55 protein-coding genes (2 of these 55 running past the window's edge) are annotated in these 57,671 nt (G+C 66.9%); 37 read left to right on the top strand and 18 right to left on the bottom strand.

Translation table 11 applies throughout. From position 1 onward, the window contains the following. On the top strand, positions 1-964 hold the 3' portion of the coding sequence (ruvB, locus tag ACIA76_RS02545; protein WP_397147548.1) for a Holliday junction branch migration DNA helicase RuvB. 122 nt of this gene lie to the left of the window's left edge; the window shows 964 of its 1,086 coding nt (coding positions 123-1,086); the start codon falls outside the window, past its left edge; its stop codon occupies positions 962-964. Between the two features lies 1 nt (position 965). Here the strand turns inward: ruvB and ACIA76_RS02540 are convergent, their stop codons facing one another. After that, a complete protein-coding gene (locus ACIA76_RS02540; protein WP_397147546.1) occupies positions 966-1,532 on the bottom strand; it encodes a DivIVA domain-containing protein in 567 nt (188 codons plus the stop codon). Positions 1,533-1,594: 62 nt separating this feature from the next. Beyond that, positions 1,595-2,260, bottom strand: a complete 666-nt coding sequence (locus tag ACIA76_RS02535; RefSeq protein ID WP_397147544.1) for a TetR/AcrR family transcriptional regulator — start codon at positions 2,258-2,260, stop codon at positions 1,595-1,597. A 36-nt stretch (positions 2,261-2,296) separates the two neighbouring features. Between ACIA76_RS02535 and ACIA76_RS02530 the strand changes: the two genes are divergently transcribed. The 7 genes from ACIA76_RS02530 (at position 2,297) to ACIA76_RS02500 (ending at position 10,118) form a co-directional block, all read left to right on the top strand. Further along, positions 2,297-3,778: a flavin-containing monooxygenase gene (locus tag ACIA76_RS02530; protein ID WP_397147542.1), complete on the top strand. Its 1,482-nt coding sequence runs from the start codon at positions 2,297-2,299 to the stop codon at positions 3,776-3,778. Between the two features lie 147 nt (positions 3,779-3,925). Next, on the top strand, positions 3,926-4,312 hold the full coding sequence (yajC, locus tag ACIA76_RS02525) for a preprotein translocase subunit YajC (protein ID WP_397147540.1): 387 nt from the start codon (positions 3,926-3,928) through the stop codon (positions 4,310-4,312). Between the two features lie 96 nt (positions 4,313-4,408). After that, positions 4,409-6,169, top strand: a complete 1,761-nt coding sequence (gene secD / locus ACIA76_RS02520; protein WP_397147538.1) for a protein translocase subunit SecD — start codon at positions 4,409-4,411, stop codon at positions 6,167-6,169. After that, entirely contained in the window at positions 6,166-7,362 is a 1,197-nt protein-coding gene (gene secF, locus ACIA76_RS02515) for a protein translocase subunit SecF (RefSeq protein WP_397147536.1), read from the top strand. The genes secD and secF overlap by 4 nt, the downstream gene beginning before the upstream one ends. A 2-nt stretch (positions 7,363-7,364) precedes the next feature. Continuing rightward, the gene (locus ACIA76_RS02510; RefSeq protein WP_397147534.1) at positions 7,365-9,047 is read left to right on the top strand and encodes an ABC transporter substrate-binding protein; all 1,683 of its coding nucleotides are present in this window, start codon (positions 7,365-7,367) and stop codon (positions 9,045-9,047) included. A gap of 35 nt (positions 9,048-9,082) precedes the next feature. Then, entirely contained in the window at positions 9,083-9,655 is a 573-nt protein-coding gene (locus ACIA76_RS02505) for an adenine phosphoribosyltransferase (protein WP_397147532.1), read from the top strand. 52 nt (positions 9,656-9,707) lie between these two features. Further along, on the top strand, positions 9,708-10,118 hold the full coding sequence (locus ACIA76_RS02500) for a hypothetical protein (RefSeq protein WP_397147530.1): 411 nt from the start codon (positions 9,708-9,710) through the stop codon (positions 10,116-10,118). A gap of 6 nt (positions 10,119-10,124) precedes the next feature. On the opposite strand, the gene ACIA76_RS02495 is transcribed toward ACIA76_RS02500, so the two are convergent. Next, positions 10,125-10,427: a hypothetical protein gene (locus tag ACIA76_RS02495; RefSeq protein WP_397147528.1), complete on the bottom strand. Its 303-nt coding sequence runs from the start codon at positions 10,425-10,427 to the stop codon at positions 10,125-10,127. 181 nt (positions 10,428-10,608) lie between these two features. Here ACIA76_RS02495 and ACIA76_RS02490 point away from each other — a divergent pair, with 181 nt between their 5' ends. From ACIA76_RS02490 to ACIA76_RS02400, 19 genes are all read left to right on the top strand, one after another. Further along, positions 10,609-11,052, top strand: a complete 444-nt coding sequence (locus ACIA76_RS02490) for a nitroreductase/quinone reductase family protein (RefSeq protein ID WP_397147526.1) — start codon at positions 10,609-10,611, stop codon at positions 11,050-11,052. Between the two features lie 526 nt (positions 11,053-11,578). Further along, on the top strand, positions 11,579-12,034 hold the full coding sequence (locus ACIA76_RS02485) for a hypothetical protein (protein ID WP_397147524.1): 456 nt from the start codon (positions 11,579-11,581) through the stop codon (positions 12,032-12,034). A gap of 37 nt (positions 12,035-12,071) precedes the next feature. Beyond that, positions 12,072-12,740, top strand: a complete 669-nt coding sequence (locus ACIA76_RS02480) for a hypothetical protein (protein WP_397147522.1) — start codon at positions 12,072-12,074, stop codon at positions 12,738-12,740. A 97-nt stretch (positions 12,741-12,837) separates the two neighbouring features. Beyond that, positions 12,838-12,990, top strand: a complete 153-nt coding sequence (locus ACIA76_RS02475) for a hypothetical protein (RefSeq protein WP_397147520.1) — start codon at positions 12,838-12,840, stop codon at positions 12,988-12,990. A gap of 93 nt (positions 12,991-13,083) precedes the next feature. Next, positions 13,084-13,428, top strand: a complete 345-nt coding sequence (locus ACIA76_RS02470; RefSeq protein ID WP_397147518.1) for a hypothetical protein — start codon at positions 13,084-13,086, stop codon at positions 13,426-13,428. Between the two features lie 164 nt (positions 13,429-13,592). Then, the gene (locus tag ACIA76_RS02465) at positions 13,593-13,934 is read left to right on the top strand and encodes a hypothetical protein (RefSeq protein WP_397147516.1); all 342 of its coding nucleotides are present in this window, start codon (positions 13,593-13,595) and stop codon (positions 13,932-13,934) included. Positions 13,935-14,048: 114 nt separating this feature from the next. Continuing rightward, positions 14,049-14,369, top strand: coding sequence for a hypothetical protein (locus ACIA76_RS02460; RefSeq protein ID WP_397147514.1), 321 nt, complete (start codon positions 14,049-14,051; stop codon positions 14,367-14,369). A 267-nt stretch (positions 14,370-14,636) separates the two neighbouring features. Beyond that, positions 14,637-17,816: a zeta toxin family protein gene (locus tag ACIA76_RS02455; RefSeq protein WP_397147512.1), complete on the top strand. Its 3,180-nt coding sequence runs from the start codon at positions 14,637-14,639 to the stop codon at positions 17,814-17,816. Between the two features lie 59 nt (positions 17,817-17,875). Next, positions 17,876-18,373, top strand: coding sequence for a DUF6301 family protein (locus ACIA76_RS02450; protein ID WP_397147510.1), 498 nt, complete (start codon positions 17,876-17,878; stop codon positions 18,371-18,373). A 227-nt stretch (positions 18,374-18,600) separates the two neighbouring features. Beyond that, positions 18,601-21,270, top strand: coding sequence for a hypothetical protein (locus ACIA76_RS02445; protein ID WP_397147508.1), 2,670 nt, complete (start codon positions 18,601-18,603; stop codon positions 21,268-21,270). 29 nt (positions 21,271-21,299) lie between these two features. Further along, positions 21,300-22,178, top strand: coding sequence for a phage tail protein (locus ACIA76_RS02440; RefSeq protein ID WP_397147506.1), 879 nt, complete (start codon positions 21,300-21,302; stop codon positions 22,176-22,178). Then, the gene (locus ACIA76_RS02435; RefSeq protein ID WP_397147504.1) at positions 22,175-23,830 is read left to right on the top strand and encodes a phage tail protein; all 1,656 of its coding nucleotides are present in this window, start codon (positions 22,175-22,177) and stop codon (positions 23,828-23,830) included. The genes ACIA76_RS02440 and ACIA76_RS02435 overlap by 4 nt, the downstream gene beginning before the upstream one ends. A 36-nt stretch (positions 23,831-23,866) precedes the next feature. Then, on the top strand, positions 23,867-24,289 hold the full coding sequence (locus tag ACIA76_RS02430) for a DUF2744 domain-containing protein (protein WP_397147502.1): 423 nt from the start codon (positions 23,867-23,869) through the stop codon (positions 24,287-24,289). Continuing rightward, positions 24,286-25,896 (top strand): hypothetical protein, encoded by a 1,611-nt coding sequence (locus tag ACIA76_RS02425; protein WP_397147500.1) that lies wholly within the window; start codon positions 24,286-24,288, stop codon positions 25,894-25,896. Before ACIA76_RS02430 ends, ACIA76_RS02425 begins: the two co-directional genes overlap by 4 nt. After that, complete coding sequence (locus tag ACIA76_RS02420; protein WP_397147498.1) at positions 25,893-26,111, top strand: hypothetical protein; 219 nt, start codon at positions 25,893-25,895, stop codon at positions 26,109-26,111. The genes ACIA76_RS02425 and ACIA76_RS02420 overlap by 4 nt, the downstream gene beginning before the upstream one ends. Next, positions 26,108-26,437 carry a hypothetical protein gene (locus tag ACIA76_RS02415; protein ID WP_397147496.1) on the top strand — a complete coding sequence of 110 codons (330 nt, stop codon included), beginning with the start codon at positions 26,108-26,110 and terminating at the stop codon, positions 26,435-26,437. The genes ACIA76_RS02420 and ACIA76_RS02415 overlap by 4 nt, the downstream gene beginning before the upstream one ends. 47 nt (positions 26,438-26,484) lie before the next feature. Further along, the gene (locus tag ACIA76_RS02410; RefSeq protein ID WP_397147494.1) at positions 26,485-26,847 is read left to right on the top strand and encodes a hypothetical protein; all 363 of its coding nucleotides are present in this window, start codon (positions 26,485-26,487) and stop codon (positions 26,845-26,847) included. Between the two features lie 9 nt (positions 26,848-26,856). Further along, a complete protein-coding gene (locus ACIA76_RS02405; protein ID WP_397147492.1) occupies positions 26,857-28,059 on the top strand; it encodes a hypothetical protein in 1,203 nt (400 codons plus the stop codon). Between the two features lie 203 nt (positions 28,060-28,262). After that, positions 28,263-29,858 carry an ATP-binding cassette domain-containing protein gene (locus ACIA76_RS02400; RefSeq protein WP_397147490.1) on the top strand — a complete coding sequence of 532 codons (1,596 nt, stop codon included), beginning with the start codon at positions 28,263-28,265 and terminating at the stop codon, positions 29,856-29,858. Between the two features lie 18 nt (positions 29,859-29,876). Here the strand turns inward: ACIA76_RS02400 and ACIA76_RS02395 are convergent, their stop codons facing one another. From ACIA76_RS02395 to ACIA76_RS02330, 14 genes are all read right to left on the bottom strand, one after another. Continuing rightward, entirely contained in the window at positions 29,877-30,209 is a 333-nt protein-coding gene (locus ACIA76_RS02395) for a YnfA family protein (RefSeq protein ID WP_397147488.1), read from the bottom strand. 310 nt (positions 30,210-30,519) lie between these two features. Continuing rightward, positions 30,520-31,701: an acyl-CoA dehydrogenase family protein gene (locus ACIA76_RS02390; RefSeq protein ID WP_397147486.1), complete on the bottom strand. Its 1,182-nt coding sequence runs from the start codon at positions 31,699-31,701 to the stop codon at positions 30,520-30,522. Further along, the gene (locus tag ACIA76_RS02385) at positions 31,698-32,333 is read right to left on the bottom strand and encodes a flavin reductase family protein (RefSeq protein ID WP_397147484.1); all 636 of its coding nucleotides are present in this window, start codon (positions 32,331-32,333) and stop codon (positions 31,698-31,700) included. The genes ACIA76_RS02390 and ACIA76_RS02385 overlap by 4 nt, the downstream gene beginning before the upstream one ends. Continuing rightward, positions 32,330-33,682 carry an FAD-binding oxidoreductase gene (locus ACIA76_RS02380; RefSeq protein WP_397147482.1) on the bottom strand — a complete coding sequence of 451 codons (1,353 nt, stop codon included), beginning with the start codon at positions 33,680-33,682 and terminating at the stop codon, positions 32,330-32,332. The genes ACIA76_RS02385 and ACIA76_RS02380 overlap by 4 nt, the downstream gene beginning before the upstream one ends. Beyond that, complete coding sequence (locus ACIA76_RS02375) at positions 33,679-34,002, bottom strand: hypothetical protein (RefSeq protein ID WP_397147480.1); 324 nt, start codon at positions 34,000-34,002, stop codon at positions 33,679-33,681. The genes ACIA76_RS02380 and ACIA76_RS02375 overlap by 4 nt, the downstream gene beginning before the upstream one ends. Next, positions 33,999-35,294, bottom strand: a complete 1,296-nt coding sequence (locus ACIA76_RS02370; RefSeq protein WP_397147478.1) for an ATP-grasp domain-containing protein — start codon at positions 35,292-35,294, stop codon at positions 33,999-34,001. Before ACIA76_RS02370 ends, ACIA76_RS02375 begins: the two co-directional genes overlap by 4 nt. Before the next feature lie 29 nt (positions 35,295-35,323). Beyond that, entirely contained in the window at positions 35,324-36,361 is a 1,038-nt protein-coding gene (locus tag ACIA76_RS02365) for an NAD(P)/FAD-dependent oxidoreductase (protein ID WP_397147476.1), read from the bottom strand. Between the two features lies 1 nt (position 36,362). Further along, positions 36,363-37,886: a class I tRNA ligase family protein gene (locus ACIA76_RS02360; protein ID WP_397147474.1), complete on the bottom strand. Its 1,524-nt coding sequence runs from the start codon at positions 37,884-37,886 to the stop codon at positions 36,363-36,365. Further along, positions 37,883-38,287: a cupin domain-containing protein gene (locus ACIA76_RS02355; RefSeq protein WP_397147472.1), complete on the bottom strand. Its 405-nt coding sequence runs from the start codon at positions 38,285-38,287 to the stop codon at positions 37,883-37,885. The genes ACIA76_RS02360 and ACIA76_RS02355 overlap by 4 nt, the downstream gene beginning before the upstream one ends. Then, entirely contained in the window at positions 38,284-39,588 is a 1,305-nt protein-coding gene (locus ACIA76_RS02350; protein WP_397147470.1) for a SidA/IucD/PvdA family monooxygenase, read from the bottom strand. The genes ACIA76_RS02355 and ACIA76_RS02350 overlap by 4 nt, the downstream gene beginning before the upstream one ends. A 440-nt stretch (positions 39,589-40,028) precedes the next feature. Beyond that, positions 40,029-41,645: an ABC transporter substrate-binding protein gene (locus ACIA76_RS02345; RefSeq protein ID WP_397147468.1), complete on the bottom strand. Its 1,617-nt coding sequence runs from the start codon at positions 41,643-41,645 to the stop codon at positions 40,029-40,031. Further along, positions 41,645-42,874: an MFS transporter gene (locus ACIA76_RS02340; RefSeq protein ID WP_397147466.1), complete on the bottom strand. Its 1,230-nt coding sequence runs from the start codon at positions 42,872-42,874 to the stop codon at positions 41,645-41,647. Before ACIA76_RS02340 ends, ACIA76_RS02345 begins: the two co-directional genes overlap by 1 nt. After that, positions 42,871-43,719 (bottom strand): isocitrate lyase/phosphoenolpyruvate mutase family protein, encoded by an 849-nt coding sequence (locus ACIA76_RS02335; RefSeq protein WP_397147464.1) that lies wholly within the window; start codon positions 43,717-43,719, stop codon positions 42,871-42,873. The genes ACIA76_RS02340 and ACIA76_RS02335 overlap by 4 nt, the downstream gene beginning before the upstream one ends. 145 nt (positions 43,720-43,864) lie before the next feature. Beyond that, positions 43,865-45,112: an NB-ARC domain-containing protein gene (locus ACIA76_RS02330; RefSeq protein ID WP_397147462.1), complete on the bottom strand. Its 1,248-nt coding sequence runs from the start codon at positions 45,110-45,112 to the stop codon at positions 43,865-43,867. 1,169 nt (positions 45,113-46,281) lie between these two features. On the opposite strand from ACIA76_RS02330, the gene ACIA76_RS02325 reads away from it, so the two are divergent. Beyond that, on the top strand, positions 46,282-48,573 hold the full coding sequence (locus tag ACIA76_RS02325) for a RelA/SpoT family protein (RefSeq protein WP_397147972.1): 2,292 nt from the start codon (positions 46,282-46,284) through the stop codon (positions 48,571-48,573). A gap of 57 nt (positions 48,574-48,630) precedes the next feature. Here the strand turns inward: ACIA76_RS02325 and ACIA76_RS02320 are convergent, their stop codons facing one another. Beyond that, positions 48,631-49,479, bottom strand: a complete 849-nt coding sequence (locus ACIA76_RS02320) for a DMT family transporter (protein ID WP_397147460.1) — start codon at positions 49,477-49,479, stop codon at positions 48,631-48,633. Between the two features lie 411 nt (positions 49,480-49,890). On the opposite strand from ACIA76_RS02320, the gene ACIA76_RS02315 reads away from it, so the two are divergent. The 9 genes from ACIA76_RS02315 to ACIA76_RS02275 all read left to right on the top strand — a co-directional run. Then, positions 49,891-51,492 (top strand): cutinase family protein, encoded by a 1,602-nt coding sequence (locus ACIA76_RS02315; RefSeq protein WP_397147458.1) that lies wholly within the window; start codon positions 49,891-49,893, stop codon positions 51,490-51,492. A 54-nt stretch (positions 51,493-51,546) separates the two neighbouring features. Beyond that, positions 51,547-52,491 carry a hypothetical protein gene (locus ACIA76_RS02310; protein ID WP_397147456.1) on the top strand — a complete coding sequence of 315 codons (945 nt, stop codon included), beginning with the start codon at positions 51,547-51,549 and terminating at the stop codon, positions 52,489-52,491. A 13-nt stretch (positions 52,492-52,504) separates the two neighbouring features. Then, entirely contained in the window at positions 52,505-53,374 is an 870-nt protein-coding gene (locus ACIA76_RS02305) for a MinD/ParA family protein (RefSeq protein ID WP_397147454.1), read from the top strand. Continuing rightward, positions 53,371-54,033, top strand: a complete 663-nt coding sequence (locus ACIA76_RS02300) for a hypothetical protein (RefSeq protein WP_397147452.1) — start codon at positions 53,371-53,373, stop codon at positions 54,031-54,033. The genes ACIA76_RS02305 and ACIA76_RS02300 overlap by 4 nt, the downstream gene beginning before the upstream one ends. 211 nt (positions 54,034-54,244) lie before the next feature. After that, complete coding sequence (locus tag ACIA76_RS02295) at positions 54,245-54,541, top strand: hypothetical protein (RefSeq protein ID WP_397147450.1); 297 nt, start codon at positions 54,245-54,247, stop codon at positions 54,539-54,541. 12 nt (positions 54,542-54,553) lie between these two features. Then, positions 54,554-54,799 (top strand): hypothetical protein, encoded by a 246-nt coding sequence (locus ACIA76_RS02290; protein WP_397147448.1) that lies wholly within the window; start codon positions 54,554-54,556, stop codon positions 54,797-54,799. 13 nt (positions 54,800-54,812) lie between these two features. Continuing rightward, positions 54,813-55,454, top strand: coding sequence for a hypothetical protein (locus ACIA76_RS02285; RefSeq protein ID WP_397147446.1), 642 nt, complete (start codon positions 54,813-54,815; stop codon positions 55,452-55,454). Continuing rightward, the gene (locus ACIA76_RS02280; protein ID WP_397147444.1) at positions 55,451-56,278 is read left to right on the top strand and encodes a hypothetical protein; all 828 of its coding nucleotides are present in this window, start codon (positions 55,451-55,453) and stop codon (positions 56,276-56,278) included. Before ACIA76_RS02285 ends, ACIA76_RS02280 begins: the two co-directional genes overlap by 4 nt. A gap of 58 nt (positions 56,279-56,336) precedes the next feature. Beyond that, on the top strand, positions 56,337-57,671 hold the 5' portion of the coding sequence (locus ACIA76_RS02275; protein ID WP_397147442.1) for a hypothetical protein. The gene runs 150 nt beyond the window's last position; the window shows 1,335 of its 1,485 coding nt (coding positions 1-1,335); its start codon is at positions 56,337-56,339; the stop codon falls past the right edge of the window.

Below are 57,671 nucleotides of genomic sequence, written 5' to 3'. Positions count from 1 at the left end.
GGTGCGCGAACAGCTGTCGCTGGTGCTGCGCGGCGCCACTCAGCGCGGCGGCACCCCCGATCACGTCCTGCTGTCGGGTCCGCCGGGTCTGGGCAAGACCAGTATGGCGATGATCATCGCCGGCGAACTCGGCTCGGCCCTGCGGATCACCTCGGGTCCCGCGCTCGAGCGGGCGGGAGATCTCGCGGCGATGCTGAGCAATCTCGTCGAGGGCGATGTGCTGTTCATCGACGAGATCCATCGGATGGCCCGGCCCGCCGAGGAGATGCTGTACCTGGCGATGGAGGACTTCCGGGTCGACGTCGTGGTCGGCAAGGGCCCCGGCGCGACCTCGATTCCGTTGGATATCGCGCCGTTCACCCTCGTCGGCGCGACCACCCGATCGGGCGCGCTGACCGGCCCGCTGCGCGATCGCTTCGGCTTCACCGGCCATATGGATTTCTACGAACCCCATGAGCTGCAACGGATTCTGCGGCGTTCGGCCGGCATCCTCGGCGTGCGCATCGAGGACGACGCGGCCGCGGAGATCGCGGGTCGCTCCCGCGGCACGCCCCGCATCGCCAACCGACTGCTGCGCCGGGTCCGCGATTACGCCGAGGTGCGTGCCGACGGCATCGTCACCCGGGCCATCGCCGGGGCGGCCCTCGCGGTCTACGACGTCGACGGCCTCGGTCTGGACCGCCTCGACCGCGCGGTCCTGGCGGCCCTCGTCCGCAGCTTCGGCGGCGGCCCGGTCGGCGTGTCCACTCTCGCCGTCGCGGTCGGTGAGGAGGCCGCCACGGTCGAGGAGGTCTGCGAGCCGTTCCTGGTGCGCGCGGGCATGATCGCCCGCACTCCGCGCGGCCGCGTGGCCACCGCCGCGGCCTGGGAACATCTCGGCCTGGTCCCGCCGCCGGATCTGGTCTTCGGGTCCATCGAGGTCCGCGGTCGCGAATCCCACCCCAGCCTGGACGTTTTCGACTGATTCAGTGCGGCGCGGTCTCCCGCGTATTCTCCTCGGCCCGCAGCGTGCGAACCACCACGTCGAGGAATGAGTCGACCTCCTCGATGCTGTAGGCGGTCATACCCGCATGGGCCAGGCCGAAATTCGCCGCGCGGACGTCCTCGCTGGTGAGGCCGTTGGGGCCGATATGGGCGAGGGTGGTGGTGATGCGGTCGAGGAAGACGTCCACCTCGTCGGCGGCGTAGCCCGCATGATCGTGCGGCGGGCGCGAAAACCGCAGGCGCCGCACATCTTCGGGGGTGAGCAGGGCCTCGCCCGCCGGATGGCGTTCGGCGCCACGGCGGGCGAATTCCAGTTCCACACAGGCGCGGTCGAGGAATTCGTCGACCGCGTCGCGGTCGTAGCCGCGGTGTCCCAGAGCGGCCGTGGCGAATTCGTGCCCGCGGATCTGGGCGGCACTGGGTGCGTCGCCGCCGCGATACGTCTGGGCGATGCGCTCGCAGAAGGCGTCCACCTCCGCGGCGTCGTAGCCGCGGTGCCCGAACGGAGCCCTGTCGAACCGCATGCGCCGCATCTCGTCGGGAGTCACGTACTCATTCTCGCAACAGGACAAGCGGTCTGTAACCCGGGCCGGGATCTTCGGCTGAGAAATCAGTCCTTGCGCACGCCGTCGATGAGCAGCCGCCGGACCGCCTCGATCAGTTCGGGCCCCACTCCGGCCTCCGGACGGCGCAATCCGTGCAGCATGGCCGCGAGGATCATGCCGGTCACCGCCTTGGCGGTATTGGCGGTGTCCAGATCGGCACGCAGATAGCCCAATTCGACGCCGTGCTCGAGATAGGCCGCGGTCAACGCGTCGGCGGTGTCGAGCAATCCGTACAGCCGCTCGGTCAGCTCGGCATCGATGCCGGTCGCCTGGAACAGCAGCAGCTGGGCCACCCGCCCGTCCTCGAGGAAGATCTTGTTCAATGCCTCGCCGATGCGTTCGACCTGATTGCGGTACTCGGCCAGGCTCGTCGCCGCGTCCGGGGCGTTATCGGTACTCAGCGAGCCGATGATGCGGGCGATCAGATCGTCGATGACGTGGTCGATGATGTCGCGCTTATTGGCGAAGTAGCGGTAGAAGGTGCCGTGCCCGATGCCCAGCCGTGCGGCGATATCCGCGATTCCCGTCGCGTGATAGCCCTTCTCGGCGAAGCAGGCGAAGGCGGTATCGATGATCTCCTGGCGCAATTCGGCCTTGCGGCGCTCGAGATGTGTGGATGGCTTCGGCACAGGGGCGATGATACGGTGTTCCGGAACGGAATGATGTGTCATTCTGTATCAGGTACTTGAGTTAACAGGAGGTTCGGCGTGGCACCTCAATACGACGCCGTCGTGGTCGGGGCCGGATTCGGCGGCATGGGCGCGGGCATTCAGCTCGACCGGCTCGGGCTGGGTAACTTCGTCATCCTCGAGCGGGAGGGCGATCTGGGCGGCACCTGGCATGTCAACCGGTATCCGGGGCTGGCCGTGGATATCGCCTCGGTGACCTACTCGTATTCGTTCGAACCGAATCCGCACTGGTCGCGGCTGTTCGCCCCGGGCGCCGAGCTCAAGCGCTACGCCGAACATGTGGCCGACAAGTACGACCTGCGCCGGCGGATGCGGTTCAACCAGACCGTCGGCGGCGCGCGCTGGGACGAGGAACATCAGCACTGGAACGTCTCGGTCGAGGGCGGTGAGACGCTGACCGCCCGCTATCTGCTCGCGGCCACCGGCTTCCTGTCCCAGCCCTACACCCCGCCGTTCCCGGGCATCGAGACCTTCGCGGGCAAGATCATCCACACCACGGCGTGGGACGACGAGTACGACCTCACCGATCGCAAGGCCGCGATCATCGGCACGGGCGCGACCGCGGTGCAGCTGGTCCCCGAGGTCGCGAAGAAGGCGGCCGCGCTGACGGTCTTCCAGCGCACCCCGATCTGGGTGGTGCCCAAGGTCGATACCGCGATCCCGCGCCCGGTGCAGGGCCTGTTCGAGCGGATTCCGTTGACGCAGAAGGCCGCCCGACTGGTCAACACCAGCGCGCTGGAGCTGCTGATGGTGGTCGGCGTGCTGCATTACAAGCAGGCCAAACTCGGCAACAAGGGCGCCGCGCTGCTGGCCAAGGCCCATCTGCGGGCGCAGGTGCGCGATAAGGAGACCCGCCGCAAGCTCACTCCCGACTACGACTTCGGCTGTAAGCGGCCCACCTTCTCCAATACCTACTTCAAGACCTTCAATCAGCCGCATGTGCGGCTCGAGACCAATTCGATCGATCACGTCGTGCCCGATGGCATCATCACCGCCGACGGCCATAAGACCGAGATCGATACGCTCATCCTGGCCACCGGCTTCAACCTGTGGGATGTGAACTTCCCGGCCATCGAGATCATCGGCCGCGACGGGCGCAATCTCGGGAAGTTCTGGCGCGACAATCGTTTCCAGGCCTATGAGGGCATCACCGTCCCGAAGTTCCCCAACTTCCTGAGCCTCAACAGCCCCTATTCCTACAGCGGGCTGTCCTACTTCACCACCATCGAGGCCCAGATGAAGCATATGAACCGGTTGTTCGCGGAGATGTTCCGCCGCGGCGGGCAGGTCTTCGAGGTGAGCGAGCAGGCCAATACCCGCTTCCTGGACTACGTCACCGAGAAGCTGGGTTCCTCGGTGTTCTACGACGGCAACTGCTCGACCGCCCGCAGTTACTACTTCAACCAGCACGGCGAGGCGGCACTGCTGCGCCCGAACAGCACGCTCACCACGCATCGAGAGGCCGTCAGCTTCCCGCTCGAGGATTATGTGTACGGGTAGAGAGTGCCTTTCAAGATCGAGAGTGCGCGCCCTTCACGATCCCCGCGCGCATTCGGCCGGGAGCCGATGTGGCGGTATTGCCCTGTCCTGGCACACTGTGGGGGTAAACACTCATCCGCATCCATAGACTAGGGACCGACTAACACGATGGAATACCTGTTTCCGCTCCTGCTGGTAGCTCTGCTCGTGCCGATGTTCCTTGGTGTCCGTCGCCAGAAGCGCGAGACGGAGAAGACCGCCTCCATGCAGCAGAGCCTGAAGGTCGGTGACCGGGTCACCACCACGTCGGGGCTGTACGGCACCGTTGTCGACGTCGACGACGTCTCCGTCGATCTGGAGATCGCCGAGGACATCGTGACCACCTGGCTGCGCGCCGCGATCCGCGACGTCCGCGCCGACGACGAGGCCACCACCGAGACCGACACCACCGAGGCTGTCACCGCCGAGACCACCGAAGCCGCGCCGGAGAAATCCGCGCCGGCCGCGACGGAGGAATCGGTGGAGGACACCAACTCTCGGCTGACCAAGGAGTGATCCGACCGCGCCGCCACACCGCCGCATCCGGCGGTGCGGTGGCGCTGTAGCGTGTCCGCACACGTTCCCCTCGACATCGCCTAGGAGACAACGACAGTGCCACCTTCCAAGGGAACGGGGCATCCGCTGCGACTGCTCGGCGCGTACGCCGCGCTGCTGGCGGTGATCTACGCGCTGGTGTTCTTCACCGCGGACCAATCCGCGAAAGCCAAACTGGGCATCGACCTGCAGGGTGGTACCCGGGTCACGCTCACCGCGCGCACCCCCGACGGCAACAAGCCCAGCAAGGACAGCCTCACGCAGGCGCAGCAGATCATCGAGTCCCGGGTGAACGGTCTCGGCGTCGCCGGATCCGAGGTCGTCATCGATGGCGACAATCTGGTCATCACGGTGCCGGGGGACAACGGCGGACAGGCCAAATCGCTGGCCACCACCGCCAAGCTCTATATCCGTCCGGTGCTGCAGGCCGGGCAGCCGGTCAACAAGGGTGGCGGTCAGCCGCAGCCGGGTCAGTCGCAGGCGGGTGTGCCGGGTCAGCCCGGTCAGGTCCCGCCGCCCGCCGATCAGCCGAATCCGGCCGGTGCGCCGAATCCGGCGCCCGCGCCCGAACCCGGTGCGGCGCCGCAGGGCGAGGCCCCGCAGAACCGGATCTACCCGCAGCAGGCCCCCGAGCCGCCGCCCGCCGATACTCCGGCCCCGCCGACGAGTTCGCCTGCGCCGCAACCGAATCAGAATCTGACTCCGGCGCAGAAGACGCAGAAGGAGATCGCCGAGGCCAAGGCGCTGCGGCAGAGCAAGGATCCGCAGGCCCAGCAGCAGGCGCTCTCGACGCTGGACTGCAGTAAGCCCGATCCGCTGACCGGTAACGACGATCCGGCCCTGCCGCTGGTCACCTGCTCCACCGACGGTAACCAGGTCTATCTGCTGGCCCCCAGCCGAATCGACGGTCAGGACATCAAGAACGCCGCCGCCAACTTCAATGCGCAGCAGTCGCAGTGGTCGGTGGATCTGGAGTTCAAGAACTCCGACGACTGGGCCAAGCTGACCCAGGAGTACCTGCAGAAGCAGATCGCGTTCTCGCTCGACACCAAGGTGATCAGCGCGCCGGTCGTGCAGCAGGGCCCGCAGCTGGGCGGTCGTACCTCGATCACCGGCAACTTCAACGCCGCCACCGCCAAGGAACTGGCCAACCAGCTGAAGTACGGTTCGCTGCCGCTGTCGTTCGCCACCTCCGAGGCCGAGACGGTCTCGGCGACGCTGGGACTGTCCTCGCTGCGCGCGGGCCTGATGGCGGGTGCGATCGGCCTGATCGCGGTGCTGCTGTACTGCCTGCTCTACTACCGCATGCTCGGCTTCCTGGCCGGATTCTCGCTCGTCGCCTCGGGTTTCGCGGTGTACGGCATCATCGTGCTGCTGGGCAGGTGGATCAACTTCACCCTCGACCTGGCCGGTATCGCCGGTCTGATCATCGGTATCGGTATGACCGCGGACTCGTTCGTGGTGTTCTTCGAACGCATCAAGGACGAGATGCGCGAGGGCCGCAGCTTCCGCTCGGCGGTGCCGCGCGGCTGGTCCCGTGCGCAGCGCACCAACCTGTCGGGTAAGACGGTCAGCCTGATCGCGTCGGCGGTGCTGTACATCCTGGCCGCCGGTCAGGTGAAGGGCTTCGCGTTCACCCTGGGCCTGACCACCGTCCTCGACGTGATCGTGCTGTACCTGGTCACCTCCCCGCTGATGATGATGGCCTCGCGCTCGCCGTTCTGGGCCAATCCCGCGGTCAACGGTCTGGGCGCGGTGCAGGAAGTGGCCCGCGAGCGCAAGGCCGCCGCAGGCGTTCTCGCCGGTAAGGAGGCATGAGCATGAGCAACTCCAGCCCCGTCCTGGATGCCGTCGACGAGCCGATCGGCGAGGGCGGACCCCAGCACAGTTTCTTCGAGCGGCTCTACACCGGCACCGGCGGTTTCCAGATCGTCGGACGGCGTCGGCTGTACTACCTGATCGCCGCGGTGCTCGTCGCGATCGCGGCCCTGAGCATCGGGGTGAAGGGGTTCACCCTCGGCATCGACTTCGCCGGCGGTACCCGCATCCAGGTGCCCGCCTCGGGGCAGATGACCACCACGCAGGTGTCCGATGTCTACAACAAGGCGCTGGGCCACAGCCCGGTGACCGTGCAGAAGGTCGGTTCGGGTTCGGCCGCCTCGTTCGAGGTCCGTTCCGACACCCTGACCATCGCACAGCAGGACACGGTGCAGGGCGCGCTGTTCGACGCGTTCCATCCGAAGGATTCCACGGGCGCCGAGAGCCGCAACGCGATCAGCATCGCCGAGATCAGCGAGACCTGGGGTGGTGAGATCACCCGCAAGGCGCTGATCGCGCTGGTGGTGTTCGTGTTGTTGACGATGGTCTACATCGCGATCCGCTTCGAACGCGATATGTCCTTCGCGGCCATCGCCTCGCTGCTGTTCAACCTGGTCGTCACCGCGGGCATCTACTCGATCGTCGGCTTCGAGGTGACACCCGCCGCGGTGATCGGTCTGCTGACCATCCTCGGTTATGTGCTCTACGACAACGTGGTCGTCTTCGACAAGGTCGAGGAGAACACCCGCGGCGTCCTGCACCTGACCCGGCGCACCTATGGTGAACAGGCCAATCTCGCGGCGAACCAGACGCTCATGCGCTCGATCAACACCACGATCATCGGCATTCTGCCGATCATCGGCATGCTGGTGATCGCGGTGTGGCTGCTGGGCGTCGGCACGCTCAAGGATCTGGCGCTGGTGCAGCTGGTCGGCATGATCGTCGGCGCGTACTCGTCGATCTTCTTCGCGGTGCCGCTGCTGGTGTCGATCAAGGAGCGGTTCGGACCCGTTGCCGCACATACCAAGAAGGTGCTGGCCAAGCGGTCCAATGCGGCGACGGCGCGGGTGCGCGAGGCCGCGGCCGAGCGGGCCGGCGCGATCAGCACCCCGGTGCGGTCGCGCGACACCGATTCGGGCGCACCGAGACCGGGGGCTCGTCCCAGCGGGAAACGGCATAAGAGAAGGCACTGACTATGCGCAGGCGGTTCATTCGACCACTGGCCGCAGCGTTGACCGCGGGCGCACTCGTCACGGGTGCGCTCGCGGGGTGCTCCAGTAAGAATCAGGTGCCCTCGATCGGCTATGCGGTCGACGCGGCGCCGGTCAGCTACAACGGCGGCAGCGCGCTCGGCGCGAACGGCGGTGCGGCGGCGGTGTTCTCGCGGGTGCTGACCGGATTCTTCTACACCGGACCGGACGGCCAGCCGGTCGCCGATACCGATTTCGGCACCGCCAAGGAGGTGCCCGGCGAGGCGCAGACCATCCAGTACCGGCTCAATCCGGACGGGGTCTACTCCGACGGAGCGCCCACCTCGTGTGACGATCTGGTGCTCGAATGGGCCGCGCGCAGTGGGCGATTCCCGCAGTTCGATGCGGCCTCCACGGCCGGATACGCCGATATCGAACGGGTGGAATGCCAGCCGGGCTCCAAGGACGCGACCGTGGTGTTCCGGCCCGATCGGCACTTCCTGGCCTGGCGGACGCTGTTCAACGCCGGTGATCTGATGCCCGCGCATATCGCCGCGCAGGCCGCCGGAATCCCGAATGTGGTGTCGGTGGTGCAGTCCGGCGATCGGGCGGTGCTGGATAGGCTCGCGCAGTTCTGGAACACCGGCTGGAATCTGAAGCCGGGCGGCATCGATACCAAGCTGCTGCCGTCCTCGGGTCCCTATCGGGTCGAATCCTTCAGCGACAGCGACGGTCTGGTGCTGGTGAAGAACGACAAGTGGTGGGGCAACGCCGCCAAGACGCCGCGCATCGTGGTGTGGACGCGCGCCAACGATCTGGCGAAGAAGATCGCCGACAAGGCCGTCGGCGTGATCGATATCGGCGCGGGGTCGATCAAGGATCCGAATCTGACCGGATTCTCGATCGATCAGGTACCCGGTCGCGGGGCCGAGCAGCTGGTGCTCTCGACGTCGGGCCTGTTCGCCTCCGCCGATGTGCGCCGGGCGTTCGCGGCGTGTGTGCCGCGTCAGGCGCTGTTCGACAAGTTGGGCCATCCCGGCTTCGACGTCAAATCCGGCCAGGGCTCCGGACCGTTGAATTCCCGTACGGTGCAGGCGGATTCGCCGTACTACGCGGCGATCGTCGGTCCGGCCGACAAGTACCGCGCCGGCGATGTCGCCGCCGCGCAGCAGGGCCTGGGCAAGACCCAGAATCCGACCGTGCGGATCGGTTACCGCAAGCCCGACGATCGGCGCGCGCAGACCGTCGCGATGATCGCCGACGCCTGCAAACCGGCCGGCATCAGCGTGGTCGACGCCGGCGCACCGGATTTCGCCCCGACCGAACTCGGTGACGGCAAGGTGGACGCGGTACTGGGCAGCACGGCCGCGGCGCCCGGACCGGCCGGATCGCTGTCGGGCATTGAGGCCACGGCCGCGCTGCACGGCGGCCAAGGCCTGAATTTCGGGCACTACGGCAACGGGCGTTACGATGCGATCGCGGATCAGCTTGCCGCGGACGATAATTCGACGAACGTGTTGAATCTCGACAGCGAGGCGGAGAATCTGCTGTGGAACGAGATGCCGTCGATTCCGCTGTTCGCCACGCCGCGCACCATCGCGTTCGGTGAGGGGATGGACAACGGGATCGCGAACCCGACCAAGGCCGGTGCGGGTTGGAATATGGACCGCTGGGTGTTGCAGCGGTGAGCGTCCTCGGGCGCGAGATGAGGGAGCGGGTGTAGATGAGTAAGCATGGAATGGTGGAGACCGAGGAGTCCGCGGGTGAGCGGATCGTCCGGGCCGCCGACGCCGTGCAGCGGCTGACCCGCTGGCACGACGACTTCCCCAGTCCCGGCGTGCGTTTCGCCGATCTGACGCCGGTCTTCGCCGACGCCGGGGGATTCCACGCCGTCATCGACTGCCTGGGCGCGGTCGCCGCCGATGTCGATCTGGTCGCGGGCGTGGACGCCCGCGGCTTCCTGCTGGGCGCGGGTGTGGCCACGGCGCTCGGCACCGGCGTGGTGGCCGTGCGCAAGGCCGGGAAGCTGCCGCCGCCGGTGCTCTCGCGCGAGTACACCCTCGAATACGGTTCGGCCGCGCTGGAGATCCCGGCCGACGGCGTGGAGCTGTCGGGCCGCCGGGTGCTGCTGCTCGACGATGTCCTCGCCACGGGCGGCACGCTGGCCGCCGCCGCGGAGCTGTTCACCGCCGCGGGCGCCGAGGTGGCCGCCGCGGCGGTCGTACTCGAACTGAGCTTCCTCGGTGGGCGTGAGCGCCAGGGTGATTACCCGCTGACCTCGATCATCCGGCTGTGAGTGTGCGCGTGTCGGTTGTGGCGCGCCGGGCAGAACACTAAGCTCGGCCCCCATGAGCCGCCGCCGTAGCACGCGCCTGACCGTGGCGCTCGTCGGTTCCGTAGGCGTGATCTTCGCCGTCGGCGCCGCGACCGCCTCCGCATCCCCGTCGGCCGCCCTGCACGGCGGCACGACGATCGCCGCTCAGGTGACCGGCGAGCGGTCCGGCCAGATCTGCCGGATCACGGCCCCGGGCGTCGATATGCCCTGGCGCCCGGTCGGTTCCGACGGCAGGGTGGCACTCGACACCGGTCCGGTGCGCGGCGGCCGGCACGAGGCTCGCGTCGTCTGTGCGGATCCGCGCCTCGGCGATGCGTCGGTGCGCACGATCGGCCGCGAAGAGGATGTCTTCACCGGGCATTGGGCCCCGGCCTACGAATTCCTCCATCACCGCCACCTCGAGATGCTGACCCCGCGCGGCTGAGCGCATTCAGAAGCGGGCCACCAGGCGGGCGATGAAGCCGGTCACCACGAGCCAGAACACCGCGGCCAGACCGTAGTTGATGATGATGTCCAGGTCGTGAGTGCCGGTGTTGAACAGGCCGGGGAAGAACAGCGCCAGCGGTTCGGCCAGTGATTTGATGAAGCCGAAGAAGCGGTTACCCGGATTCGCGTTGAAGACGAGCATCAGGATGTAGATGACCTCGATGAGCGCGAAGATCCCGCCGACCGCGCTGATGAGCGCCGCCGCGCCGCCGCCGCGAGTGCCGCGAGAAGTGCGATATCTGTACATGGCACGGACGTGCCCGCTTTTCCCGCACCGAAACGGATACGCCGGGGAATCCGGGGGTCTTGACGCGGGGATCTGCTGTTTCGAATAAAAGAGAGCACTGCTCTTGACTGCCTTTCGATCGCGGTGCAGACTGTTACTCATAACAGAGAGCGATGCTCTCGGAACCGGGGAGTAGGTCATCATGAGCACCACCCGCTACATCGGCCCCAGCGGACTCGACCCGATCATGAACAAGATCGCCAACCAGCTGCCCCGGTTCGGGATCAGCGTCATGGGTTCGCGGCTGCTGGCCGTGCGGGGCCGCAAGTCCGGGGAGTGGCGCACCACCATGGTCAACCCGCTGATCGGCGGGGACGGCAATCGGTATCTGGTGGCCCCGCGCGGAAACACCCAGTGGGTGCGCAACATTCGCGTCCTCGGCGGCGGCGAGCTGCGGCTCGGCCGCAAGGCGGAGGCGTTCACCGCGACCGAGGTCGCCGACGCCGACAAGGTTCCGGTGCTGCGGCTGTACCTGCGCAAGTGGGGCTGGGAGGTCGGCAAGTTCTTCGAGGGTGTCACCAAGGACGCCTCCGACGCGGAACTGGCGGCCATCGCTCCCGGCTTTCCGGTCTTCCGGATCAACTGAGCCCCAACCACTTTCGGTGCCACTGCCAGGGAATTCCCTTGTGGTGTTGACAAATCTTCTCGCTTAGGTGAAGCTTTCTGCAGCGCCACAGTTGTGCCATCATCCCGAATCTCGGGATTCCCCAATACTTTTCGATTACGGCTCCGTCCACATCAGTGGCCGGAGCCGTAATCGTTTCCGCTCGTACGGCACGCCCCCGAAATCCCTGTCGATGTCTCGATGACATGCGGGCCGAGCCTGCCGCACGCCGCGCCTCGCCCCCGGCCACCTCTCGCCGGGGGCGGGGCTTTCCTCTTCCGCGCCAACGGCTTTCACCCATGAGAGGAGGTGACCCGATGGGCGCCATCATCATCGCCCTGCTCGAGCTGGCCCTCGAGATCGCACCCGTGATCTTGCCCCTGCTCGGCTTGTGACCGTTGTCCTCGACCCTCTTGGAGTAGCTCATGACCGACCACGACGACACCCACGGAAATCACGAAAGTACTTCCAACACAGGCACTTTGCAGGTGGACGTGCGGGTGAAGCAGTGACGGCGCCGATCTATCCGGCACCGGGGGAGTTCCCGGATTTCGAACAGTTCATGCTCGATCTGTTCACGCCGATCGGGACCACCGTCACCAGCCTGCCCGCCGCCGGTGATCAGATCACCGCCACACTGCCGTTCCTGTGGGTGCGCACGGTCGGCGGCACGCTGGACGGCAATGAGGTCACCTATATCGCGAAGGTGCGCGTGGTCGCGCTCGGCCACACCCGCACCGAAGCCCAGCGACTCGCGGGCCGAGCCCGCGAGGCCATGCTCGACGCCCCCGCCACCCGCGTGAACGGCGTGCTGATCGATTGGGCCGAGGAAGCGATCCCGGCCGAGGTCAAGTACTTCCCGCCCACTGTGCAGCGCAGTCAGGGTGTGGCGGATCTGCCGAATCTCGATCCACTCGGCCAGATGGTGGAGATCGGCTTCACGCTGCACGCCCGCCGCCAGTAGTCGCCGCGGAAAACCAAACCCCATGAATGGAGAATCCATGCCCGCCACGAACCTGATGACGCTCAAGGACGCGCAGCGCGAGCTGCTGCTCAAGCCGCTCGACGCCGCGGTCTTCCTCGCCCCCTGGTACACCCCGGTCCCGGCGCGGTTCACCGATGCGACCGGTGTGCTGCAGACCCTGCCCGCCGACTACAAGTCGGTCGGCCTGATCGATAAGAAGTCCGGTGTCGCGTTCGCGCGCAACGTGACTGCCGCGCCGATCGAGTCCTACGGTGAGCTGGAGCCGTCGCGTAACGACATCACCGGCGACACCACGACCATCGAATTCGAGCCGCAGCAGACCAATGCGCTGACCCTGGCGCTGACCACCAGCGCCAATATCGCCGCGGTCAAGGCCGATGCGCAGTCCGGTGAGGTGTTCTTCGCCCAGCCGTCCTCGGAGCAGATCACCTACTACTCGGCGATCGTCATCGCCAAGGACGGCAACGACGCGGCCCCGATCTACGTGTTCAAGGTGCTGCCGAAGGTGGCGGTCACCAAGTACGCCGGTGAGCAGTGGACCGCGACCAACATCCTGTCGCAGAAGCTCACCCTGACCGCGTTCAAGGACGACACCGCCGGCTACGCCGTCGCGCACGGCTTCGGCGGCGCGGGCTGGAAGAAGCTGCTCACCAAGGCCGGCATCGCGACCGCTCCCGCCAGCTGAGCGCGAGCCCCCGACGTGGGGGCGTGCCGTGCGTCTCCGGTCACCGCACGCCCCCACTCTTATCCGAACCTGCACCGGAGAGAACAGACAGGTCATCATGTCCGCGATTCCCACCCAGTACCCCGTCACCCTGACCGACGGCGAATCCGACTACCAGGTGTTCGACGCCACCGCCTATGTCAACGCGGTGTTCAAGCTCGGCCACCAGCCGGCCACCGTCGCGCCGGCCGCCAAGGCCCTGCAGCAGTAAACCCCTCGGCCGCCCGTCGTATGTCGTTGTGTCACAACAGAATCGACGCAACGACATCCGCGGGCGCCACATCCATCAACCGGAGAGAAGACATTGGCAACCCCACGCAAGAATCCCTCGACCGACACCTCCGGCCTCAGTGACGAGGGCCGCTTCTTCGAGATTCAGCAGGAGCTCGCCGCCAAACGCCGTGGCCCGTACCATCTGACCGCCGATATCGCGATCCAGCCGCTCACCCGCCGGCAGGCCCGACGGCTGCGCGAGACCGACGACGAGGAGGAGCAGCTCGCGATCCTGCTCGGCGACCATTACGAGGCCGTCGAAGACCTCTATGCCGACCGCCCGCTCGACGAATGGGTCGCCTTCCAGAACGATCTGTACGCGCACTTCTACGGCGAGGGCGCCGCGGAGCTGCCGGGGGGATCCTCGGGCTCGTAGAGTTCTGGGACCGCTTCGGTGCCGCCCTCGACTACGACCTGCTCGAGCGCGGCATCGACGTCCGAGAATGCTTCGGGCCCAAGGAATGCCGCGCTCGCGACTGGCGAACCATCTGGCGCTTCAAGGACCGTCTACCCCGCGGTTCGCAATACAAGACCGCACTGTTGCTGGATCCGGAACTGGCCGAACAGGTTCTGGCCCTCGGCGACGACACCGACGATATCGACCCCGAGCCGACCCCGGACGGCTACACCCTCGACACCTATCTCCTGCTGACTATCATCGACGGCCTCCAGGGCGTCCAGGCCGCCGTGATCGCGGCGGCGGGCGCCGACCCACCCCAGGCCAAGCCGATGCCTCGACCGGTTACCGCTGTGGACAGGGCTCGGGAGGGGCGGAGGATGCGGTCGATGCAGGAGCTCATCGACGCATTCACCGCGCCGGCGGCCGATGCCGGTGCGCGGGAGAAACCGGTGGACGAGTTCGATACCGTCCCCGAGAAATGATTCGGCCGACCGGTCGGTAATGGTTCGCGTAAGTTGGGATGAAATCTGGTCGGTGTAAGATCGGATAGGATTCCGAGATATCGGGATCCGGAGGTGAGGGATTAGGAGATGGATATGTCCGGCCATTCCGGCGGCTTCGAGGATGCCTCGGCGACGAATGAACTTCCATATGATGAATGGAATCCTATGGAAATCGCGAAGTTCGAGGTGGCACTGGAGGCTATCGGTCTCGCGATAGCCGCCTACAGTTCGCGCATATGGGCCGAAGAGCATAAGGACGATCCGGATCCGGCGGCCATAGCAGCGCTGACTGCCGCACAAGGCGACCTTGCTCGTGTACGTCGAGAGTTGAAATCTACGGACCGCGCGCAGATCGCCGACGTGCTCGCGCGCTATCCCAAGCTGGCCGACGATATCGAAGCCGGTCGTATCTGACCCTCGTAACTGCGGCCGCAGGCAGATTGTCGCTTCGACGGCGTTTCCTGCCTGCGTGCCGCTGTATGCCGTTTCTCCTTCTGTGCGACCCATGTGAGTCGCCGGATATCTTCGCGGAAATCCGCATATAATTGTTGGCCGCGTCGGCGGGATTCGTCGACTGGTACGGCCCTCTTTTCGTATGAATTCAATCTGCGCGAATTTCGCGGAATTCAAGTTGATGCTGCCGCGAAGTTGACTTCGCCGCCGATATTCGAGAGGTCGATCATGGCCGATTCAGATGCTGCCAAACATATACTTTCGGCTGCCGAAAACAAGCGCATATTCGAACAGAGGATCGTTCCGAGAGATCTCTCTTCCGGCGCTCCGCAGGACCGGCCTACCGTTGTTTTTCTGGTAGGCCAGCCCGGTGCCGGAAAGACGAAAGCGGCCGAGATGATTGCCGCCAAGCTGAACAAGCGCGGCGGCTTCGTGGACATCGATAGCGATGTCTACAAGCAACATCACCCGGACTACAAGAAACTGATGTCCGAAGACGACCAGAAGATGGCCGAATACATAGGCCCGGATGGTCGCGCGTGGATGAGGCAGGCCGAAGAGCACGTCCAGAAGAACAAACTGAACGCGATGGTCCAGGAGATCTCACAGAATCCTGACTACCTCGCGGGTAAGATGAAAGACTTTCGGCAGCAAGGCTTCCGCGTCGAGGTTGCGGCGATGGGTGTCCCCGAGGCTGTCAGCAATCAGGGGATTCTGTCTCGTTACCACCAGCAGGTCGAGACGTTCGGTAAAGGGCGGTTGAGCGTCCAGCGTAAGGCTGACGAATCGTATTCCGGAATGCTGGGCCTTGCCGATCTGGTCGATAGGGGCAAGTTGGCGGACGAGGTGGGTGTCTACCGCCGTGGCGATACGAGTCCTCGCTACCATAACGAGCTCGACAGCGCGGGACAGTGGCGCTCCGAACCCGCCTTCCGTTCGGCCATCGAAACCGAACGAAATCGGCCGTTGAGTCCGCGTGACGATGCTCAATTCGTCAGCGCGCAGCAGACGTTGCGGGCACAGACTCGTCCGGGTGGAACGCTCGGCCCTTCCTTTCGCGAGCGTTTGGATCGTGTCGACAATCTTGCTACGCCGCTGCTGAGTGAAAGCTCGATCGAATCGCTGCGGGCCGCCCGGCAGGCGGTCGCCGACGATGACGACGAACCGAACGGTCCCGGACGCGGAGGCGGTGGTCCCGGCACTCCGCATCGGGATCAGCTGAAGAAGCCGAGCAGGCTGAGCAATCTCGGGAGCAAGCTGAAGGCGGCACCAGCCTCGGCGGCCAAGGGCCTCAAAGGAATTGCCGGTAGAGCAGGCGGAGCGGCCGGGTTGATCAGTGGTGCGGCCGGAGCGGCGGGGATGGTGCCCGGCCTGGTCGCGGCCATGGACAATCCTGCCGCATTCGCTCAGGGGATGCTCGATCAGCTACCCGATATGGCGCAGTCCCTGCCCGGGAATTCGGGTGGTGGATTGTCGAGAGGGCCAGGGGCCCAAGGTAACCCGCACAACGGTGTCGGCGCGAAGCCGCAGCAGGCGGGGGCCTCGCCGAATGCTTCCGCCGATTCGATGAAGAAGACCACCGATGCGGCGAAGGCATCGACCGATGCGATGAAGAAGTCGACGGAGGCGGTGAAGGGATCGTCGGACGGATTCAAGAAGTACACCTCGGAACTGTCGAAGGCCGCCGGACCTCAGAAGTCCGCTGCCAAGGCGACCAAGGATATGGCCGGGTCGCAGAAGAATCTGAATTCGGCCATGCGCTCGAATCCGCTCGGCGTGGTGGTCACCGCGATCACCACCGCGATCAGCGTCATCACCTTGCTGGTGCAGAACTGGGACAAGGTCAAGACCGCGTTCGACTGGGTCTTCAAGAATGTGCTGATGCCTGTCGGTAAGTGGTTCTCCGATACTTGGAGTGGGACGGTCGTCCCGATGTTCAAGGCCAGTGTCGAGACCGTCGGTGGGTTCTTCAGTTCGATGGGCAACACCGTGAGCGGGGTGTGGAACGGGATCGTCAACACCATCAAGGGTGTTATCGGCACCATCGGAAACATCCTGACCAAGGTGCCCGATATCGGCCCGGGCTCCCTGCTGCGCAAGTTCGGCGCGACGCTGGTGGACTTCGCCGGCCCCGACAAGAAGGCCGATGGTGGTCTGCTGCGGGGTCCCGGCGGACCTCGCGACGATGTGATTCCGGTGCTCGCCTCCAATGGCGAGTATGTCGTGAATGCCGCTGCGACAGCACAGAATCTGCCGCTGCTGGAGTCCATCAACTCCGGGGCCGTGCCGAGGTTCGCCGACGGCGGTGTCGTGCACTCCAGCTGGTCGGATCTGCTCGGCGAGCAGGCGCAGAACGCGGCGAGCCAGTTCTTCGGTCCCAGCGGCAAGCCCGCCGAGGACGGCAAGAAGCCTGACCCCGTGAAGACGGCTTGGTCGAAGGCGTTCACCGGATTCGCCGGTGCCGCAGGCAATTTCGTCTCCGGAATGGTCGGTGACGCACTCGGCGTCTTCGGCGCGGACTCGGTGCCCTATCTGTTCCAGGCGGTCGTGGGCGCGAACAATGCCATCGCGCATAAGCGTGCCGAGGATGCCAAGCCCGCGGAGGAGAACCCCGAATCCACTGTGCCGTCCGATGATTCGGCCGATGCACCGGAGCAGGAGCCGCAGCCGGGTGGATTGCCCGCGAAGGCGCTCTCGCTGATCGAACTCGCCAAGGGCGTGGAAGGGGCGAAGTACGACTGGGGCGGCCGCCATTGGGGCGACTGCTCGGGCGCGGTGGCGGCACTGGCCAACTTCGCGGCCGGTTGGGATCCGTTCGCTACCCGATTCTCCACCGCCGACGAGGCGGCCGAACTGCTGAAGCGCGGCGCTCAATGGGGTTCCGGTTCCGAGGGCAGCCTCAATATCGGCTGGTACCACAACGGTGGCACGGACGGACACACCGCGGCCACCCTGCCGAACGGCGTGAACTTCGAGATGGGCGGCAATCGCGGCAACGGCCAGTACGGCGGCAGCGCGGCGGGCGCGTCACACCCCGCGTTCAACCACCATATGCACTTCCCAGCCGCCCGTTTCCTGGCGAGCGGCGGCGCCGTACGCGGGGCGGGTTCCTCCATCGGCGACCTCATCCCCGCCTGGCTGTCCGACGGCGAATTCGTCGTCAACGCCAAGGCCGCCGACGCCAATCGCTCACTCCTGCAAGCGATCAACGACGGTACCAACGGCCTGGCCGGCCTGACGCAGTCCTTGCCCATCCCCTCGCGTGCCTTGGCCGGAGTGGGTGCCGAGACGAACGTCGACCAGGGCACGACGATCCACATGTCGACCCCGGACGTGGACACCGCCTTCCAGAAGGCCAAAACCTGGGAGGCCCAGCGGGCTTTGACATACGTAGGGCGCTGGGCTTGATCCGAGGCGCGCCGATCACCGAGATCTATCCATCATCGTGAAGGAAGTAGTATCCAACCATGCATGCCGACCTCGAGGGCGCCGCGCAGATCGCAAGGACCGCAGCCGGATTCGATTGGACGTGGACCCGGGACGATGTCGAGCGTTTCGCTCGTGTGGTCGGCTGGTCGGTGACCGAGGTACGGAGACTCGGCGCGACTCTGACGACGGGTCTCTCCGTTGATCGACCGGTGGTCAACGTGCATTTCGGTGGTAACTACTTCAGTGCGGCGGACGAGACCATCGAAGATCTCTCGGTGTACGTGGCCGACGTCGTACCCTCGGGCGACGACGCCGTATCGAGTGACGTCTTGACCGCTTTGGCGGATTTGGCGACTCGGGTCGAAGCGGAGCTGGGTGAGCCCGAGGTCCATGCCGTCGAAGTGGGAGCGGTATTCAGCTGGGACTTCGACGACGTGGTCATCACCTTGAATGCGACGCACTCGTCGGTGTATCTGGACCTGATCAATCCGCAGTATCAGGATTGGCTGGAGAATGCCCCGGATGATGAATTCTGATTACTTGATGTAGTTCGTTCGTCCCTGCACTCTGTGCATTCTTGAATCAACTGGTTTCGATACCAGATCATCGACGTGCGTCGATTTCTCAATCATAGTTCGGCCGCCGAATTCGCCGGGGTCGAAGCTTGTTCTCTGCCGGTCGAATTCTGACGCCATATGCGCGTGTATTCGATTCGGCCTGCAGGTGGGCCTGTCTATATCGGCCCTTCCGATATGAGGTCTTCATGCAAAACGAATCCGACGATTTCGTCGTCCTGCATCGTGGGGTCGATAAGACCGTCCTCCGGGTGGGCGGAGAAGTATTCGAACTCTCTCTGCAGGGTTCCGAAGTAATAATCAAGGGTGACAGCGGAACTTTCAAACTGTTCAAGTCCGGTAGGTTTCACAACGATGGCAAGAACTGGACCGGAAACCCTTTGAAATGGCTCGAGCAGCCTTCCGCTAAGAATGAAGATAAGCCTGTCGGGCCGGGGGATGAGCCGAAGGTACACCAACTCGATAGCCCGCACACGCTTTCAGGTAAAGCTGGAAGAGATATCAAGCGGGTGCTCGGGGAACGGCTCCGAGCGCAGGCCGATGTGGCAGCCTTGAACGATCCGGAGGGGCTGCGGACCAGGACGCTGAGTGCCGCCGCCGCATTCAAGGATCGCAAGGGGCTTGCGGTCGAGAAGCGGCTGAGCAGCAAAGCACGCGGGGCCCTGCGCAAAGAGCTGGAGGAACTGTATCCGGACAGGTTGGATGAGATCGATCGGCTCATGGCACTGGCGGAACAGACCAGTGCCGTGAAGGGTCGGTTCACCGCCAAGTCCGAAGAACTCGGCATGATTGCCGCTCGGGATATAGCGCGATCCCGAAAAGAACACATTATCGTCGGCGGTGAAGACTCGGACACGACGAAGAACGGCAAGAAGCGCGGCGCGAATACGCTCGACCTCGTTTCTGTTTCCGCCGATGGCTCGAGACTGCGAGTCTACGAATCAAAGGGCGGAAGTGCGTCCCTCTCGAGGGATCCGGTCGAGATCCCGGACCCGGCCGATCCGACGAAGAAGATATACGTCCGACAGGGTTCGAAGCGGTATCTCCAGCACAAGCTGCAGCAAGATGAACTGCTCATGGAGAACCTGCTCGCGAGCGATAATGCGGCGCATCACGAATTGTGGCGGAAGATTCGGGCCGGAACCGCCGACATCGACTACGAGCTGGTCAGCGTCGATGAGAAGGGCACACTGACTCATAAGAAGCTCGATATCGGCGATCAGCCGACGGGATTTCTCATCCCGCAGCACGGAACCCCGCCCACCTCCGGTCCGCAACGCGGCAGACCCAGAGGGCGCAGGGCAGTGGCCACCGTCGCCCTGGTGGCCGGTCTGGCGATGGCGCCGCTGTTCGGCGGGGCGCTCACCGGTCGGGCCCCTGCCGCGAATGCAACTGTTGTTCAGGCCGACGGCGACCTGTCGCGGGCGCTGCAGGCACATGCGAAGGATTCGACTTCGGCTGCGGGGGCATTGCGGAAGTTCGTGGATGCGGCGCGAGACGGGGTTGGGGCGCATAAGGATTCCGCCGATGCCTCGAAGTCCTCGGCCGAGGGTTCGAAGGGCTTCTACTCGCTGCTCGGGAAATCGGCGGGGGTGTTCGGCATCGCCGCGAAGGCGATCGAGGCCTGGTCGATTGTGCAGCAGGCGTTGAATCTGGTGATGCGGGCCAATCCGTTCGGGGCGATCATCACCGCGATCACGGTGGCCATCGGGGCGATCACACTGATCGTGGAGAACTGGGACACCATCAAGGTCGCCATGCAATGGGTGTGGCAGAACGTGCTGGTGCCGGTGGGGAAGTGGTTCTCCGATACGTGGAACGAGACCCTCGTTCCGATGTTCCGGGCGAGTGTCGAGAACATCGGGAAGTTCTTCTCGGCGATCGGGGATTCGATCAGCGGGATATGGGAGGGGATCGTCGATACGGTCAAGGGGTTCCTGCGCTGGATCGCCGACTGGGTCGAGAAGATTCCGTTCATCGGCGACGGGATGGCCAAGCGGATACGGAACTTCACCGATCCGGAGCGGAAGGCCGACGGCGGACTGCTGGGTGGTTCCGGTGGGGCCCGGACGGATGTGGTCCCGGTGCTCGCCTCGAACGGTGAGTTCATTGTGAACGCGGCGTCGGCCGCCCGGAATATGCCACTGCTGGATGCGATCAACTCCGGTGCGATGCCGGCGTTCGCCGACGGTGGTGTGGTGTCGCATCCGGTGTGGGGTCTGCCCTGGGCCGGGATCGCCGCAGGCGATGCCTCTGTCGATACCGATGTGCCCGAAGGCCGAGCGGCGGTACGGACCGGTCGATCCCGAAATGCGACGGCCCGAACGGAAAACACCCGGTCGTCCGGATCCGAAGCCGTGACCGACACCGCGGCTGGGCCGATGGTCGATGTCGCGTCGCCAACGCGGTCGCTGCTCGACGCCGCCCTGCGGGAACCGACGGTCGGCCGGCTGTCACTGCCGAAGGGGTTCGATCGCGGTGGTGCGGTGGCTGTTTCGGATGCCCCGGCCACCGGCGTCGAGCTCGGCGGCACCGGCTGGAATCCTCCCGCCGACACCGCGACCGAAATGTATCTGGCCGCAGGAGGATTCGCCGGTGACACCGGATCGACCGGTGGTTTCGCCGCAACGGATCCGTTGCTGCGACTCATCGGCCGGGACGCCGCCGCATTGACGAATGTACGAGGCGGACAGTCGATTCCGACTCGGCCGCTCGGCACCCGCAGGGCCCGTCGCAACACCCGCATCGACCGCTCCCTGGCGATCCATCTGTCCGCGCCCGACGTGGATGCCGAATTCATGCGGAACAAGGCCGATACGAGGCAGCGCGCGCTGACCTACTCCGGCCGCTGGATCTGATACCGAACCTAGAACTGAGGTGAAATGCCATGGCACAAGCCGCGACCATTGAAGTGGAAGGCGTCGACGGCTCGCATTGGGTGCTGGCCGGGCCCGGACAGGGACGGGAGGGCGTTGCGCTGGGCACCACGCCCACCGGACTCTACGACGCACCGGTCACCACGATCTGGAATTCCACGGCGTTCCAGATCGGCGCCACCTACGGCGGTGCGAACTGGCAGAAGCGCGATGTCGTCTTCGGCGTCAACGTCTACGAAACCGATTCGGACAGTTGGGAAACCGTCGATTCGGCCTGGCGCAAGGCGTGGGCCTACGACCGCGACTCCGGACTCGTCGTGACGACCGAATTCGGTTCCCGCACACTGCATCTTCGCATGTCGCAGCAGCCGGATTTCAAGCCGCTGCGCGATCCGCATCTGAAGAGCTGGAGCCAGGTCACGATGACCTGCACGGCCGGCGTCCCGTGGTGGGTGGAGGACGATGTGACCGCGACCGCGGTATCGACGATCGACACCAGGCCCGACGGCGCATCCGAAACCCTCTGGCTGCCGGTATCGAATCCGACCGACCAGCCGCTGTGGCTGCGCTGGGTGGCCACCGCACCGGGCAGTTGGACGCTGCCGGACTACTCGTGGGCCGACGACAAGAACAAGGCCCGGCTGATCACATTGCCCACAGTGACTGCGGGACAACACCTCACCGTCGATACCGATCCGATGCAGGAGATGATCGTCTCGGCCGACCGCACCTCGGTGTGGGCGCGGATGAACGGCAAGATGTTCATGTACCCGGTCCCGCCCTGGACCCCCGCGACGAAGGTCCCGGTGACCGTGAAGGGTGCGCCGCCGGGTGCGACGATTCAGGTGCGCTGCCCCCGCAACTGGTCTCGGCCGTGGGGGCTGCAGTGACGAGCCCCGCGCCGATCGAGGCGATCTACCGTGATGCCGTCGCGACGCGAAAGCAGCGGAGAGATCAGCGTATCGCGCCACCGCTGATTCGATTGTGGGACGGCGACTGGAATCTGCGCGGGGTCTGCCGCGCCGAGTACTCCGCGAATGTCAAATGGCTGCTCAACGAGTCCGGCACCGGGCAGATCGAACTGCCCGCCGATCACTATCTGTCCCGATGGGTGATGGACGTGCGCGGCCGGACCACGCAGAACGTGCACATCACCGTCGACAAGGACGGGGCCCGGTGGAGCGGCCGCATGAAGACCGCGACGTTGCGCAAGACCGAGACCGGTCTGCAGACCGTGGTCATGCAGTTCATGCACGACTACGAGGAACTGAAGTACATCCAGGTGTGGAGCAATCCGTTTCTGCCTGCGGCCGTTCAGTTTCCGCGCACGTTCATGCTGGCCGGTCCCTCCGCGTGGTGTCTGAAACTCGCGCTGTTCCTCAACATCCTGCGCAAGGAGGCCAGCCTCTGGGCCCTGCCGGATGATCCGCTCGATCCGGCGCAATGGTTCAACCTGAACCAGGAGAACTGGTCGATGGTGGTGGCGCCCAACGACTTTCTGTCCGACACCTCGGTGTGGACGGTGCTGTCCTCGCGGTGGCGGACCTGGCACGAGCTGGCCGCGACCACCCTGGAGGACGCCCAGCTCATGGTGACCTGCCGCCGATGGCTCACCGGTGATCCGCCGCCCTGGCAGGGGGCGAAACTGCGGCACGGCTGCCTGATCTTCGACATCGTGGACAAATCCGGATATTACGAGAAAACCGGTACCTCCCAGGGTGGTTCGGTGCTGGACGGCCTGGTGCATACGGTCCAGAAGTTCATCAACGACTCCTTCGAGGAGTCGTCGAAGGAGCTGCCGGATCCGAATGCGTCCGAGGAATATCAGCGGCCCGATTGGCTGGGCACGCGGCCGAGTAACCCCTGGGTGGTGTACCGGGAATCCGAGTACACCGGCATCCAGACCTCCGAATTCACCATCTCGCCCGCCACCGCGGTGCAGATCAACTGCGGCGGCAACAGCCCGTACGGCGTGAACGAGGGTATCTCGGCCGCGGTGAATCTCGCCGGCGACCTGGCCGCCAACGCCCTTGCCGGTGTCACCGGTGTGCCACTCGGCGGTTCCATCGATGCCTTCCTGCATCCGCTGTACAAGGACACCATCCTGGCCTGGATGTCGTTCAAGTCGCCGCTTCGCGCACCGAGGATGGGGTGGTCGCACTACTTCGAGCATTTCCAATCCGGCGCGGATAAGGCGTACACGTTGAGCGCGCTGATCACACTGCGTGCGGGGCTCTGGGCGACACGGTCTTTCACCAGTCACAGGCTCACCGTCGCCGACGGAGCGCCGTATCTGATCGGCGACAACGGGCAGGGGCACTACTTCCTCGGAGATCGCATCGGCTCGACCGTGGCCGGGATGCCGCCCGGTCAGATCTTCGTGGATCAGGTGACGGCGCTGGAGCTTTCGTGGAAGCGCGGCGTCACGCCCGCGTGGCAGATCACCATCGGCGATGACAAGGCACTGGAGGATCCGGTCGCCCGCGCCCTGCGGCATATCCAGGGAATCATGGGCGACCTGCACGACCTCGGCGTGATGTGAAGTCACGCAAGACAATTCGATAGACGGAGAGATTTCATGGCGCTTCCGTTGCAGCACGAATGCGATCCCGGCAATCCGTCGGATGTGTTCGTCTGGGCGTTGGTCGGGTTGCCCGGCCCGCGGAACGGTCCACTGCTCGTACCGCCGCAGGTGCTGGGCCAGTGGTCGAAACACCTGTGGGACATCGGTTTCCGGCATCATCCGGAGGAACAGACGCTCGAGTACCAGCCGTCCGTGCCCGGTGGCGAGCATTGGATCGGTCAGGCGGGCCGCTGGGTTCCGATCGGCACCCCGATGCCGCCGGAGCTCACGGTGCCCTCGGTGACGGATATGTCGGCCGAGGAGCGCCGCCTGCTGATCGAGCAGCTGCGGGCCTCCGGTGAGCTGGCCCATCTCGTCGACCGGCGCGAGCTGGAACCCGATGTGGCACAGGAGAGTACCTACGAGGGTGGCGCATGACCTCACCGGATCGCACACTGCCCGATGGCGCCTACACCAACAGGCCCGACCGCACCGTCGGAAGCCTCGCCAAGGTCACCGAGGCCTCGGCCAAGGCGGCGATGCAGGCCGACGTGCTCAAGTCCTACACACCGGTCCAGGTCAACATGGGCAAGGTGATGGAGGCGGGCTTCGATATGTTCGCGGCCAACCTGTGTGACGCCATCACCGGTCTGACCGGCGGGTTGATCGACCTGTCCGGCTGGGCGCGGCAGCTGCGCAGCGACGCCGAGAAGGCCATGCGGGATGCCCGGGGCGCGCAGAAGAGCGCGGATACCGCCCAGCAGACCGCCGACAATCAGACTCCGGTCATCAAGGCGACGAATTCGCGGGTGCAGGTGGTCGTCGACGGACTGCCGCTGCGGCCCTATTGGGAGACGATGAATCTGACCGAGGAGTCGTCGTTCCCGCGGACCCTGCTCCATTCCAACCTGTGGAGCGTTGCGGGCCAGGCCATCTCGGGATGGGACGCGCTCACCTTTCCCGCGGCGGGTGGAAACGCGACGCTGTGGTGGTTGACCACTCCGCGCTATGCCCCACCGGCGAATTCCATGGAGGGTGCGTTCATTCGCTGTCTGTACGACGGCGGCCGCCGGGTCGTCACCTATATCCCCGATGATGTGTCCAATCCGTGCGAGCTGTATGTGGTGGTCGGCAGGATGCTGGACACCGGCGATGTCAAGATCGAATGGGTTTCGGAGAACCAGACGCCGCTCATCACCAATTCGAAGTTCGAGCGATCCGTGCAGCTGCCGGAGGATGTCGTCTTCTCGACCGGTGAAACCGCCTTCGTCGGCATTCAGCAACGAGGGAGCGGCAATCCTCGGCAGCTGCTCGGGATTCCCTCGGTCGATATCCCGCGGGCGCCGGAAGTGTGGCCTCCGCAGATCAAATCGAGCTTCGCGAGCTCCTCGGCGCTGATCGCGGGCACCGTCATTCCCCGTAATGGTCTGCGATTCACGTCGATCTACACGCCCTATCTGGCGCTCGGCAAGGCGCTGGTCACCGGGAATCCGGTCAAGCTGATCTTCTTCGAGGACTTCGAGGAGGGGATGCCGGAATCGCTGGTCCGGATGTCGCCGTTGTACGCCACCGTCGAGAAGGGCGTGTTCGTGGCGTGGGGCGGCGATGACGGGCTGCGCCGCTATATCTACGGACGCAACCTCAATTATGACGACCAGATGGTCACCGGGCGCATTCGCAATCCCACTGGCCGGGTCTCCTGGCTGGTCCTTCGATCCGATGTGGGCAACAAGTCCTGCGTCGCGCTGTGTATCAACCAGGGCGGCGTCTCCCTCTGCCGGGTCACCGGCGCAACCACTTTCACCAGTCTCGCCAGTGTGGGGATCGCCATCGCCGACGACACCGAAATTCGGCTGAGGGCGGTCGGCAACGTGTTCACCGCCGAAAAGAAGTCCGACGGGGTCTGGAGGTCGATCCTGACCTACCCCGATACCGACAACGTTCTACCGAAAGGCTCCGCCTACCGCTACGTCGGGCTCGGCACCGAACGCAACAGCTGGGTCAACGGCGGCGGCTGGGGAGATTGGAAGGCAGAGGATCTATGACGACCCTGGTGACGATCGACGGCTATGAGCTGTCGCTGACCATGACGAATGGGCTGCTGACGGTGTCGACCGTCGGCACGGCCGGTCCCGTTCCGCGGGGCAGCCTGTATCTCGGCGCGCTCGAGCCCGAAGCCGCGCCGACATTCATCGAACCCGATCCGGTCGACCATCCGGTCGAAATGGTCGGAGTATGGCCTACGACAGGAGAATCATGACCGAGCAGACACAGCTCGGGTACGACCCGATCAGCCGCACGCTGGTGTTGTCCAAGGGCGCCGATTTCGTGCAGACCCTGGCACTGGCCGACGGCAAGTTCTTCCCGACCGGCACCGCCGTGCGCCTGGTGCTGCTCGATGCCGGGGAGCAGACACTCGATACCTGGAATGCGGTGGTCACCGCCACCGAGGCCAGGTTCGTCGTGCAATCCGAATTCGCGGATGCGATCCCCAGCGGGGCGAAGTATCGCCTCTACGTGTCGTATTCGACGACGCCCAGCACCGAATACCTCTGGTTCTACGGCGCCGTGCGCCGCAAGCAGTAGCCGAATCGGCTGCCGCACAACCCCTCTCAACTCAAGGAGAATTCCTCATGGCTATTGCCGTCGCCGCTGTCCGCCAGGCGCTCGCCGATGCGTACAAGATGATCGCGGGCGCGCCCGCCGCATATGTGAGCGTCCATTACGCCGATCCGGGTATCACCGGTGCCAACGAGGCCAAGGATGGCGCGCCCGCCTATGCGCGTAAGCAGACCACCTGGACCTCGGGCACCGGCGGGGTCATCAATGGTTCCCAGGTGACCATCGATCTGCCCGCGGGCACGTACAACTACGTCGGGTTGTGGAAGACCGCGACGGGTGGTCAGGCCGATTTCATCGATAAGGTCCTGATCAGCTCGACCACCCTGGGTGGTCAGGGGCAGCTGCTGATCACCCCCACCTTCACCCAGAGCTGAGGACGCCGGATGGCCATGCAGCAGCGACCTCAGGTGCGGGGCGCGCCGCCCGCGGCGCTTGTCGCGGTGGCACCTATCCCGGAAGCGATTGCCCTCCAGGCGATTTCGCCGTCCGCACCGAGGACTGTGATGGTCACCGAGGTGCCGGTGATTCGGCCGTATCTGGTGGCGATGTTCACCGGCTCGGCGGCCGTTGCCGCGGGTTGCGATCTCACTCGTGCCGTGGTCTCGGCGAGTGCGGCCGCGATCGGAGCGCTCTCCGAGAACCAATCATCTTGGTCCGCAATACCTTCCACCGCCGGTGGTACCGGTTCGGCGGGCGCGCGGGTCGTGATCAAATCCGGTAGGGCCCTGTTCGCGGCGGCACCGGCGGCGACCGGCGCCGCCGATGCCGAGATCAAGGTCGCTGAGGTGGCCTCGGCGGGCTCGGAAGGTGTTGCCACCGTTGTCTGTCTGGGCACGGCCACCGCGGATGCGGTGTTCAACTCGGAGGGGCGGTATTCGGGCCGATCGCCGGAGACCACTCGGGGCGGGAGCGAGGGCACGTTGGCCGCGGTGACCGCGGCGACGGGCAAAGTCGTTGTGGCGGTGGACTATAGCGGTTCCGGTGTGTGCTCGGCCACGTCCGGCTCGTCGTTCGCCACCTCCGGCGGCGGTGCCTTGTCGGTGCTCACCGGGCTTCCCGCCGGCAGTGCGGGGGAGGGGGTGCTGACGCAGGTGAGCAGCGCGCGGGCCGCCGCCGAGGCGGGGTACGCCTGCGCCGGGTCGCTGACCGTTGACGCGATCCCGAGCTTTCAGCCGTCGTCGATGACCAAGAGCGGTAGCTGGAACGGGCTGGGCGGTTCGACGTGGGGCACCGTTTCGGGGTGGAAAGCCGACACCGCGCGGTATCCGGGGTCCGTGGTCTCCTCCGATGGCCTGGTCGTCCAGAATTCGAAGGTCGGCGCGAAGATCGCCGCCTCGGTGGTCTTCAGCGGCGCCAGTCAATTCGTCGGCGATATCCCGGTCCGGATCCAGCTGGTCGTCAACACCACTGTCGTCTTCACCGGTGACCCGACGCCGATCCCGGGCGCTGGGAGCGCGGCGGTCACCGCGTCCACGATCCGGAACCTCCAGGCGGGTGATGTGATCACAGTGCAAGCCAAAAGTGATGCGTACCAATTCAATCCGACCGCAGAGACCAACTCCGCCTCCTATGTGCGTGTCACGTAGCGCGATACTCGCCCCCGGCGTACCGCCGTGCCGATGATCCCCGGCACGCTCTACGCCGGGGGCTTGCGCTGCGTTATGGACTCCGCTAACTTCTTACGGGTCTTATTCCCGTTGATCGGAGACGTGCCGTTGCTCTTCTGAGGTAGCCCCGACGTGGCCCGCATTCGCGCGCCGCATCTTTTGCCACCCTCAGGAGTACGCATATGTCAATCACTACTGTTTCCATTTCCGATCTCACCTTCACCTGGCCCGACGGCACCCCTGTCTTCGAGGGGCTCGATGCGGTGCTCGGACCCGGGCATATCGGTATGGTCGGCGGCAATGGTGCGGGCAAGTCCACGCTGTTGCGGCTGATCACCGGCGAGCTGCGGCCCGTGCGCGGATCGATCACCCGCGCCGGACGGCTGGGCTATCTGCGTCAGGATCTCGGCCTGGCCTCCGGGCAGCGGGTGGATGCGGTGCTCGGCATCGCCGAGGTGCGAAAGGCATTGCACCGCATCGAATCCGGTACGGGCGCCGAGGGCGACTTCGAAATCGTCGGCAGCCGTTGGGATGTCGAGGAATATGCCATCGCGCTGCTGGGGCGGCTCGGGCTGCGTTATCTGGCCGACGATGTGGCGCAACTGGATCGGCGGCTGGACACCCTGTCCGGCGGTGAGACCGTGCTGCTCGGCCTGGTGGCCGAGTTGCTTGCCGAACCCGATGTGCTGCTGCTCGACGAGCCGACGAACAATCTCGATGCGGCCGCGCGCGAGCGGCTCTACGAGGTGGTGGGTCAGTTCCCGGGCACGGTACTGACCGTCAGTCACGATCGGGAGCTGCTGTCGCGCGTGGCGGCCGTCGCCGAATTGCGCGGCGGCGAAATCCGGTTGTTCGGCGGCACTTTCGACGATTACGAGGCGATTATCGAGGCCGAGCAGGAGTCCGCTCGCGCCGCGATCCGCGACGCCCGCAGCGATGTTCGCAGGCAGGCCCGCGAACTGGTCGAGACCAGGATCAAACTCGATCGGCGAAAGCGCTACGGGCAGAAGATGTTCGAGAACAAGCGCGAGCCGAAGATCGTGATGGGCCAGCGTAAGCGTCAGGCCGAGGAATCGGCGGGCAAGTTGCGCAACAACCACATCGCGAAGGTCGAGGAGGCCGAACAGTCGCTCGCCCAGGCCCACGAGCTGCTGCGCGACGATCGGGAGATTCGGGTCGAGCTGCCCGGCACCCGCCTGTATCCCGGACAGGACGTGATCGATCTGCGGGAGGTGGAACTGGCCAACGGGCCGGTGGTGACGCTGAGGGTGACCGGTCCGGAACGGATCGCGCTCACCGGCCGCAACGGCGCGGGCAAGACCACGCTGCTGCGGCGCATCGTCGCCGAACCGCCGAGGGTGCCGTGGCGGCTGCTGCCGCAGCGGCTCGACATCTTCGACGAGACCCGGTCGGTATTCGAGAACGTCTCGGCCGCAACGCCGCACGTCTCGGCCGAACAGGTGCGGGCCCAGCTCGCCCGCTTCCTGTTCCGGGGCGCCGAGGCCGAGGTCGCCGCGGGTGCGCTGTCCGGCGGCGAGCGGTTGCGGGCGGCGCTGGCAATGCTGCTGCTGGCCGATCCGGCCCCGCGGCTGCTGTTGCTGGACGAGCCGACCAACAACCTCGACCTACCCAGCCTGCGTCACCTCACCGAGGCGCTGGCCGGTTTCGAGGGTGCGTTGATCGTGGTCAGCCACGATCAACGGTTCCTCGACGAGATCGGGGTGACCAGACGCCTCGAACTCACCGCCGAGGGCCTGGTCGAGGACGTGCCCGGCTAGCCGGGGCGCGGTGATCGGTCAGCGGCGCGGCGCGTACATGATGACGCCCACGCCGATCAGGCAGATCACCGCGCCCAGCACATCGAACCGGTCGGGCCGAAACCCGTCCACGACCATCCCCCAGGCCAGCGAACCGGCCACGAAGATGCCGCCATAGGCCGCCAGAATCCGCCCGAAGTTCGGATCCGGCTGAAATGTGGCGACGAACCCATAGGCCCCCAGTGCGACGATCCCCGCCGCGATCCACACCACCCCCCGCCGCTCCCGCCACCCCTGCCAAACCAGCCAGGCCCCACCGATCTCGGCAAGCGCGGCCACCCCGAACAACAGCAACGAACGAGCAACAGTCATCCCCGAACCGTACCCACCCCCCGCACCCTTTCCCGCGCCTCGCACCCCCTCCAGTCACCCATAGCGGGTGCGAAGACCCGCAAAGGGTGCGAAACATCAGAAAGGGTGCGGCTGCATCGCGGCTGCTTCGGTTCTGCCGCACCCTTTCTCGCGCCTCGCACCCCTTCCGGGCGTCCAGAGGGGGTGCGAAGTGTCGGAGAGGGTGCGGGGGTTGCGCACTGGTTCTGGGGGTGCCGCACCCTTTGTGGGGCTTCGCACCCTTTGCGGGCGGCCGCAGAGGGTGCGAAGGGGCGGAAGGGGTGCGAAAGGGTTAGCTGGTGAGGCCCAGGGCCAGTTTGAAGCTGGGGGTGCCGCCGGTGAGGTGGGCGCCGGCGGATTGGAGGATGCGGTCCTGGGCGACTATGTGCTGGCACATGGTGGTGGTGTCGCGTAGCCAGCGGTCCAGGGGGGAGGGTTTGTAGATGGAGGCGGTTTGGCGGAGGTCGTAGAGGCGCGTCACGATCGAGCGGGCCGTTCGGAAGGCGTGTACGCGGGAAAGGGGGAGTGCGGCACGTTCTTCGGGGGTCAGGTCTGCGAGTGTGCCGCCGCGGGAAAGGATTTCCCATTCTCGGCGCATCGCGGTGTAGACCCCGGCTCGGGTGGCGTGGTAGTCGGCCTCGCATTCGGCGAGGGTGACCTGCAGGCGGTAATCGTCTGCGCGCGAGGCGGATTCGGTGCGGACGTGGTCCAGGGCGGCGCGGGCCACGCCCAGCGGGACGCCGGGCATGTTGCGCATATGCACCTCCGGCTGGGCCAGCGGGCCGGCGGGGGCGTGCACCTCGGAGAACACCAGGGTGTGCTCCTGCGGGACGAAGACGTCGGTGATGGTGTAGTCCGAGCTACCGCTGCCCGCCAGGCCGGTGGTGTACCAGGTGTCGAGCACCTCGACCTCGTCGCGCGGCACCATCATCAGCCGTGAGTCGTGGTTGCCGTGCTCGTCCGGTTCGGGCTCGCCGTCGCGGAAGATGAACGAGCCCGAGACCACCCAGTCGGCGTGATTGATACCGCTGCCGAACTGCCAGCGGCCGGTCAGACGATAGCCGCCGGGCACGATCTCGGCATGGCCGATCGGGAACAGCAGGCCGGCGGTGGCCATATCCAGGCTCGGAAACATCTTCCGCGCAACGGGTTCGGCGAGGAAGTTGGCATACAGGCCGGTGTCCGAACCGATCATGGCGCACCAGCCGACCGACGCGTCGCCGTAGGCCAGGGCCTCGATCACCTCGGTCTGCTCGATCGAGGTGAGCTCGGGGCCGCCCCACGCCTTGGCGAAGCCCATGCGGAACACGCCGGCCTCGCGCAGCAGCTCGACGATATCGTCGGGCATGCGGCGCAGCCGCTCGATCTCCTCGGCGCGCTCGCGCAGCAGCGGGGCGACGGTCTGGGCGCGGGCGAGGATCTCGGCGGCCGCGGGGGCGCGGTCGGTGAGACGGGGTTCGTCGACGATGGTCACGGGGTGCCTCCTGGGCGAATGTCGGGGGAGTGGTCGAAGACGTGAAAGCGGCCGTGCGCGAACAACAGTCGCGCGCCCGGCGCGTCGGTGCCGGCCGCGACCACCGCCCCGATGAACAGGGTGTGGTCGCCGACCTCATAGGTGCGGTCGAGCACGCATTCCAGCCAGCCCGGCGCCTCCAGCAGCAGCGCGCCGGTGCGGGTGCCGGGCCGGGTGGGCAGCGTGGCCAGGGCCGCGGTGCGGGTCTCGCGGTCGCGGGCGAACGAGCCCGCCATCGCATCGGATTCGCCATCGAGGATGCAGATGTTCCACTCCCGCGTGGCGAGCAGATCGGCCCCGAACCGCGAATCCCGCCGCAGCGAGATCGCCACCAGCGGCGGATCCAGCGACAGCGAGACCAGCGAATTGACCGTCACCGCGTCGTGCGCGCCGTCGCGATGGGTGGTGACCACGGCCACCCCGGTCACGAAATTGCGCATGGCGCCGCGCAGATCCACCTCCGGTCGCGCCCCGGCGACCGGCCGCAGGATCGGCGCGGCCGATAATGGCTCGCCCCAATCCAATTCGGATTCCGACCAGGCCACCGCGGGCTCGGCGACCTGCTCGCCCGCGCGTTGTGCCACGACGGTCACGAGCCCACCGCCTGACAGAAGTCGAAGACGCCGTCGGGGTCGTGGCGCTTCTTGATATCGGACAGGCGCAGGTAGTTCGGCCCGTAATAGGCCGAGCGCCAACCGGTCAGGGCCGGATCGGTGAAGTTCACATAGGCCGCGTCGTTCGCGTGCGCACCCATCTCGGAGTGCAGCCCGTCGAGCCATTCCAGATTGGTCCACACCGTCTGGGACGGGTCGGTCATGCTCCACGAGGTATCCATGGAGATCAGGAACAGCACATCGCGATGCGGGAAGGCGGTGTCCGGCACCGGGATTCGGTTGATCGCCCCGCCCCAGGTGAACAACGCCACCCCCGCGCCGTCGGGATTGGCACTGCCGGGCCAGCGGTCCAGCGCGGCGACGATCGTCTCGACTCCCGCCTCCGCCAACGGTTTCGGCGTGGTGCGGGTGCGCACGGCGAACGGATCCCCGGAGGTCTCGTGATGCAGGAAGTCCTTGGCCTCCCAGTAGGTCTTGTCGCCGATATCGCAGTGCCGGGGCGTGGCCGTCGCGATCGCCGGGGCCAGCAACTCGCGCAATTCGCTTGCCGGGCCGAGATGTTGGCCGATCACCGAGATCGTGCCGGGCCCGTCGCCGGAGCGGCTCGCGCCGATCCGGGCGGCGAACTCGTCGGGCGCGCCCGCCATGATCTCCTGCATGATCGCCAGCACCTCGCGGGCATGCGGCCAGTCCCACAGCAGCAGGCAGGTGGAACTGGCCACCGGTTCGCGGGCCTGGAAGGTGAACGAGGTGTTCACCCCGAAGTTGCCGCCACCGCCGCCGCGGCACGCCCAGAACAGATCGGCGTTCTCGGTGGCGTTGCACCGGACCAGGGTGCCGTCGGCGAGCACGAGCTCGGTCTCGACGAGCGCGTCGACGGTGAGCCCGAAGGCCCGCGAGACCGCCGCCACGCCGCCGCCGAGGGTGAGCCCGCCGACGCCGACCTCATTCGAATTGCCCAGCGGGAAGGCCAGATCGGCCTTCTCCAGGGCGTCGTAGATCGTGCCGCTGAGGGTGCCGCCGCCGACGGTGACCAGTCCGGAATCGGTATCGACCCGGATCTCGTCGAGCGCCCGCAGATCCAGCACCAGGCCGGTGCCGGTGGAGAAGCCGGCGTAGCTGTGCCCGCCGCCGCGCACGGTGAGCGATTCACCGGTGTCGCGGGCCCAGGCGACCGCGGTCGCCACATCCGCGGCATCGCGCACCGACAGCACCGCGCTCGGGCGGACATCGACGTAGCGCCTGTTGAACGGGGCGGTGGCCGCCTCGAATCCGGGATCCCCCGGGAATCGCAGACGGCCGCCCACGAGCTCGGATAGCTCGTTCACCGAACCTCCTCGAGATAGGAGACCCCGATGGAACCGTTGGGCCCGTAGCGTTCCCACTCCTCACGCAGCCGCAGCCCGCCCTCGGAGGTCTGTTCGGGTGTGGTGCGGGTGAATCCGGTGATGATCTCGTTGTCGGCGAGCACCATGGTGTAGACCAGGCTCAGCACCCCGGCGGTATCGACCACGCCGTTCACGCTGCCGCGGCGGACCTTTCCACCGGAGAAGTGCGCCCACACCAGGTCACCGCTCTGGTGGTAGCGGGCGATCACCCCGTCGTCGGCCTCGGGGTTGCGGAAGCGGCGGCCCTCGTAGTTGATCATTTGTCGGCGTCCAGGAGTCCGGAGGGCAGGGTGAAGGTCTCGCCGGCGGCCAGCGGCTCGAGCGGTTCGCCGTCGAGGACGACGAGATCGGCCGCGGCGTCGAGCAATTCGTCGCAGCGCTGCGGATCCGAGGCCTCGCAGACGACGAACGAATGCCGCGCGATGTAGCCGCCGGGCGGCAGCCGCAGGTCGGCGCCGGGCTCGACCATGGCGGCCGCGGTCACCAGGCCCTGTGCGTGCTCGGGCACCGTCACCGAGCGCACGCGGCAGTCGTGTTCGGGGTAGCCGAACCGGATGCCCGCCACCGCGTTTCGCGTGGGCGACAGGGTGGGGCGGCGGCCGCTGGAGATGTCGACCAGCACCTCGCCGGGATCGATCCCGGTGGCGGTCTTGCCCAGGAACGGGATCAGGTCGCCGCCGAGGCGGCCGTTGATCTCGATGATCAACGGACCGCGCTCGGTGAGGCGCACCTCGCTGTGGGTGATGCCGTTGTCCACCCCCAGTTCTCGATGAGCCCGGGCGAGGGTCCCGATCAGCGCCTCGTCGCGCAGCAACGGGTCGTCAGCGTCGACGATATGCCCGACCTCTTCGAAGTACGGTTCCAGTCCGGTCCGCTTGCGGGCCAGGAACATCGGCGTGTACTCGCCCTTGTAGACCGCGGCGTCGACGCTGATCTCCGGTCCGATCGCGAACTCCTCGACCAGCGCGGTGCCCTTGTACGGCTCGTCGCCGATGGCGCTGGCCCCGGCCGCGATGCCGAAGGCGGCGTCGAGCTCGCCCTCGTTCGCGGCCAGCACCACACCCATGCTCGCGCCCAGCGCCTGCGGCTTGACCACGACCGGATATCCGATCGATGCCGCGGCGGCGCGTGCCTCGGCCACCGAATGGGTCAGCGCGAACCGCGGCTGCAGCATTCCGGCCGCGGTGAGCACCGAGCGGGTGCGGTTCTTGTCGCGGCAACCGCGCACGCCGTCGGCGCTCAGGCCCGGTACGCCCAGCTCCTCGGCCAGATCGGCCGCGGGCTGCACCAGTGGCTCGTCCCAGCACATGACACCGACGATGCGCCGGCGCGCGGCGATCTCGCGGCCCCGCTCGGCGAGGATGGTGTGGTCGAACAGGTTGGCGACGGTGATGTCGTCGAAGTAGTCGCGCTGCCAGGTGGCCTCGATGTTGTTGAGCAGCACCAGATCCAGGCCGTGCGCGCGGGCACGCGAATGCACCGAGCGGACCAGATACTCGCGATACAGCTGCAGACCGCTGCCGATGGCCAGCAGGGCGTCATTCTGAGTCATGGGATGTGTTCTCCTGTAAGGCGTTTCGGCTAGGCGGCCACGGCGGTGGCCGCGAGTTCGGCGATGCGGTCGGCGATCAGCGGCGCGGTGCGGAACCCGTCGCCGCCGACCGCCGCCCGCGCCCAGACCGCCGGGCCGACCTGTTCCAGGGCGGCCTCGCCGGTGCGGGCGTCGACGGTGTAATGGCAATGCCGCACGGCGACAACCTGATAGCGCTGCGGTGCGGCCAGCAGGCGTTCGCGGCTGCGATGCGCCATGGTCCGGTCGAGGTCGTCGGGCTCGGCCAGATCGGCCACCGTGCGGCACATTCCGGCGGCGCTGAGCTTGAGCAGGGTCCCGTCGCCGGGTGGCAGCAGCCATCCGGTGCCGTCGTCACCGACCCCGCCCACGGTGGGCGCCTGCTCCCACCAGCTCGTCAACTCCTGCGGTGGCCGCACGTAGACGATGGTCTGGCGATGGATCTCCGTGGCCGTGCGGACCAGATCCCGGGTCCAGGCGCCCGCCGCGACGAGCACGAAATCGCCTGTGATCCAGGAGTCGTCGGCCAATTGCAGCCGTGCGTGGTCGGTATCGACCGCGACGACCTCGCTCCACGGCCGCAGCGTCACCGCCGGATGGCGGCGCAGCCAGCGCACGGCCGCGTGCAGCACCCGCTCGGCCAGCAGCACGCCGGCATCGAGTTCGTGCACGCCCACGTACCCGTCCGGAAATACGATGTGCGGCAACCGGTTCGGTTCCAGGATCGCGATCCGCATCCCGGTGCGGGCGGCCATGGTCTCGGCGGCGGTGACCCGGTCGGCGGGCCAGCCGCTGACCACGCCCACCCGCCGGTAGAACCGGCCGCCGAGCAGGGTCTGCAGCCGCACCCAGCGCTGATGCAGATCGGTGGCGGCCCCGGAGTTCTCGGTCGTCAACGCGCGCAGCGCCCGATGCTGGTCGAACGAGCTCGACCCGTGATTCGGCACCGGACCGCGATCGACCACGGTGACCCGATGCCCGGCGCGGGCGCAGCGGATGGCCGTGACCAGTCCGGTGACGCCGGCGCCCGCGATGACGACCGAGCCCATCTCAACCCTCCGTGCTGATCAGGCGCGGCAGTGAGATCGGTATCACGGTGTCGCGCACCGCGATGCCGACCAGCGACTGCTCCGGCAGCGCGGCGCCCAGATCGATGAGAATCGGTGCGGCACAGCGCAACAGCACCTCGGCCTCATGGCACAGATCACCCGGGGTGAGCTCGGCGCGATCGAGCCGCTCCAGCTGCTGGGTGAGGATGGCCGCGGCCCGGCTCAGGCTGAACCGGGACAGCTCGTAGGCCGAGCGGAACCGGTCCAGGATGCGCACCGCCGAGGTGCGCGAGCGCCCCGACACCGGCAGCGGGCCGGTGCCGATATGCGGCTCGACCCGCTCGGCGATCCGGTTCCAGGGCTCCACCAACCGGATTCGGGTCAGCCGGTCCAGCTCCTCGCGATTGAAGCTGGTGCGCTGGAACTCCGGGCTGTCACACGCCAGATGGAAGCGGATCAGATCGCGCGGCACCTGCTCGGCCAGATCGCGACCCCACACCAGATGTCCACGGCTGGTGGAGAACTTCTCCCGGTTCAGCTCGTAGAACTCGTTGGTGAGGAACCGGGTCGGCAGCGGATAGTCCGAGCCGTAGGCCAGCAGCATCGCCAGGCCGGAGATCGCGAACGGGTGGACGTTGTCCACGCCGAGGAAGTACACGATCTCGGTGCCCGCCTCGCGCCGCCACAGCTCGTCCTCGCCGGTCGGGGCGAGCCCGGCCTGCTCGGCGGCCAGCATGGAGCAGTACATCGTCCAGGCCACCGGTTCGGCGTTGGGGTTGATCACCTGTCCGGGCAGGCCGGGGGCGGGAATACCCCAGTCCAGCGGATAGGTGACCGGGAACTCCGGCAGCGGTTTGGCCAGGATCTCGTCGATGACCTGTGCCGCGCGCGGGCGCAGTGTGCCCGAGATGCGGTCGAAGTGCGCCCGCAGCCTGCCCCGGTACTCCTCGGTGGGCAGTACCAGCACCTGCGCGGTGCGGAATTCGATGGGCTCGTCGGGATTGCGGGTCGAGAACGGATCCAGCAGTTCGGCGGCCGCGACCGGATGGCCACAGGTCTCGCACAGCCCACCGCAGCTGTTGGCCAGGCACATCGGGCATATACCCGCGACATGCCCGTCGACCAGGTACTCACCGGTGCGGGGTGCGTACGGAAACTTCATGTCCCGCAACTGCAGTCGCCCCGAATCGCGCAACCGCTCCACCACGCGGGTGACGAAGGAGGTGAACCGCTCCTCCCATCCGGTGAAGCCGTCCACGCCGATGCCCAGCGCGCCCAGGGTGGCCTCGACCTCCTTGGCCGATCGGCGCACCAGCGCCTCCGGTGTGGTGCCCAGCCGACGCGCGGTGGTCACGACGAAGGTGGAGGTGTCCTGTACGCCGGTGCCGAACAGCACGGTGCGGCCGGTGGCCCGGGCATAGCGGGCGTAGACGTCCGCGGCCAGGAACGGGCCCGCGATATGCCCCAGGTGCAGATCGCCGTTGGCGGTCGGCGCGGGGGAGATGACGATGATCGGGCCGGTCATGATTGCACCGAATCACTCTCTGACACAGGGGGATTCTGCGCATGCCGGGCGCGGAACCGGTCGGACATATCGGTATCCCACCAGATGGCGTACCACTCGAAGTCGCCCTCGCCGACATTGCGCACGTAGTGGTGCGTGCCGGGCATATGGTGGGCCAGATCGCCCGCGACGAAGTCGCGCTCGTCGCCGTCCTCGTCGAGTACGGCTCGGCCCTTCATCGCGATGAACAGCTCGTATTCGTGATGGGAGTGCGCGTCGGAGGCCTCGCCGGGACCCAGCTTGCAGAAGGCCCCCTCGAACGGGGCGTTGAGCAACTCCCAGGGCAGCAGCCGCTGCGAGGCCACACCGTAGGCGACCTCCAGTTTGTCGCGGTCCAGGCCGCGAATCTCGAACCTGGTCATGCTGTGCGCACCTCGGCCACCGCGCGATCGCCGAGTTCGGCGCGCCGGTCCAGCAGATCGTCCACGATGTCCTGGGAACGGTTGGCCAGGACGCTGATCAGGGTGTCGGAGATGCCGTGCGTGGCCTCGTTCATGCCCTGCAGATAGACCGCGCCCCAGGCGTGGTCGCCGATCTCCCAGCGGTAGCGGCGGCTCACGTCGATGGTGCTGACACCGATGCGGTCGCCCAGATCGCGCACCATCGCGGGCATTTCGGGCAGGTAGCCGGTGCCCAGCAGCACCAGATCGCTGCGCAGTTCCTCGATCTGGCCGCTGCGCAGATCGCGCAGCGACAGCACGATCTCCTCGCCGTCGGCCTGCGCGCCCACCACATCGGTCATCGGCACGACGCGCGAACGCTCCTGCCCGTACAGCCGCTGGCGGTAGAGCATCGCGTACATCTCGTCCAGGAACGGCGGGGCCAGGCCCGCGTAGTTGGTGAGATGGACCTCGTCGAGGATCCGGCGCCGGGACTCGGCATCGCAGTAGTAGAACTCGTCCACGAAGGACGGATAGAACAGCTCGTTGACGAACTTGCTGGTCTGATAGTTCTGCAGGCCGATCGACCGCATCACCATCGTCGGCTTGCAGCCCGGCAGATCATCGTGCACGGACATGAACATCTCCGCCGCGCTCTGCGCGCCGCCGATCACGACCGGGCGGGTGACCTGCCGGCCCTCGGCCACGATCTCGGCGATCCGGGTGGCGTACCGGGTGCTGTGGATCACCTTGTCGGTGGGCAGACCCGCGAACTCGGCCGGGATGCGCGCATCGCGACCGGTGCCGAAAACCAGGTCGCGGCAGGCGATCCGGTCGCCGCCGGTCAGATAGACCGTCCAGCCGACGATGCGCCGGTCGTTGCCGCGGCGGGGTTCGACCCGCTCCACGCGGGCGTTGTAGCGCACCTTGACGTGCTCGAGGGAGTGCGCGACCCACTGCTGGTAGTCCGACAGCTCCTGCCGGTAGGGATTGAAGGTGGCCAGATTGACGAATTCGTCGAGGCGCCGGCGCTCGTGCAGGAAGTTGAGAAACGTGAAGCGGCTGCGCGGATTGCGCAGGGTCACCAGATCCTTGAGAAACGAGACCTGGCTACGCGCCCACGGCAGCAGCAGATTGCGCTGCCATTTCACGTCGGAGTGCTGCTCGAGGATCAAGGTGCTCTGGGCGAGGGCCACATCCCCGGATTCCTCCAGGGCGATGGCCAGGGCCAGATTGGCCGGTCCCGCACCGATGGCTAGGACGTCGACGTCATATGCGGTCACAGTGTTCCACCTGAGTCTTGGTAGGGCTCGGATAACGCTGTGAGACAGTCAATTCCGTCGGCGCGTTGGTCGAAAGCGTTTACGGGCACCGAACATCAACCGATCGTCGGGACCGTTCGGTGTCCCGGAGATATCACTATGACCGCCAACATGCCTGGGGCGCAACGGATGCACCGATCCGTTATCGCGCCGTTGTGGTCCGCACTTTGCCGAGAACGGAACCCCTGTCCGCCCGGAAGCTATCCGGGTTGCGGAGCGGGACGGGAAAGCCGGGGGATCCCTTGGGATTCGGCCTGCCCGCCCCCGGTTCCGGTGCGCCCGCGTGCCCGGGCCCGTGACCAGCGCGGACAAAACAGGCGAACAATACCGTACGGCCGGACATGCGAAAGCCCCGCCATCGCAACCGGTTTCGGCTGCGACGGCGGGGCCGTCGTGGTTATTCAGTTGTTGTTGTTCAGTGTCACGTCGTACAGGTCCAGCTGCAGCATCTGGGTGACGATGACGTTCTTGGTCCGGGTCGACCAGCCCGACTCCACCTTCTGGAACCACAGCGGAATCGCGGGCATATCCTGGATGATCTGCTTCTCCGCCTGCTGGTACAGCGCCCAGCCCTCCTTCTCCGTCGGCGCCGCGTCGGCCCTGGCCAGCAGCGCGTCGACCTGCGGGTTGGAGTAACCGGAGCCGTTGACCGCCGCACCCGTGCGGAAGATCGGGTTGAGGAAGTTCTCGATCGACGGATAGTCGGCGACCCAGCCGGAGCGGAAGATGGTGGTGGCCTTCTGATCGTTGATCAGCTTGCGGAAATCACCGAACGTCGGCACCGGTACGTACTTGCATTCGCGGCCCAGGGCCTTGGTGATGCTGGCGCAGGCCGCATCGATCCACACCTGGTTGGCCGAATCGTCGTTGGAGGTCAACTCGATCGGGCCCTGGAAACCGGACGCGTCGAACAACGCCTTCGCTTTGGCCGGTTGATAGGTGCACAGGTCACCGCAGGCGTCGCCGCCGTAGCCGGGCGCGATCGGCGGCACCAGGCCGTCGGGCATGATCTTGTCGCCGTCGAATGCCTTGTCGACGACGGCCTTCCGATCAATCGCCATCGAAATTGCCTGGCGCAGACGGGGATCGGCGAAGCGCTTGTCGTACATCGGGAACGAGATCGACTGCACGCCCAGGTACGGGTGCGACAGCCAGCGCCCGGCCAGATCCTTCTTGTACTTGCCACCGTCGAGCCCCGCGGCCGGGACGAAGTCCAGGTAGTCGAGCTTGCTGGCCACCGCATCGGCGTAGGCGTCCTCGAGCTGCTTGTAGAACCGGAATTCCACGCCCGCGACATGAGGTTTACGCGCCCCGGCATAGGCGTCGTAGCGCTTGACGATGATGTTCTTGCCCGGGGTGTGGGATTCGAAGTAGAAGGGCCCATCGCCGATCGGATGCGCCTCGAAGCCCTTGCGATCGGAGAAGAAGCTGCGCGGCAGCGGGAAGAACGCCGCATAACCGAGCTCGGTCTGGAACTCCGAGAACGGCGCCGACAGCGTCACCTCGAAGGTGCTGTCGTTGATCACCTTCAGGCCCGACATCTTGTCGGTCGACCCGGCCTGCGTCGTGTCGAATCCCTGGATATGCGACAGGTACTGGGCGCCCTGCAGCTTGTTCGGGCCGAAGGCGGTGTAGTTCCAGGCGTCGACGAAACTCGCGGCGGTGACCGGGGTCTTGTCGTGGAACGTCCACCCGGGATTCAGGGTGATCTTGTAGACCTTGGAATCGGTGGAGTCGATCGACTTGGCGACGGCCAGCTTCGGCGCCGCGGTCTGCGGATCGTATTCGACCAGGCCGGTGAACAGGGCGTCCACGATCTTCACGCTGTCGCGTTCGGTGGCGTCGCCCGGAATCAGCGGGTCCTCCGGCTCGGTGCCGTTCCAACTGATGATCCCGCCGTCCTGCGCGGCTGCGCTGGTGGGGGAACTGGTGGTGGTGGTGCTGCCGCCGCATGCCGACATCAGTGCGGCGGCGACCGCGGCGACCGTCGCGGCGACGGCCAATCTGCGTGTGCGCATCAGTGGTTCTCCTCGATCTTCTGGGGCATGCCCGCATAGGCGAACCAGGCCGCGAACAGCCCGAGCACGCCGGCCAGCGGCCACACCCCGGTGCCCAACTTCTCCCAGGCCACCACGCCCAGCGTCGGTCCCAGCGCCATGCCGAGTCCGAATACCGCCTGATGGGTGGCGATGTAGCGGGCCTTCACCGGGCCGGGGAAGGTGCTGGGATAGGCGAACATGGTGGGGCCGTTGATCATCACGCCGAGCACGAACAGCGCGGTGAACACCAGAACCAGCACGATCGCGTGCCCGGCCACCGCGTACCCCGCGACGCCCAGGCCCATGACCGCGGTGCCCACCGCGCCGACCAGGCCGGCGCGGAAGCGGGTCACATACGAGGTGATCTGCAGTTCGAACAGGATCAGCACCACCGACGCGGTGACCAGCACGCCGCTGTACCAGAGCGTGGGATAGCCGTCGCGGGCGAGGTTCAGCGGCAGTGCCACGGTGTACTGCACATAGATCAGCGTGCCCAGCAGCACCGAGGCCAGGAACAGGTGGTAGCGGTAGTCGCGGGCGATCACCGCATACGACGAGTTCTTCTGTGTCTCAGCAGGTTTGGCCTCATCCTCCGGGGCCGGCGCCGCCACCGCGGGCAGCAGTGTCAGCGCCAGCGCCGCATAGGCGAGCGCGGTGGCCGCGTTCACCCAGTACAGCAGGTCCCAGTCGACCAGGATCAGGCCCGCCGCGATCAGCGGGCCCAGGGCCGCACCGGTGTTCAGGGCGATTCGCATCATCGAAAAGCCCATGACCCGGTGCTGCGCGGGCATCAGATCGCTCAGCAGCACCGCGGCGGCCGGCCGGTAGGCCTGCGTGATCAGACCGGCCGCCGCCACGACCACCACCAGGGCGGGGAACAGCGACGGACGGGCCAGGAACGGAATCAGGCCCACGAAGATCGCCGAACCCGTCATGGCCGTCACGATCGTCGTGCGCGGCCCGAGTCGCGTGGTGAGCTCACCGCCGAGCATGGTGCCCAGCACCGCGCCCGCGCTGTACGCGGTGAGCGCGATGCCGGCATGGCCGATGGTGAATTCGCGATGCACGAGATACAGCACCAGGAAGGTCTGCACGAACGCGCCGAGCTGATTGACCAGCACGCCGAGCAGCAGGTACTGCACCGGGCGGGGGGTCTCCCGGATGACGTCGAGCACCCCCACGCGGTCTTTCGTGCCGACGGCGTTCATGATTGCTTCTCCTTGCGTGCGAACAATGATTCGATGGCCCCGAAGTCCAGGCCGTCGGCGAGTTCGGTATAGGTGCCCTTGGTGAGCAGTTCGGTGGCCGACGCACGCACCCGCGCGTAGGCCGCCTGCGCCAGCGCCGGTCCGAGGCTGACCCGGCGCACACCGGCCGCGGCCAGCTCCGAGACCTGCGGCGCGCCCGCACCGGTCATCACGTTGATCGGCAGCGACGTCTTGCGGGACAGCTCGCTCAGGGTGTCCAGATCGAGCAGGCCCGGGACGAACAGGCTGTCGGCGCCCGCCTCGGCGTAGGCCGTCGCCCGCGCCACCACCTCGTCGAAACGGCCCTCGGGTGCGCCGATGCCGAACAGGTAGACATCGGTGCGGGCGTTGATCACCAGCTGCGGCAGGCCCGCTCGGGCGGCGGCCGCCCGGCCCGCGCGCAGGCGTTCGGATTGTTCGGCGATATCGAACAACGGTCCGCCCGGCCGGTGCGAATCCTCGAGGTTCACCCCGACCGCGCCCGCGTCGATCACCGCCTCGACGGTGGCGGCGATATCGGCGGGGGTCGGGCCGTAGCCGCCCTCGACGTCGGCGGTGACCGGCACCGTGACCGCGGCGGCGATCTCGCGCACCCGGGCGATCATCTCCTCGCGGGTGAGCTTCTGCCCGTCGCCGCGGCCCGCCACCCAGGACACCGCCGCACTCGTGGTGGCGACGGCTTTCGCGCCCGCGTCGGCGACCAGCGCCGCGCTCAGCGCGTCCCAGGCGTTGGGCAGCACCAACACCCCGTCGATGTGCAGCTGCCGAAACGTCTCCGCCTTGTTCTGCTGACTGTCGGTGGTCACCCTGCGGCTCCTAGTGCGTTCGAATTCGGATGGATACGGGTCGATCCCGGGAAACAGTACCGATGTCTCCGGGGTAATCGCCTGGCGGCGAACGCATTCCGAACAATCGAACGTCAAAAGGAACAGACCGGACGGAATAGACCGATCAGCCTCTGAACGGGTGCGCGGGCGTCCGAACGGTCGGAAGTTCGACCGTGTCGAGATCGCGATGCATCGCGAAGCGGCTGGTCTCCTGTGCGACCAAGCGACCGATCAAGGCGGGCAGCGCATAGCGCTCCGGCGCCGGAACCCGGTGCAGCAGACCGACATCGATGAGACTGTCCATCGCGTACTCGGCCGAGTCGATCGAGATATGCAGTGTCCGAGCGAGTTCGGCGGGTGTCACCTCATCACTACCTTCAGCGAGCATGTGCACCACGTGTTTTGCCAGTGGCGGTAATGAAAGATAGGCAGGCAGAACAGAATCCGCGAGTCCGATATCCCCTATCCATAACCAATTGGCAACCTGCACGCCCGCATCGAGCCGATCGGCCACCTCGGCGAGGCGCCGGCCCGGCTGCGCGGCGATCTTGCGCCCGGCGATGGTGATGGCCAGCGGCAGATGGGCGCAGAAGTCGGCGACGCGCAGTGCGGCCGCGTGTTCGGCGCGCACCCGATCGCTGCCGATGAGCAGTCGCAACAGGTCCAGCGATTCGGTGCGGGCCAGCGGGCCGAGGGCGATGCGGCGTACGCCGTCCAGGCCGAGTAATCGTGAGCGGCTGGTCACCAGGATCTGGCTGGTCGTCGAGCGGGCCAGCAGCGGTCGTACCCGCGGTTCGTCGCGGACGTTGTCCAGCAGGACCACCACGCGCCGCTCGGCGAGCATGGATCGGTACAACCCGATCCGGTGCATCTCGTCGGCGGGGACGCGCTCCCACGGCACGCCGAGCGCGTGCAGGAAGCCGGCCACGACCTCCATCGGCGCCACATCCTCGGCGCCCATATCGGCCCACAGCTGGCCGTCGGGGAACTGTTCGACCAACCGGTGGGCGAAGCGCAGCGCGAAGGTGGTCTTGCCGATGCCGACCGGGCCCCGGATCACCAGCGGGACGCGGGCGTCGGTGAGCTGTCCCGTGGCAGCCAGCGCGCCCGCCAATTCCGCTGTGCGGCCGACGAAGTCGTGCGGTCCGATCGGCAGTTGGGCTGGTCTGGGATGTCCGGTATCACTCGGATATCGCTCCTCCGGCTCATCGGCCGGATCGAATCCGTTGATACCGCGGACCTCTCGCCACCTTTGCTCCCATTCGGTAGTATCTCCGCCACATGCACGCACAAACGCCAGCGTGACTTGCAGCGTGGGAAGTCGGTGACCGCTGGCGGCTTCCGACAGCACCGAGGGGGAATACAAAGCCACGCTTGCCATCCGCCGGTAGGACGGATTTCCCGCAGCCGCTCGGAGTTTACGTAGGTCCCCCGCGAAGGCGGCGAGGGGCCCGGATCGAGTGTCGAGTGGTTTTTCTCGTCTACCCATCAGGCGGTACCCCTGTTCTGAATCGCGTTGCGGCCCTGGGCGGAACCCGTCCGACCGCGACGCCATTGTGTGGCCCCCTACCCCCGATGTCGCCCCTTCTGATCATCGCGAGTCGAGTCACATCCGAGCCATCGTCCGTTCGGACGATGAACGATCGGCGTCGAAGCGGGGTTCGGCAGTCGACAGCGTGTCTAATCCTCCATCGCTCCCCGCGGGCCGCGGGTTAACGAGATCAAGTGAAACACAAAGTTTTTCGAGTCACCGGGTGATAGGACGAAACTCCTCGTAGAGGCCGATCCAGCGGGATGGACATACGTCCGGGATGTGCTTCCGATGTACTTCTGATGTTCGGGCTCGCTTCCGGCGCAAGGACATTCGACTTTTCAGTGCTCACGACGTCCGTATCGGTCGGTCGGATGTCGCGATTCGGATCTTCCTACACTGCGGCCCGCCGTGTCACTCCACCATCGCACCGGGCATATCGCCCATATCGGTCACCGTCACACCATGTCTCTTTTCCGCGAATCTCGGAACTTTTGTTCCCATGTCACACCTCGCCTCGGGCGGGCGGTAATAGCAATAACTTGTCTCTTGCGGCATCGGCATCGGCTCCAACTCTTGCGCAATGCCCCTCTTATTACCGTCTTGTTTTTCGCGCCACTCTTACCTCTTGTTTCTGTTCCTCACTCCCTTTTGTTGTTCCCATCCGAAGGAACCCTCGGCGCGTGTCGGCCGTTGACCTGACAGAGACTGTGGTGCGAACGGCGGTTGCCCGTCGGCGAAACCGCAGGTGACGGTCCGGGGAATCGCCGGCGTGGCGACCGGCGGACGCTGGTCGGCCGACCGGATTAAAGTTGGTGGTCTGAGCCGTTGGACAGGTCGGATAGGGTGGTCCGATCGAGCCGGTGAGAGGTGGTGACATGACTCAGCATCTGGAGAAGGCGAATGCGGAGCACTCGTCTGCTGAGGGTGACATGTCCCCGAGTCCCGCTCCGGCCGCGCCCGTCCCCGAACCGGCCCCCACCCCCGCCCCCGGCGTGACCCCGCGCAGCATGCCGCTGCGCCAGCCCGGCACCGCCACGGCCGTGCCGACCTCCGCCTCGCGGCGGGTCCGCGCCCGCCTGGCCCGCCGGATGACCGGTCAGCGCGGCATCGCCGCGGTCAAGCCGGTCCTCGAACCGCTGGCGACCGTGCACCGCGAGCTGTATCCGAAGGCGAATCTGCAGCTGCTGCAGCGCGCCTTCGACGTGGCCGACGAGAAGCACGCCCATCAGTTCCGCAAATCCGGCGATCCGTACATCACCCACCCACTCGCGGTCGCCAACATCCTCGCGGAACTCGGCATGGACACCACCACGCTGGTGGCCGCGCTGCTGCACGACACCGTCGAGGACACCGGCTACTCGCTCGACGAGCTCACCGGCGACTTCGGCACCGAGGTCGCGCATCTGGTCGACGGCGTCACCAAACTGGACAAGGTCAATCTGGGCGCGGCCGCGGAGGCCGAGACCATCCGCAAGATGATCATCGCCATGGCCCGCGATCCGCGCGTGCTGGTGATCAAGGTCGCCGACCGGCTGCACAATATGCGCACCATGCGCTTCCTGCCGCCGGAGAAGCAGGCCAAGAAGGCCCGCGAAACGCTGGAAGTCATTGCGCCGCTTGCCCATCGGCTCGGCATGGCCACGGTCAAATGGGAGCTGGAGGATCTCGCCTTCGCGATCCTGCATCCCAAGAAGTACGACGAGATCGTGCGCCTGGTTGCCGATCGCGCGCCGTCGCGCGACACCTATCTGGCCAAGGTCCGCGCCGAGATCGTCAACACGCTGGCCGCCAGTCGCATCAACGCCATCGTCGAGGGTCGGCCCAAGCACTACTGGTCGATCTATCAGAAGATGATCGTCAAGGGTAAGGACTTCGACGACATCCACGATCTGGTCGGCATCCGCATCCTGTGCGACGAGGTGCGCGACTGCTATGCCGCGGTCGGCGTGGTGCATTCGCTGTGGCAGCCGATGGCCGGGCGGTTCAAGGATTACATCGCCCAGCCGCGCTACGGCGTCTACCAGTCGCTGCACACCACGGTCGTCGGCCCGGACGGTAAACCGCTCGAGGTGCAGATCCGCACCCAGGACATGCATCGCACGGCCGAATTCGGCATCGCCGCGCACTGGCGCTACAAGGAGACCAAGGGTAAGCATTCCGGCGACGCCGCCGAGGTCGACGATATGGCCTGGATGCGTCAGCTGCTCGACTGGCAGCGGGAGGCCGCGGATCCGGCCGAATTCCTCGAGGCGCTGCGCTTCGATCTGAAATCGCCGGAGATCTTCGTGTTCACCCCGAAGGGTGATGTGATCACGCTGCCGCAGAAGTCGACCCCGGTCGACTTCGCCTACGCCGTGCACACCGAGGTCGGGCACAAATGCATCGGCGCGCGCGTGAACGGCCGGCTGGTCGCGCTGGAACGGCAGCTGGAGAACGGTGAGGTCGTCGAGATCTTCACCTCCAAGGCGCAGAACGCGGGACCCAGCCGCGATTGGCAGAACTTCGTCGTCTCCCCGCGCGCCAAGGCCAAGATTCGCCAGTGGTTCGCCAAGGAGCGTCGTGAGGAGGCGCTGGAGGCGGGCAAGGAGGCGATCAGCAAGGAGGTCCGCCGCACCGGGCTGCCGCTGCAGCGGCTGATGAACGTCGACGCGATGACCGCGCTGGCGCATGAGTTGCACTACACCGACATCTCCGCGCTGTACGCCGCCGTCGGCGAGAGTCAGGTCTCGGCGCATCATGTGGTGCAGCGGCTGGTCACCCAGCTCGGTGGCGTCGGCGACGTGGAAAACGAACTGGCGGAACGCAGTACGCCCTCCACACTGCCCGCCCGCCAGCGCACCAGCGGCGACGCCGGCGTCGAGATTCCCGGCGCGCCGGGCACGGTCGCCAAGCTGGCCAAGTGCTGCACCCCGGTGCCGGGCGACGAGATCATGGGCTTCGTCACCCGCGGCGGCGCGGTGAGTGTGCACCGCACCGACTGCACCAACGGTGGTTCGCTGCAGGCCCAGCAGGAGCGGATCATCGAGGTGAAGTGGGCGCCCTCGCCGTCGTCGATGTTCCTGGTGGCCATCCAGATCGAGGCGCTCGATCGCACCCGGCTGTTGTCGGATGTGACCAAGGTGCTGGCCGATGAGAAGGTCAACATCCTGTCCGCCTCGGTGATGACCTCCGGCGATCGGGTCGCGATCAGCAAGTTCACCTTCGAGATGGGTGACCCGAAGCATCTGGGTCATCTGCTGAACGTGGTCCGAAATGTGGAGGGCGTGTACGACGTGTACCGGGTGACCTCGGCGGCCTGACGGGTCTGGCAGAGACGGGGAAAAGCCCACCGCCGCTTGCCGATTCGAGGTTGTCCGTCAGACCTCGGCGGCTTGCGCCCGGGACAGCCGGACCGCCTCCACGCACATCACGATCACGGCCACCGCCACGAACGCGGTGCCGAGCGGTCCGCTGCGCAGTCGTTCGTCGAGCACGGTCATCCCCAGGAACGCCGCGCCCAGCGGTTCGGCGACGGTGAACGCGGGCAGCGACGCCGAGAGCGGCCCGACCTGATAGCCACGCTGTTGCAGATACAGGCCGACCATGCCGCAAGCGGCCATCGTGTAGGTCTGCCAGCTGGTGAACACCGCGCCCAGGCCGTGCCCGAACAGTTCGATCACGTGCTGGGTGAGGGCGGCGGAGATGCCGAACAACAATCCGGCGGCCGTGCCCAGCAGCAGCGCGCGCAGCGTGGGCACCCGCACCGCGCCCGCCACGGCGACACCGATCGCGATCAGGCCGAACATCATTGCGAGCGGAAGTACCCAGCGATGCCACGACGCGTAGGAATGCCCCTCGGTCGGATCGCCGACGATCAGGAATACCGCCAGCGCCGCCGATAACGCGACGGCCTGCGCCCACATCGACCGGCTCACCCGGCGGCCGCTGTAGTGCGCGGCCAGCGGCAGCGCGAAGACCAACGCGCTCACCAGGATCGGCTGCACCACCAGCACCGATCCCAGTGCGAGCGCGGCGATCTGGAACGCGAAACCGCCCGCATCGCCGACCAGGCTCGCCCACCAGCGCGGATCGCGGATCAGTCGCGCGAGCAGCGCATCGCCCTCGGGGACATCGGAGGCCGCCCGCTGCTGCGCGACGGCGGATACGGCGAACAGCACCGCACCGACGAATCCGCAGATCACGGCGGCTATAGGAAGATCGGCCACGTGCCCAGTCTGCCGGTGCCGCCGCATCGCCCGACACGCGGGCACCGTGCGCCGCGCCGGGACGATACCGATCCACGCTGGAGGACAGCGGTTTCGACGCGTGCGAGTTATGATCGCTCAACGGTTGCCCCTCGCATCGCCACCGGCGTGCCGGACGACAACTCTTCCGGTCGGTTTGCCTTCTCCGCCAGGTTCTTCCGGATTGCGTTCGCAATGTGCAGGATGCACTGCGGCGTTCGACGGATTCTGTTACGGTCTATTGCGTTTCGAGGCCCCGCAGGGCCCCCGGATTCTGTCCAGAAACACTGGATTGGGGTGCTCCCCGCACGCGCGGGGATGAGCCCACGGCGGATCGATGAGTGAGCTCCCCGCACGGGCGGGGGATGAGCCCGGCTGGTTAGGGGGTCAGAGATGCTGACCGCGCGGACAACCTGGAGCAGATTCGGTAGTACCGCGATCACCGTCGCGGCGATCATCACGGGCGTCGGAACACAGGCGGCGCCCGCCTCCGCTCAGGCCCCCACCACCAACATCAGCCTCGACACCTGTCCGGCCCTGTACGCCTTGGGTATTCAGGGCACCGGCGAATCCTCGCCCGACGCCGCGCCCACTACCGATACCGGCATGCTGTCCTCGGTCTTCCTGCCCATGCTGGCCCGGGCGCCCGAGCGGGGTCTGGTCGATCGGGCCTATGTGCCCTACGAATCCGGCTTCGGCGGCGCGGTCGCCGGTGGGGCCGTGCCCTATTCGCAATCGGTGCTGGGCGGTCTGGATCGCCTGCGCGGCATGGCCGCCCAGGTCGCGCAGCGCTGCGAGCGGACTCGCTTCGCGATCGTCGGCTATTCCCAAGGCGCACATGTGGCCTCGATGTTCGCTCAGGAGATCGGGCGCGGACACGGTGTGCTCGCACCGGATCGGATCGCGGCGGTCGCGCTGTTCGGCGATCCCACCCGCAATCCCGGCGCCCCGCTGTTCCCGGGCGCGCCGGATAGGACCGCACCCGCCGCACCGCCCGGCACCGCGGGGGCGAAGGTCGCGGCCGTGCGGGCGCTGCCGCTGCCCCCGGCCACCGGCGGCGGCATCGGGCCCGGACGCGATCGGGCCGCCGACTTCGGCGCGTTGACCGGGCGGGTCGCGAGCTTCTGCGTCGCGGGCGATCTGGCGTGCGACGCCCCCGCGGGCGCGCCGATCCTGCGCGCGGTCGCGGCGGTGGCGGGTCAGTCCACGCTCTCGGGTGGCGATCCGATCGCCTCGCTCACCTCGATCGCGCAGGCGCTGGCGTTCACCTCGATCAAGGCGATGGGCACGGTCCTCACCCAGGATCTGCGCGGTGACAGCCCGGCGTCGCTGTCGTATCAACCCGGACAGTCGATCTCGCAGCGGATCGCCGAGGCCGCCGATCCGCGGACCCGGCCCGCGCTCGCGGATCCGATGGGGGCGCTGTTGCGCGCCGGGACGATCGGCCTGAACGCGGTCGGCGTCGTGGTGCGGTCGGTACTCGATCCCGCGGCCCTGACGGCGCTGGCCCGGGCCGCACTGGACGATCCGCCGAAGGCGCTGGTGCTGCTGGGCAGCCAATTGAGCGGGGCGGTCACCCAATTGGTGCCGCCGACCACGGTGTCGCGGTTGATCGGCCAGGCCTATCAGGCGGTCGTCCAGAACATCACCGACAATCGCGAATTGTTGGACGCCACCACCTGGGTGCGGTACTGGGACACCGTCCAGCGTCACGGCGCGTACGCCACCGCGGCCGTCGACGCTCGCGGCGACGCGCCGGTGCGTTTCGTGGCCGACTGGTTCGCCGCCGCGGCCCGCGATCTGGCCGCGGCCGGCGCCGGTGCGCAGCCGCCGAAGGGCGGTCCGAGCAGCCCGATCACCGGAATCTTGGTCCCGGCTCCCGGCGCGTCGAGTACGCCGAATTCGTCGGGTACGGGACAATTTCCGTTCGGGACAGGTCTCGGTCCCACGACAGGTAACGCCGACGACAACCGCTACCCGTTCTCCACGAACTGATCGCCGAGAGGGTCCGACGATGCTGCATGTGGCTGGCTCCGCGGGATTGGGGGAATGTTGAAGTCGTACAAAGACCTGGCGCGCTGGTACCCGCCGCTCGAGCCCGAGGGCGTCGCGACCGGATCGCGCGCGCGGACCGCGCCGCCGGTGCAGCCCGCCTTCGTCGACGACGGCGCGGCGCGCTATCCGCACTACATTCGCGAGACCGAGCCCGAACCGTTCGATATCGCCTTCGTCGACGAACCGTCCACCCGCCGGGCCGAATTCACCGGCGGCTGGGTCGATTGGGTCGGCAGTCACGCCCCCGGACCCGATGACGACTATCCGATCGGCGACGGCCAGGTCGTGCACTTCCCGTGGGAGGACGAGGAGGACGAGGAGATCGGCGAGCGGCCGCGCCGCCCCCATGTGGGGCGCGACGATCCGGCCGCGGCGGCCTCGCCGGGTCGGTTGCGTGCGCGCCCGAACCGGTTGTGGATTGCCCTCGTGCTGGTGTTAGCGGTGCTATTGCTGGTTGCCGCAGGCGGATTCGCCCTCTACGTGCTGCACACCGGCAGCGCGAAGCGGCAGAGCCTCGGCCGCCCCGCGCTGACGATGCGGCTGTCGGCGGTCACCAGCGAGACCGCGGCAGGCAGCTGTCCGACCGAACGATCCGCCGATGTGCTGCGCGGCGCGGAACCCGGCGGCACCGATTCCGGACCCGCGGCGATCATGTGGTTCCAGCATTCGTACTACGTGGAGCGTTCCGGCGAACGGGCATGGCAGGTCGTGGCCCCCGGCGCGCCGGTGCCGCCGCCCGCCCTGATCCAACGCGGTATCGATTCGGTCCCGCCCGGCACCGATTACTGCGTGCGGGTGGCGAACCAGTCACAGGGCAAGTACACGGTGGAGGTCACCGAGCGCCGCCCCGGCGGCGCGCCGACGACCTACGACAAGCAGACGGTCACCACCGCGGTGGTCGACGGCCGCACGCTGATCACGAGCATCGCGGCCGGGTAAGAGGAGAGCTGAGATGGGACAGGACTGGAGCCGATGGCTCGACGAGGCGCCCGAGGCGGGCGACTCCGCGGGCGCGCGCGCGAAGGCTCCGGTGGTGCGGTTACGCAAGGGCCGGGGCGACGATTCCGACGGTGGCTCGTTCACCCGCCCGATCCTCGTGGTCGGCGGCTGCGGCGGCGCCGGCACCACCGCGACCGCGCTGGGCCTGGCCGGTGAACTCGGCGCGGCGGGCGCACCGACCGTGGCCGTGGACGCCACCACCGCGGGCAGCGATCTCGCGCTGCGCGGCGCGGATGAGCATCTGAGCCCGATCAGCCTGCAGCAGTGGCTCTACGGCCGCGGCGACGACGAGCCCGCACCGCTCAAGGACTGCCTGTCCCATGCCACCTCCGGTATCGGACTGCTGTGGCGCGACGCGGCCCCGCTGCGTCGCCGCGCGACCTATCTGACCGTGGCCCGGGCCGTCGCGGACGCGGGCTACACCCCGGTCTACGACGGCGGCAGCCCGATCGCCGCGCGGCATCTGCGCCCGCTGCTCGAGGATGCCGAAGTGGCGCTGGTGCTGGCCATTCCGGCCCGCGTCGACGCCGCCAACCGGCTGCGGGTGACCCTGGAATGGCTCGACGACGAATTCGGCGGACAGACCGAGGGGCAGGGCGGTGGCATCGTCGGCGACACCACCGTCGTGGTGTCCCATCAGCTGCCCGGCGCCGAATCTCCGGTCGCCGAACATTTGCGGGAACATCTGACCGGCTGGGTGCGCGATATTCGGGAGATTCCGTACGATCCGCATCTGGCCCGGGGAGAGCTGGTGCGTCACAACACACTCGCCGCCGACACTCGCAGGGCATATCGCACGCTGCTGGCGGGGGTGACATCATGACCGCGGCCATGAAGCAACATCGCACAACCGAAACCCCGCCCGCGGCAGGCGTTGTCGCCCCGCCCGAATCCCGCCGCGCCCCTATCTGGGAGCGGCCCGTGCCCGGGGTGGGGCGAGCCCCGCTCGTGTGGTTACTCGGCGTGCACGGCGGCGCTGGGGCCAGCACCCTGTCGCACGTGCTCGCACCCGCCGCCGACTCGCACCGGCGCTGGCCGGGCGTGTTCGATCGCGAATCGCCGTATGTCGTGCTGGTCGCCCGCGAGACCATCGCGGGGCTGACCCGCGCCCACGATCTACTGCGCCAGTACCACGCCGGACTTTCGGGCCCGAGCGAGGTGCTGGGCCTGATCACCGTCGCCGCCCGCCCGGGCCGGCTGCCCGCCGAGATCCGGCGCTATCGCGATGTGGTCGGCGCGCTGGCGGGGGAGATGTGGCAGGTGCCCTGGCATGAGGAGTGGATCCTGGTCGAACCCGATCAGCTGCCGGTGTGGTCGCCGTCGGATCCACCCCCCTCGCAGAAGAAGCGCAAACTCGATCCGCTGCAGGAGGTCCCGCACGACGTCGACGAACTCGGCACGAGCATTGTCGGTGTGATCCGCGAAAGGGTCAGTGCCGCAGTCTCGTCCGAGGACGGCGAGGAAGACGAGGATTCGGAATGAACGGTCGAGCCCGGAGGCGGCAGCGGAGCGTAACCACGCAGGGCTCCGTTCATTCCGACAGAGGGCACGAGCTGAGTAGCGTGAATCGGCCGTCCGTGCCGTCGACTCGGCCATCCGGGCCTATCGCCGGATGGTGCCAAGGTGTTGTGGCTGAGGGTATACCTCAGGTACACGGTTATGTATTCCGATCACCTATTGAGAAGGACGCTCGATGAGTACCATCCTGCTCGCCGTGCACGAGACGTACGGCGCAGTTCTCGCCCAGGTCGGGAACCCGACCCCCGAGGCGCCTCCGGCCTCGGAGAAATTGCTCCGATTGGTCCGATACTTCACTTGGTTCGTCTTGCTGTCCGGCATCATGGGCATCACCTACGCGGGCGGCAGGTTCGCATGGGAGAAGTGGACCGGCGGCGGGCTCGAATCGCCGAAGATGGTGGCGGGCGCCATGATCGGCGGCATCGTGGCCACCAGTGCGGGCACCATCATGAACGCCGTGATCGGGACCTAGGGCCGGGCGATCGTGCTTGCCTACAAGCAGATTCCGGCCGACGTCCTCGAACCGGTCATGCAGCTCATCAACTGGCTGCTCTGGGTCGTGCTGTTGTTCTGCCTGGCCTGGATGATCGTTTCGGCCGGGCGATTCTGGTCGGCCTTCCGCGACGATATGGCCGTCAACGACGCATCCCATGGCGTCGTGATGAGTCTGATCGGCGCGATCGTGGCCACCTCGGCGAGCGCGATTGCGCTGACCTTCCTACCGACGTGAACGGCCGCGCCCCATGACCTCTGCCGAGACGATCGCAGTCGCGCCCGCACCGCGCATTCGCCTGGCCGCCGTGGGCGTGCTCGGCATCGCCGTGCTGGTGGCCGCGGGCTGTGGTGACGGCGACTCGGCGCGTACCGACCCGGCCCACCCGCCCACCGGGGTGCGCTGGCAGCCGTATCAGGGGGTCGCCCTGCCGATCACCGAACAGGGCCCGGCGCATGAGGACGACGGCGCCGCAACCGGATTCGATTGCGGACCCGCGGGCGCCGCGGTGGCCGCCATCACCCATGCCGTCCGCCTGGCGGTGGCCGCCGACAACCAATGGTCGACGGTGCTCGGCAAGGAAGTGATACCCGGATCCGCCCGCGACGATTGGGCGGTGAGCCGGGTGCAGCTGTCGGTCACCGGACCGGCGGCCCGCGAGTACGCGCCCCGCGTACTCGGCTATCGCATCACCGGATACACCCAGGACAGAACGACCGTGGACGTGTTCACCCAATACTCCGACGGCTCGCGCGCGGTGAATCACACCACCGTCGAGTGGTTCGGACAGGACTGGAGGTTACGGCTGCCCGATCCGGGCGCCACCGCCCGACCCGTCGAGTCGATCGACCAGTTACCCGGCGATATCGTGAGTTTGGAGGCACCGACATGAGTCCCAGGGACTCCTCCGGAGACGAGCGCAACGTCTCGTTCGGAGTGATCGCCTCCGCCGCGGTGATCGCGCTGATCGTGATCGTCGGGGTGTTCATGTACGTCGGGCGCGACACCTCCTCCCATTCCGGCGCGGCCGATCCCGGTCCCGCGCCGACCGCGGGCATCGGCGCGACCGGCTTCGCCGAACCCGAGGTGGACCTGTTCGGACGCCGGATCGATATCCCGAACAACCCTGCGGGACAACCGCTTCCGCAGGACGAATCCAAACAGCGCCACCCCGGCGATCCGGACTGGCTGACCGCGGCGCCGGTCGGGACCACCGATCCGCGCGGCTGGCAGCGGGTGTACGGGGCGTCGGTGCCGTTCTCCACCAGCGACGGGCCCACCTCGATCGAGGACGGCCTGGCGGTGGGCTACGCGCATACCCCGCAGGGTGCGGCCCTCGCGGCGGCCCAGATCACCTATCGGCTCAATGCCCGCCCCGCCGACCGGGACCTCTACGTGCGCCAGGTGCGCGCCACGGCCCAGCAGATCGCCGCCTACGACAAGGCGCGCTCGGCGGGCAGACTGCCCGAACAGCAGCCGGAGCGGATCACCCGATACCTGATCGCGCCGGACGCCTTCCAGATCGAGAACTACGCCGACGATTTGGCCATCGTCCGACTGGCCGCGCGCGGCCCGGTCAACGACGGTAAGCAGGTCTGGGCCGCGGTGCGGCTCATCATGATCTGGGACGGCGGCGACTGGCGGCTCAAGCCGACCGAGGCGCGGGCCCCGCAGACGGACTACGTGGATTCGCTCGGGGGGTGGACCAAGTGGTAGACGAATGCGCAAGAACGGCAACAGAAGTCATCGATGGCCGACAGGAGGGGTGGACCACATGGTGAAGCGCATACTCACGATCCTTGCCGTGGTATTCACCGTCATGCTCGCGACTCCGACGGTGGCCTACGGCCAGCAGTACGGATTCGACCAGACGTGCAACCAGATTCACGACGATCTCGACGGTCTGGGCTTACCCGGAATCTCGCTGGGCGACGCCGCCTCGGCCGCCTGTAAGGCGGGCAATGTCGCCACCCATCCCGGCGACGCCGCCAACGCCGTGAAGGACAAGGCGTGGGACTCCACCTTCGGCAAGGTGGTCGACTCGCTGATGAACGGCCTCGGACAGGCGCTGATCCTGGCGTTGACGTTCTGGATGAAGGTGCCCAACGAGCGGATCAGCGACGGCGGGGCGCTGTTCCAGAAGATCAACGACTACACCTATCAGGCGCAGATCCTGCTGCTCATGGTGTCGGTGATCCTGTCCGGCATGCGATTGGCGCAGGCCAGACGCGGTGCGGTACTCAGCGAGGCCGAGGAATCGTTCCGGATGTTCGCCCGCGTGGTGTTCAGTTCCTGGATGCTGGGCGCGGTGATCGTGGCGGCCGCACAGGCGGCGGATCGCTTCTCGCAGTGGGTGATCGAGGACGCCAGTAACGGCAATGCCAAGAACATCGCCGAACTGCTGGTGAAAACCTCGAAGCTGCAAGCGTTTTCGCCCGGCCTGGTGTTGATCATCGCGATCGTCGGCCTGCTGGGCGCGCTCGGGCAGATCGTCCTGGCCATCGTTCGCCAGGGCCTGCTGGTGGTGGCCGCGGGCATGCTGCCGCTGGCGGCGGCGGCCTCGGGCACCAATACCGGACGGCAGTCCTACGGCAAGTTGCTGTCCTGGATCATCGCGTTCCTGCTGTGGAAACCGGTGGCGGCCATCGTCTACATGATCGCGTTCATCGCGGTCGGCAACACCGACGACCAGACCTCCACGGCCGGACTGCCCGATGCCGATCAGGCGCAGCGCATGCTGGTGGCGATCGTGCTGCTGTGCAGCGTGGCATTCGTACTGCCCGCGCTGATGCGGCTGGTGGCCCCGACGGTGGCGATGATCGGCACCGGCGCCTCGGGCCTCGGCGCGACCGGTGGTGTGCTGCTGGGTGCGGCCGCCCTGGGCGCGGTCGGCACGAAGGCCGTGGGTGTGCGCACCGCGGCGGCCACGGGCGCGCCCGGCTACGTGGGTCGCGGCGGTGGCGGTCGGCCACCGGGTGGCGCCCCGGGTCTGCGCGGCCAGGGTCCGGGTGGCCGCCCGGTGCCCCCGCGCGGTCCGAACGGCGGACCCGCCGGTGGCGGTGCGGCGGCCGCGCGTCCTGCGACTCCGGGCGGTTCGGGCGCAGTACCA

The sequence above is a fragment of the Nocardia sp. NPDC051570 genome, assembly GCF_044454005.1.
GTDB lineage: Bacteria > Actinomycetota > Actinomycetes > Mycobacteriales > Mycobacteriaceae > Nocardia.
Note: the sequence above shows the minus strand (reverse complement) of the source record. Positions and strands in the feature narration are given on the sequence as shown.

Coding starts and splice junctions, on each gene's coding strand:
- ACIA76_RS02300 (WP_397147452.1), top strand. CDS start 53,371: ATGACCGCGGCCATGAAGCAACATCGCACAACCGAAACCCCGCCCGCG.
- ACIA76_RS02460 (WP_397147514.1), top strand. CDS start 14,049: ATGTCCGGCCATTCCGGCGGCTTCGAGGATGCCTCGGCGACGAATGAA.
- ACIA76_RS02505 (WP_397147532.1), top strand. CDS start 9,083: ATGAGTAAGCATGGAATGGTGGAGACCGAGGAGTCCGCGGGTGAGCGG.
- ACIA76_RS02295 (WP_397147450.1), top strand. CDS start 54,245: ATGAGTACCATCCTGCTCGCCGTGCACGAGACGTACGGCGCAGTTCTC.
- ACIA76_RS02490 (WP_397147526.1), top strand. CDS start 10,609: ATGAGCACCACCCGCTACATCGGCCCCAGCGGACTCGACCCGATCATG.
- ACIA76_RS02440 (WP_397147506.1), top strand. CDS start 21,300: ATGGCACAAGCCGCGACCATTGAAGTGGAAGGCGTCGACGGCTCGCAT.
- ACIA76_RS02345 (WP_397147468.1), bottom strand. CDS start 41,645: ATGCGCACACGCAGATTGGCCGTCGCCGCGACGGTCGCCGCGGTCGCC.
- ACIA76_RS02315 (WP_397147458.1), top strand. CDS start 49,891: ATGCTGACCGCGCGGACAACCTGGAGCAGATTCGGTAGTACCGCGATC.
- secF (WP_397147536.1), top strand. CDS start 6,166: ATGAGCATGAGCAACTCCAGCCCCGTCCTGGATGCCGTCGACGAGCCG.
- ACIA76_RS02475 (WP_397147520.1), top strand. CDS start 12,838: ATGTCCGCGATTCCCACCCAGTACCCCGTCACCCTGACCGACGGCGAA.
- ACIA76_RS02415 (WP_397147496.1), top strand. CDS start 26,108: ATGACCGAGCAGACACAGCTCGGGTACGACCCGATCAGCCGCACGCTG.
- ACIA76_RS02310 (WP_397147456.1), top strand. CDS start 51,547: ATGTTGAAGTCGTACAAAGACCTGGCGCGCTGGTACCCGCCGCTCGAG.
- ACIA76_RS02360 (WP_397147474.1), bottom strand. CDS start 37,886: ATGACCGGCCCGATCATCGTCATCTCCCCCGCGCCGACCGCCAACGGC.
- ACIA76_RS02395 (WP_397147488.1), bottom strand. CDS start 30,209: ATGACTGTTGCTCGTTCGTTGCTGTTGTTCGGGGTGGCCGCGCTTGCC.
- ACIA76_RS02370 (WP_397147478.1), bottom strand. CDS start 35,294: ATGACTCAGAATGACGCCCTGCTGGCCATCGGCAGCGGTCTGCAGCTG.
- ACIA76_RS02365 (WP_397147476.1), bottom strand. CDS start 36,361: ATGGGCTCGGTCGTCATCGCGGGCGCCGGCGTCACCGGACTGGTCACG.
- ACIA76_RS02480 (WP_397147522.1), top strand. CDS start 12,072: ATGCCCGCCACGAACCTGATGACGCTCAAGGACGCGCAGCGCGAGCTG.
- ACIA76_RS02510 (WP_397147534.1), top strand. CDS start 7,365: ATGCGCAGGCGGTTCATTCGACCACTGGCCGCAGCGTTGACCGCGGGC.
- ACIA76_RS02450 (WP_397147510.1), top strand. CDS start 17,876: ATGCATGCCGACCTCGAGGGCGCCGCGCAGATCGCAAGGACCGCAGCC.
- yajC (WP_397147540.1), top strand. CDS start 3,926: ATGGAATACCTGTTTCCGCTCCTGCTGGTAGCTCTGCTCGTGCCGATG.
- ACIA76_RS02375 (WP_397147480.1), bottom strand. CDS start 34,002: ATGATCAACTACGAGGGCCGCCGCTTCCGCAACCCCGAGGCCGACGAC.
- ACIA76_RS02420 (WP_397147498.1), top strand. CDS start 25,893: ATGACGACCCTGGTGACGATCGACGGCTATGAGCTGTCGCTGACCATG.
- ACIA76_RS02430 (WP_397147502.1), top strand. CDS start 23,867: ATGGCGCTTCCGTTGCAGCACGAATGCGATCCCGGCAATCCGTCGGAT.
- ACIA76_RS02425 (WP_397147500.1), top strand. CDS start 24,286: ATGACCTCACCGGATCGCACACTGCCCGATGGCGCCTACACCAACAGG.
- ACIA76_RS02410 (WP_397147494.1), top strand. CDS start 26,485: ATGGCTATTGCCGTCGCCGCTGTCCGCCAGGCGCTCGCCGATGCGTAC.
- ACIA76_RS02495 (WP_397147528.1), bottom strand. CDS start 10,427: ATGTACAGATATCGCACTTCTCGCGGCACTCGCGGCGGCGGCGCGGCG.
- ACIA76_RS02445 (WP_397147508.1), top strand. CDS start 18,601: ATGCAAAACGAATCCGACGATTTCGTCGTCCTGCATCGTGGGGTCGAT.
- ACIA76_RS02325 (WP_397147972.1), top strand. CDS start 46,282: ATGCCGCTGCGCCAGCCCGGCACCGCCACGGCCGTGCCGACCTCCGCC.
- ACIA76_RS02280 (WP_397147444.1), top strand. CDS start 55,451: ATGAGTCCCAGGGACTCCTCCGGAGACGAGCGCAACGTCTCGTTCGGA.
- ACIA76_RS02535 (WP_397147544.1), bottom strand. CDS start 2,260: ATGACACATCATTCCGTTCCGGAACACCGTATCATCGCCCCTGTGCCG.
- ACIA76_RS02285 (WP_397147446.1), top strand. CDS start 54,813: ATGACCTCTGCCGAGACGATCGCAGTCGCGCCCGCACCGCGCATTCGC.
- ACIA76_RS02305 (WP_397147454.1), top strand. CDS start 52,505: ATGGGACAGGACTGGAGCCGATGGCTCGACGAGGCGCCCGAGGCGGGC.
- ACIA76_RS02455 (WP_397147512.1), top strand. CDS start 14,637: ATGGCCGATTCAGATGCTGCCAAACATATACTTTCGGCTGCCGAAAAC.
- ACIA76_RS02400 (WP_397147490.1), top strand. CDS start 28,263: ATGTCAATCACTACTGTTTCCATTTCCGATCTCACCTTCACCTGGCCC.
- ACIA76_RS02405 (WP_397147492.1), top strand. CDS start 26,857: ATGGCCATGCAGCAGCGACCTCAGGTGCGGGGCGCGCCGCCCGCGGCG.
- ACIA76_RS02355 (WP_397147472.1), bottom strand. CDS start 38,287: ATGACCAGGTTCGAGATTCGCGGCCTGGACCGCGACAAACTGGAGGTC.
- ACIA76_RS02340 (WP_397147466.1), bottom strand. CDS start 42,874: ATGAACGCCGTCGGCACGAAAGACCGCGTGGGGGTGCTCGACGTCATC.
- ACIA76_RS02500 (WP_397147530.1), top strand. CDS start 9,708: ATGAGCCGCCGCCGTAGCACGCGCCTGACCGTGGCGCTCGTCGGTTCC.